The organism is Sphingomonas sp. P2_B6 (assembly GCF_056404755.1).
In genome coordinates this window covers 1-57,671 of record NZ_JBFUDK010000021.1, presented here as the reverse complement: position 1 = coordinate 57,671, position 57,671 = coordinate 1, and the positions used below count along the sequence as shown (strand labels likewise).

At 62.1% G+C, this 57,671-nt stretch carries 41 protein-coding genes; 19 read left to right on the top strand and 22 right to left on the bottom strand.

Annotated elements, in window-relative coordinates; all coding sequences use genetic code 11:
• Positions 1 to 99 precede the first annotated feature (99 nt).
• The 3 genes from AC1DX5_RS22200 (at position 100) to AC1DX5_RS22190 (ending at position 3,700) form a co-directional block, all read left to right on the top strand.
• Positions 100 to 1,032, top strand: coding sequence for a hypothetical protein (locus tag AC1DX5_RS22200; protein WP_478017407.1), 933 nt, complete (start codon positions 100 to 102; stop codon positions 1,030 to 1,032).
• A 263-nt stretch (positions 1,033 to 1,295) separates the two neighbouring features.
• Positions 1,296 to 2,183 carry a 2-hydroxy-3-oxopropionate reductase gene (locus AC1DX5_RS22195; RefSeq protein ID WP_478017406.1) on the top strand — a complete coding sequence of 296 codons (888 nt, stop codon included), beginning with the start codon at positions 1,296 to 1,298 and terminating at the stop codon, positions 2,181 to 2,183.
• 212 nt (positions 2,184 to 2,395) lie between these two features.
• A complete protein-coding gene (locus AC1DX5_RS22190; protein WP_478017405.1) occupies positions 2,396 to 3,700 on the top strand; it encodes an MFS transporter in 1,305 nt (434 codons plus the stop codon).
• Positions 3,701 to 3,761: 61 nt separating this feature from the next.
• Here the strand turns inward: AC1DX5_RS22190 and AC1DX5_RS22185 are convergent, their stop codons facing one another.
• The 3 genes from AC1DX5_RS22185 to AC1DX5_RS22175 are packed head-to-tail and all read right to left on the bottom strand — an operon-like array spanning position 3,762 to position 5,834.
• Positions 3,762 to 4,835, bottom strand: a complete 1,074-nt coding sequence (locus tag AC1DX5_RS22185; protein WP_478017404.1) for a DUF2332 domain-containing protein — start codon at positions 4,833 to 4,835, stop codon at positions 3,762 to 3,764.
• 28 nt (positions 4,836 to 4,863) lie between these two features.
• On the bottom strand, positions 4,864 to 4,986 hold the full coding sequence (locus AC1DX5_RS22180; protein ID WP_478017403.1) for a hypothetical protein: 123 nt from the start codon (positions 4,984 to 4,986) through the stop codon (positions 4,864 to 4,866).
• Complete coding sequence (locus AC1DX5_RS22175; RefSeq protein ID WP_478017402.1) at positions 4,983 to 5,834, bottom strand: glutaredoxin family protein; 852 nt, start codon at positions 5,832 to 5,834, stop codon at positions 4,983 to 4,985. Before AC1DX5_RS22175 ends, AC1DX5_RS22180 begins: the two co-directional genes overlap by 4 nt.
• A gap of 569 nt (positions 5,835 to 6,403) precedes the next feature.
• Here AC1DX5_RS22175 and AC1DX5_RS22170 point away from each other — a divergent pair.
• Entirely contained in the window at positions 6,404 to 7,243 is an 840-nt protein-coding gene (locus AC1DX5_RS22170) for a kinase (protein ID WP_478017401.1), read from the top strand.
• On the opposite strand, the gene AC1DX5_RS22165 is transcribed toward AC1DX5_RS22170, so the two are convergent.
• Complete coding sequence (locus AC1DX5_RS22165; protein WP_478017400.1) at positions 7,228 to 8,274, bottom strand: ornithine cyclodeaminase; 1,047 nt, start codon at positions 8,272 to 8,274, stop codon at positions 7,228 to 7,230. The genes AC1DX5_RS22170 and AC1DX5_RS22165 overlap by 16 nt on opposite strands.
• A 137-nt stretch (positions 8,275 to 8,411) precedes the next feature.
• Entirely contained in the window at positions 8,412 to 10,640 is a 2,229-nt protein-coding gene (locus AC1DX5_RS22160; protein ID WP_478017399.1) for a TonB-dependent receptor, read from the bottom strand.
• A 654-nt stretch (positions 10,641 to 11,294) separates the two neighbouring features.
• Here AC1DX5_RS22160 and AC1DX5_RS22155 point away from each other — a divergent pair.
• Complete coding sequence (locus tag AC1DX5_RS22155; RefSeq protein ID WP_478017398.1) at positions 11,295 to 12,908, top strand: S10 family peptidase; 1,614 nt, start codon at positions 11,295 to 11,297, stop codon at positions 12,906 to 12,908.
• 6 nt (positions 12,909 to 12,914) lie between these two features.
• Here the strand turns inward: AC1DX5_RS22155 and AC1DX5_RS22150 are convergent, their stop codons facing one another.
• The gene (locus AC1DX5_RS22150; protein ID WP_478017397.1) at positions 12,915 to 13,421 is read right to left on the bottom strand and encodes an Lrp/AsnC family transcriptional regulator; all 507 of its coding nucleotides are present in this window, start codon (positions 13,419 to 13,421) and stop codon (positions 12,915 to 12,917) included.
• Between the two features lie 117 nt (positions 13,422 to 13,538).
• Here AC1DX5_RS22150 and AC1DX5_RS22145 point away from each other — a divergent pair, with 117 nt between their 5' ends.
• From AC1DX5_RS22145 to AC1DX5_RS22125, 5 genes are all read left to right on the top strand, one after another.
• Positions 13,539 to 17,003: an indolepyruvate ferredoxin oxidoreductase family protein gene (locus AC1DX5_RS22145; RefSeq protein WP_478017396.1), complete on the top strand. Its 3,465-nt coding sequence runs from the start codon at positions 13,539 to 13,541 to the stop codon at positions 17,001 to 17,003.
• Between the two features lie 8 nt (positions 17,004 to 17,011).
• Entirely contained in the window at positions 17,012 to 18,136 is a 1,125-nt protein-coding gene (locus AC1DX5_RS22140) for an acyl-CoA dehydrogenase family protein (RefSeq protein WP_465177200.1), read from the top strand.
• Positions 18,137 to 18,147: 11 nt separating this feature from the next.
• Positions 18,148 to 19,326 (top strand): acetyl-CoA C-acyltransferase, encoded by a 1,179-nt coding sequence (locus AC1DX5_RS22135; RefSeq protein WP_478017395.1) that lies wholly within the window; start codon positions 18,148 to 18,150, stop codon positions 19,324 to 19,326.
• A gap of 125 nt (positions 19,327 to 19,451) precedes the next feature.
• Positions 19,452 to 20,534: a branched-chain amino acid aminotransferase gene (locus AC1DX5_RS22130; RefSeq protein ID WP_478017394.1), complete on the top strand. Its 1,083-nt coding sequence runs from the start codon at positions 19,452 to 19,454 to the stop codon at positions 20,532 to 20,534.
• Positions 20,535 to 20,836: 302 nt separating this feature from the next.
• A complete protein-coding gene (locus AC1DX5_RS22125) occupies positions 20,837 to 21,196 on the top strand; it encodes a RidA family protein (RefSeq protein ID WP_478017393.1) in 360 nt (119 codons plus the stop codon).
• 34 nt (positions 21,197 to 21,230) lie between these two features.
• On the opposite strand, the gene AC1DX5_RS22120 is transcribed toward AC1DX5_RS22125, so the two are convergent.
• Positions 21,231 to 21,869, bottom strand: a complete 639-nt coding sequence (locus tag AC1DX5_RS22120; protein ID WP_478017392.1) for a helix-turn-helix domain-containing protein — start codon at positions 21,867 to 21,869, stop codon at positions 21,231 to 21,233.
• Positions 21,870 to 22,107: 238 nt separating this feature from the next.
• The gene (locus AC1DX5_RS22115; RefSeq protein ID WP_478017391.1) at positions 22,108 to 22,983 is read right to left on the bottom strand and encodes a LysR family transcriptional regulator; all 876 of its coding nucleotides are present in this window, start codon (positions 22,981 to 22,983) and stop codon (positions 22,108 to 22,110) included.
• A 92-nt stretch (positions 22,984 to 23,075) separates the two neighbouring features.
• On the opposite strand from AC1DX5_RS22115, the gene AC1DX5_RS22110 reads away from it, so the two are divergent.
• Both AC1DX5_RS22110 and AC1DX5_RS22105 read left to right on the top strand, forming a co-directional pair.
• Positions 23,076 to 24,002, top strand: coding sequence for an NAD-dependent epimerase/dehydratase family protein (locus tag AC1DX5_RS22110; RefSeq protein ID WP_478017390.1), 927 nt, complete (start codon positions 23,076 to 23,078; stop codon positions 24,000 to 24,002).
• Between the two features lies 1 nt (position 24,003).
• Positions 24,004 to 24,393, top strand: coding sequence for an ester cyclase (locus tag AC1DX5_RS22105; protein WP_478017389.1), 390 nt, complete (start codon positions 24,004 to 24,006; stop codon positions 24,391 to 24,393).
• A gap of 125 nt (positions 24,394 to 24,518) precedes the next feature.
• Here AC1DX5_RS22105 and AC1DX5_RS22100 read toward each other — a convergent pair whose 3' ends face one another.
• A complete protein-coding gene (locus tag AC1DX5_RS22100; RefSeq protein ID WP_478017388.1) occupies positions 24,519 to 26,762 on the bottom strand; it encodes a TonB-dependent receptor in 2,244 nt (747 codons plus the stop codon).
• 57 nt (positions 26,763 to 26,819) lie between these two features.
• On the opposite strand from AC1DX5_RS22100, the gene AC1DX5_RS22095 reads away from it, so the two are divergent.
• The gene (locus tag AC1DX5_RS22095) at positions 26,820 to 28,109 is read left to right on the top strand and encodes a YkvI family membrane protein (RefSeq protein WP_478017387.1); all 1,290 of its coding nucleotides are present in this window, start codon (positions 26,820 to 26,822) and stop codon (positions 28,107 to 28,109) included.
• Positions 28,110 to 28,136: 27 nt separating this feature from the next.
• Here AC1DX5_RS22095 and AC1DX5_RS22090 read toward each other — a convergent pair whose 3' ends face one another.
• Genes AC1DX5_RS22090 through AC1DX5_RS22080 form a run of 3 tightly spaced genes read right to left on the bottom strand, consistent with a single transcriptional unit; the run spans position 28,137 to position 33,425 of the window.
• A complete protein-coding gene (locus AC1DX5_RS22090; protein WP_478017386.1) occupies positions 28,137 to 29,744 on the bottom strand; it encodes an N-acyl-D-amino-acid deacylase family protein in 1,608 nt (535 codons plus the stop codon).
• Positions 29,745 to 29,797: 53 nt separating this feature from the next.
• Complete coding sequence (locus AC1DX5_RS22085; RefSeq protein ID WP_478017385.1) at positions 29,798 to 31,405, bottom strand: serine hydrolase; 1,608 nt, start codon at positions 31,403 to 31,405, stop codon at positions 29,798 to 29,800.
• Between the two features lie 58 nt (positions 31,406 to 31,463).
• Complete coding sequence (locus AC1DX5_RS22080) at positions 31,464 to 33,425, bottom strand: serine hydrolase domain-containing protein (RefSeq protein ID WP_478017384.1); 1,962 nt, start codon at positions 33,423 to 33,425, stop codon at positions 31,464 to 31,466.
• Between the two features lie 225 nt (positions 33,426 to 33,650).
• On the opposite strand from AC1DX5_RS22080, the gene AC1DX5_RS22075 reads away from it, so the two are divergent.
• Positions 33,651 to 34,796: an NAD(P)/FAD-dependent oxidoreductase gene (locus AC1DX5_RS22075; protein WP_478017383.1), complete on the top strand. Its 1,146-nt coding sequence runs from the start codon at positions 33,651 to 33,653 to the stop codon at positions 34,794 to 34,796.
• Positions 34,797 to 35,113: 317 nt separating this feature from the next.
• On the top strand, positions 35,114 to 37,363 hold the full coding sequence (locus tag AC1DX5_RS22070; protein WP_478017382.1) for a TonB-dependent receptor: 2,250 nt from the start codon (positions 35,114 to 35,116) through the stop codon (positions 37,361 to 37,363).
• Between the two features lie 264 nt (positions 37,364 to 37,627).
• On the opposite strand, the gene AC1DX5_RS22065 is transcribed toward AC1DX5_RS22070, so the two are convergent.
• Positions 37,628 to 41,017 carry an indolepyruvate ferredoxin oxidoreductase family protein gene (locus tag AC1DX5_RS22065; RefSeq protein ID WP_478017381.1) on the bottom strand — a complete coding sequence of 1,130 codons (3,390 nt, stop codon included), beginning with the start codon at positions 41,015 to 41,017 and terminating at the stop codon, positions 37,628 to 37,630.
• 29 nt (positions 41,018 to 41,046) lie between these two features.
• The gene (locus AC1DX5_RS22060) at positions 41,047 to 42,255 is read right to left on the bottom strand and encodes a YkvI family membrane protein (RefSeq protein ID WP_478017380.1); all 1,209 of its coding nucleotides are present in this window, start codon (positions 42,253 to 42,255) and stop codon (positions 41,047 to 41,049) included.
• Positions 42,256 to 42,477: 222 nt separating this feature from the next.
• Between AC1DX5_RS22060 and AC1DX5_RS22055 the strand changes: the two genes are divergently transcribed.
• Complete coding sequence (locus AC1DX5_RS22055; RefSeq protein WP_478017379.1) at positions 42,478 to 43,563, top strand: Leu/Phe/Val dehydrogenase; 1,086 nt, start codon at positions 42,478 to 42,480, stop codon at positions 43,561 to 43,563.
• Here the strand turns inward: AC1DX5_RS22055 and AC1DX5_RS22050 are convergent.
• The 3 genes from AC1DX5_RS22050 to AC1DX5_RS22040 form a co-directional block, all read right to left on the bottom strand.
• On the bottom strand, positions 43,560 to 43,937 hold the full coding sequence (locus AC1DX5_RS22050; RefSeq protein ID WP_478017378.1) for a hypothetical protein: 378 nt from the start codon (positions 43,935 to 43,937) through the stop codon (positions 43,560 to 43,562). The two genes, AC1DX5_RS22055 and AC1DX5_RS22050, sit on opposite strands and share 4 nt — an antisense overlap.
• Positions 43,938 to 44,090: 153 nt before the next feature.
• Entirely contained in the window at positions 44,091 to 45,386 is a 1,296-nt protein-coding gene (locus AC1DX5_RS22045) for a peptide MFS transporter (protein WP_478017377.1), read from the bottom strand.
• The gene (locus AC1DX5_RS22040) at positions 45,383 to 46,375 is read right to left on the bottom strand and encodes a dipeptide epimerase (RefSeq protein ID WP_478017376.1); all 993 of its coding nucleotides are present in this window, start codon (positions 46,373 to 46,375) and stop codon (positions 45,383 to 45,385) included. Before AC1DX5_RS22040 ends, AC1DX5_RS22045 begins: the two co-directional genes overlap by 4 nt.
• Before the next feature lie 450 nt (positions 46,376 to 46,825).
• Between AC1DX5_RS22040 and AC1DX5_RS22035 the strand changes: the two genes are divergently transcribed.
• Positions 46,826 to 47,503 (top strand): helix-turn-helix domain-containing protein, encoded by a 678-nt coding sequence (locus tag AC1DX5_RS22035; RefSeq protein ID WP_478017375.1) that lies wholly within the window; start codon positions 46,826 to 46,828, stop codon positions 47,501 to 47,503.
• A 112-nt stretch (positions 47,504 to 47,615) separates the two neighbouring features.
• On the opposite strand, the gene AC1DX5_RS22030 is transcribed toward AC1DX5_RS22035, so the two are convergent.
• Entirely contained in the window at positions 47,616 to 49,424 is a 1,809-nt protein-coding gene (locus AC1DX5_RS22030; RefSeq protein ID WP_478017374.1) for a serine hydrolase domain-containing protein, read from the bottom strand.
• Between the two features lie 365 nt (positions 49,425 to 49,789).
• Here AC1DX5_RS22030 and AC1DX5_RS22025 point away from each other — a divergent pair, with 365 nt between their 5' ends.
• Positions 49,790 to 51,913, top strand: a complete 2,124-nt coding sequence (locus AC1DX5_RS22025; protein WP_478017373.1) for a M13 family metallopeptidase — start codon at positions 49,790 to 49,792, stop codon at positions 51,911 to 51,913.
• Positions 51,914 to 52,115: 202 nt separating this feature from the next.
• On the opposite strand, the gene AC1DX5_RS22020 is transcribed toward AC1DX5_RS22025, so the two are convergent.
• From AC1DX5_RS22020 to AC1DX5_RS22005, 4 genes are all read right to left on the bottom strand, one after another.
• A complete protein-coding gene (locus AC1DX5_RS22020) occupies positions 52,116 to 53,315 on the bottom strand; it encodes an MFS transporter (RefSeq protein WP_478017372.1) in 1,200 nt (399 codons plus the stop codon).
• A 476-nt stretch (positions 53,316 to 53,791) separates the two neighbouring features.
• Complete coding sequence (locus tag AC1DX5_RS22015) at positions 53,792 to 54,370, bottom strand: cysteine hydrolase family protein (RefSeq protein WP_478017371.1); 579 nt, start codon at positions 54,368 to 54,370, stop codon at positions 53,792 to 53,794.
• 533 nt (positions 54,371 to 54,903) lie between these two features.
• Positions 54,904 to 56,112, bottom strand: a complete 1,209-nt coding sequence (locus AC1DX5_RS22010) for an NAD(P)/FAD-dependent oxidoreductase (RefSeq protein WP_478017370.1) — start codon at positions 56,110 to 56,112, stop codon at positions 54,904 to 54,906.
• A gap of 88 nt (positions 56,113 to 56,200) precedes the next feature.
• Complete coding sequence (locus tag AC1DX5_RS22005) at positions 56,201 to 57,055, bottom strand: isocitrate lyase/PEP mutase family protein (protein ID WP_478017369.1); 855 nt, start codon at positions 57,053 to 57,055, stop codon at positions 56,201 to 56,203.
• Positions 57,056 to 57,417: 362 nt separating this feature from the next.
• Between AC1DX5_RS22005 and AC1DX5_RS22000 the strand changes: the two genes are divergently transcribed.
• A partial coding sequence (locus AC1DX5_RS22000; protein WP_478017368.1) for a 2Fe-2S iron-sulfur cluster-binding protein occupies positions 57,418 to 57,671 on the top strand: 254 nt, incomplete at its 3' end.

The following is a 57,671-nucleotide window of genomic DNA, read 5'->3' as shown; positions in this document are numbered from 1 at the left end:
CGGACGCTTGGGGGTGGCGATGCCCCTCCACAGGTACCTCTCAGTGTGAGGTATATATTCCGAACCGGCTCGCATTCTGGGTGAAATGCGGAGGCGATAATGAAAATCATTCATATAAAAGATGTCGAACTGGAAGGCACCGGGGGCATTCGCGGCGGCACGGGCCATCACGCCAGGCGCATTCTCAACAGCGAAGTGCTGAACAGGGATCCCGACGCGCTGGACAACTTCTATTTCGGGGTCAGTTACCTCGCCAAGGGAGAGTTTCACACGCCGCGTCATCGCCATGATTTTTCGCAGTATCGTTACATGATCGAGGGCGAGGCGGACTATCATGTCGGCGAACCGCAGACGGGCGGGGTGCTCAACTTCTCCCCGGAAGGCGCCTATTACGGACCTCAGAAAGACGGTGCCGGGATCATGGTCAACTGTCAGTTTGGTGACGCGAGTGGCAACGGTTTTCTCGGTCGCAAGCAGGTGAAGGAGGGTACTGCTGCGCTGAAGGCGAAAAACGAGGGTGTCTTCAAGGACGGCCTCTACACGCGCAATCCCGGCGTGCCCGGCAAGCCGGTGCAGGACTCCAACGAGGCGATCTTCGAGTTCATGCGCGGACGCCCGATCGTCTACCCGCCGACCGCATATCTGCACACGATTCTGGTCAACAGCAACGGCATCCCCTGGATGCCGATCGATGGCACCCCGGGCGTGTCCGAGAAGGACATGGGGACCTTCGGCCTCTGCAAATATCATGTGGCGCGCTACAAACTCGCTCCCGACGCAACGTTCGTCGCCAAGGGTCGGGGCATCTATTTCGTCTTGTCGGGCACGGGATCGGTGGAAGACGAGCAGTATGAAGACCACACGACCACCTACCTGGAAGAGGGCGAGCAAGCGTCTTTTACCGCGGGCGGTACGACCGATATCCTATTCTATGGTTTGCCGACATTGGGCGCCATTCAAAAGGCGAGCGCGGCCCTGAGGGCCTTGCAGGAAGAAGAAAAGTCGAACCTGGTCCTGGAAGCCGCGGAATGAAGGATCGACAGCTTTAAACCGTGCCAGGGCGAACGTCTGGCCCGTTCACTCTCCCGGATCGGCCCAGGGTCGATCCGGGAGGCCCGGTACCCGCACGCCATGCGGAAGGTCACGCAAGATCAGCGCGCAGGGCCACAGACCGACAAGACGAAAACGCATCGTATCATGACCTCGAACGTGCAGTGGCGTCGCCTGGCCGGGCTGCGGGACTGCAATCGAACAGGTGAGCGATTTCAATCAGCGCGTTCAGAGGACTTCTACACATGAAAGTCGGATTTATTGGTCTGGGCGTGATGGGTCGCCCGATGGCCGGCCACCTCCAGGCCGCAGGGCATGAACTTCTGATCGTCCGCCGGTCCGCACCGCCTCCAGCGGAACTTGTTGCGGGCGGCGCGGCGGTCCTGAACACCGCGCGCGAAGTTGCCCGCGATGCGGATGTCATCATTCTGATGCTTCCGGACACGCCCGACGTCGACGCGGTGCTCTTCAACCCGGGCGGCGTCGCGGAAGGGCTTTCCGCGGGCAAGACCCTCATCGACATGAGTTCGATCAGCCCGCTTGCGACGAGGACCTTTGCCGCGAAGATCGCCGCTCTCGGTTGCGACTATCTGGATGCGCCCGTTTCCGGCGGCGAAGTCGGAGCGCGGGAGGCATCACTCACCATCATGGTCGGTGGCGAGGAAGCGGCTTTTTCAAAGGCGATCCCCCTCCTCGAGACGATGGGTCGCAACATCACGCGCATTGGTGACGTCGGCACCGGTCAGACGGCGAAGGTGGCCAATCAGATCATCGTCGCGTTGACGATCGAGGCGGTGGCGGAGGGCCTCCTTTTCGCTTCCAGAGCAGGAGCTGATCCGGCGCTGGTCCGCGAAGCCCTTATGAAGGGATTTGCGGGCTCGCGAGTGCTCGACGTGCATGGTGCACGGATGATCGAACGCAGATTTGACCCTGGGTTCAGAATTGCCCTGCATCAAAAGGATCTCGACCTGGCGCTGTCGGGGGCACGCGAAATGGGCTTGGCCTTGCCGAACACCGCTACGGCTCAGGCACTGTTCAATGCCTGCAAAGCGCACGGCCTTGGGGATCAGGATCATTCGGCAATGGTACAGGCGCTGGAGCGTCTGGCCGACCATGAGATTGCGGTCGACTAGCTGCATTGCTGCGCCGTTCCATTGGAAGGACGGCCGGGCCGCAGCGAAAGTCCGTGCGGAAATTGGTCGCCGGCCGGGCGGACGCTATTTTGCGAGACGTGCTGCCACCGCCCCCCGGAACGAGACTTCTATCGCGCCTGGGGGGATCACGAAGAGAAAGCCATTGGCGTGAACCGGATTGATGAGGCAGCATATCTATTAGCGCGCGAGATATGAAAGTATCCGGCCCGAGCGCCTTTCGATCGCTGGCGTACTTCAACTTTCGAATGTGGTTTTGGGGCGCGCTCGTGTCCAATGCCGGCACCTGGATGCAGCGGCTTGCACAAAATTGGCTGGTGCTGACGGAGCTTACACATCACGATGCCGCCGCAGTCGGCTATGTCAGCGCGCTGCAGTTCGGACCGCAGATATTGTTGTTACCGTGGACGGGCGCGGTCATAGACTCCTTCAACCGACGCAAGATCCTGATCGCGACCCAGAGCGCGATGGCGATATTGGCTTTCTCGCTCGGGGTTCTGGTCGTGTCCCACCTGGCCCAATTGTGGCATGTCTATTTACTGGCGGCGGTACAAGGCATCGTGATTGCGTTCGACGCGCCGGCGCGACAGACGTTCGTCGCGGACATGGTCGGCGAGAAAGATCTTACCAACGCGATCGCCTTGAACTCCACGATCAACAATGTGTCACGTATGATTGGCCCAGCCATAGCCGGTGCGGTGATCGCTACGCTGGGCTCCGGTTGGGGATTCCTGGCCAACGGCATTTCATTCGCCGCCTCGCTTGGGGCGTTGGCTGCCATGCGTCCCGGCGACTTGCTACAACAGCACGCAAACGTTCCAAGCGGCGGGCTTTCGGAGGGACTGATTTACATCTGGACTCGCAGCGAACTCCTGATCGCGTTCTCCATGATCTTTCTTCTGGGCACGTTCGCGATGAACTTTCCGCTGTTCATTTCGACCATGTCCGCGAGCACGTTCAAGGTCGGGGCGTCGGGCTTCGGAATCCTCACCTCGGTGATGGCGGTCGGCTCTGTTGCCGGAGCCATTCTCGCCGCGCGACTGGAAAAGCCGAAAATGCCCTTGCTTGTCGCAAGTTGCTGCGGCCTTGGCATTGGCCTGACCGTCGCTGCGCTGGTGCCGACCTATGCCAGTTTCGGCGTTTGCCTGGTCATGCTGGGAATCCTGTCCCAAGTTTTTCTGACCGGCGCGAACGGCTTTGTCCAGATGTCGGCTGAGCCTGCCGTTCGGGGCCGCGTCGTCGCCTCGATGCTGGTCGCAGCGCAAGGCGGGACGGTGATCGGGGCACCATTGATTGGCTGGATCGCCAACCTAGCCGGCCCTCGATGGGGCATCGGGGTCGGGGCTTTTTCAGGGGTGCTGGGAGGCACAATCGGCGGACTCTATCTCCTTGCTCGTCACAGGGCCGCGCACGAAGAAAAGACCGGAGACCTGGATCCGACGACAGACAGCAGCGCGGTCGAAGGCGGCTCCGGCACACAATCAGAATCTGCTATCTGAAGGTGCCGTCCGCTCATCGACCGCACGGCCTTGTTCGCCACCTGCTAGCGCTGCGACGAAATCAGGCCAGCCATTCGAGTCCGGACTTCCCCGCGACACGAGCGAGCAATCGGGATTCGCTCTCACCGTTGCGGTAGACGGTGTGGATCATTTCGTTCTGACCGCGACCGGCCAAGCCGAGCGGATCATTCTCCACCCCGTTCCACTCGATCCCGATGCGATGGATTGTTCGCTTCTGGCTCAATTGGCTCAACATCCACGAGAATGCTTCCTGCGCCGTGGGCGGCCACTGATAGAGGCAGCGCGAATGATACACGCAGACAGGGCCTTCCATATCTTCCAGCGCGGCCGGCATCGTCTCCATGGCGTCGCCCGCGACGATATTCAGCGGGATACAGGCACGGTATTCGAGGGCGGTGCGCAATGAGTTGAATTTCTCCACCCGGTCAGCGGACGAGCAGCCCAAAATCCRGTTTCGAGCGTCGGAATCTGTGACATCGACCGGATTCAGGTCCAGGCCGATGCGCTTGCGGATCTGCGGCAGTTTGCCGGGCATCGGGCCTCGCTCTCCGACCATTTTGATGGAAGAGATGACGACATCGGCGTTGCTGTCACCCAGGCTCTGGCCATTTGTAAATTGATATCGGTAATGATCGAACAGCAGCAGCAATCCCGCACTGCAGCCGACCTCGATGATCGAAAATGGCTCGCCAATCTGCCCGGCGACATGATCCAGCCCGAGGAGCAACTGGGCCGCCCGCTCTTCGGATGTCGTCTGAAGGGTGCGCGTCGCAATAATGTTGGCGAGTTCGCCCCGATGCGCCTGGCAAAAGGCTCGAAAATGCGGGCCCGCCTCGGAAGCCGGCAGTGGCTCGGCCGTGATGGAAGGGAAGTAAGCGGCCAATTTCTGGCCGGGTGACCGCAGCAGCAGGTAATGGACAGCCGAGAGGAGCAACCGCCCGCTCAATTGCTCAGGCGGGGCTTCCAACGAAAGCGCGAAGAGATCGTCATTATCAGCGATCTCCCGATACAGCACCGCTGAAAGCGGCGCGTTGCCCTTGCGGCTATCATCGCTCCATTGAAGGAGATCCTCGCGGTCGCGCAGCTTCATGTGCACAACGTCGTGGTTGGCCATCACTATTTCCTCTCGTGTGAAGTGCAGTTCAGCGCTCCAAAAAGACGACCGAGCGCGTGGGCGGACCGAGGTTGTTTTCCTGTCGGTGCACAAAGGCGAAAGCGCTCTTCCAGATCACGCCGACGGTCTCGCGCGTGCCCGGCACACTCATTCCCAGAGCCCTGCCGGCATCCCGAGCCCTGCAACATCCTCGCTCGAGACAAGATTGCAGGGCTGGATGTCGAGCCGTTCGAGGATGTCAACGAGCTGCCGGCAATGCTGTACAAGGCCCACCGTCTGATATTCCAGATATTGCAACATTGTGCGGGGCCCGCGGTGCGTCTGCACGATGCGCGCAAGACCATCGCCTTCCCGATCGGTGCGAAGCCACGCGTTCAGATCGCTCGCGGCCAAGCGCATCTTGGCAGCGACGCGATACATTGGCGTGCCTGCTTCCGGTTCGCCGAAGAAGTTATACTCAGGGGTCCCGTCAATCGTGAAGCCCAGCTCATGGACTCCGTCCGATGCGAGCAGAATCCGCCACGCCTTCTCTCCATGCTGGGCAATGTGGTGGACGAGCGATTTCGACGTCGAATGTGCAACAAAGGGCCGACCATCGGCCAGTAAACGCTGCGGCGCCTGAACATCCGCCATCGTCGGCGTCGGGTCATCGAAATTTGCTTCCGGCAGCTGGCAGGCAAGGTCGCTGGCCAGCTCGAGCATCCGCGCGCAGCGTTCTACCAGCACATGAGGCGGCAGGGCCGCTTGCGCCTTCGCGGGCGCGAGCGCCAGCGCTGAATCGATTGCGGCCTCGTCACCTGCCACCCATCGATCCCCGACAAGCAGGAACGGCGCCGCGCGGTGCCCCGCGCCGGAAGCGGCCTCAAGCGCGTCCGGGGCACTCAGGATATTCACTGCCCGATGAACAACACCCCTGGCTTTGAGATAGCCCTTGAGGCGGGTGCAATTGCCGCAGCCAGGCAGCCAATAGAAAACGACCTCCGGATGTGCCTCGACCATGTCTTCACCTCTGGATATGCGTTCGGTGTTGCGGCCGGCCGGATGACCGGCGACGCACGCCGCAAACAATAATCCTCACAAGGAGCGAACGCGGCGTTCGACCCCATTTTCAGGCACAAGGCGGTGATATGTGCCGCAGTAGTTACAGCGCGGTCAGGCTTCAGCCGGGCGAAAGCGCCTTCTGGATGGCGTCGGTATCGACCCCGCAGCCAGCTGCGCCCCCCCTTCCCTTCAGCGCGCCGGCGCCCGGAAATTAGTCTCCAAATTCTGTGGACACCCTAGAACTTGACAGGTAACCTGTCAAGATCAAGCCTTGGCACGCAGCCATCGCAAGGTGGCGGCGCGGGCCGTCACGCTACATCAAACAGAGCTTGGAGGCGGCATTTTGCCAGGATCATCAGAGGCACGGAGGCCCTCCCTCATATCCGTGACCGCGTCGGCTGCCAGATCGGCTGGCCGCCGCCGGGCAGCGTTCCTCCGGGGCGAGGACCGACCGGAATCCGTCCGGATCGATCGGCGAAATGGCGCCGGCGCGCATTGCCCGGGCACTTGCGAAAACGGGGCCAGCCATGTCGCCTGATTCAGGACCGGACACCCTCGCCCTGATTGACGAAGCGGTGCGGGAAAGGCTCGCGAGGCATATTGCGCGCCGTCCGCTCGTCATCGGCCTGTGCGGCGCACAAGGCAGCGGCAAATCGACCGTGGCAGCGGGTCTGAAGGCGTTGCTTGATGGGCGGGGTCTCAAGACCGCAATCCTGTCACTCGACGATCTGTATCTGTCGAAAGAGGATCGCGAAGTGCTCGCTTCCTCTGTCCACCCCCTTTTGAAGACGCGGGGCGTACCAGGAACACATGATGTCCGCCTCGGTGAGAAGGTCCTCGACGATCTTCGAAACCCTGGAGAAACCTTGCTGCCGCGCTTTAACAAGGCAATTGACTCGCCTTGCCCCCGCGATGCCTGGGACGCGTTCGAGGGGCCTGCTGCGGTCGTGATCTTCGAAGGCTGGTGTGTCGGTGCACGCCCGCAAGACGGGGATGATTTAGCGCGATCCGTCAATGCGCTGGAAGCTACGGAGGATTCCGACTGTCGATGGAGACGGTGGGTCAACGACCAACTCTCGGCGCACTATCAGCAGCTTTTTGCTCGCGTCGACATGCTGGTGCTGCTCGCCGCCCCTGATTTCCAGGTGGTTGCCTCATGGCGGAGCGAGCAGGAACAGGCCCTGCGTCGATCCTTGTCGGCGCGGGGGATCGATGCGAGCCAAACCCTCAGCGATGACGATATTGCCATTTTTATTCAGCATTATCAGCGACTGACGGAACATATTATCATGTCGATGCCAGGTTATGCCGATATCGTCGTGCGGCTCGACAAGCGCCGCCGTCCATTGGATCAGGCCGCGCGCTGAAGCATACCGAACAGGTCGCGCGGATCGTCGGGATCGGCGAGGATATCGATCTTCTGGAAGAAATCCGTGCCCTTCAACTTGTCAAAGACATAGCGAAGCGCGGAGAAATCCTCGATCGCGAATCCAACGCTGTCAAACAGGGTGATTTGCCGCGCATCGCTGCGGCCCGGCGCATGTCCGTGCAGCACCTTCCAGAATTCAGTTACCGGATACGTCGCGTCCATTTGCTGAATTTCGCCTTCGATGCGGGTTTGAGGCTCGAACTCGACGAACGTGTCCGCCCGGGCAAGAATATCCTTGTGGAGCTCTGTTTTTCCCGGGCAATCCCCGCCAATAGCGTTGATATGGATACCGGCACCGACCATATTGTCGGTCAGGATCGTGGCGTAAGCCTTGTCGGCCGTGCACGTCGTAACAATCTGGGCTCCCTCGATGGTCTCCTGCGAATTGCTGCAGGACACGACACGCAGACCACTGTTCTGCAGGTTTCGGGCGGTCTTTTCCGTGGCCTTCGGGTCGATGTCGAAGAGCCGCACCTCCTTGATTCCAATAACGGCCTTCATCGCGAGAGCCTGGAATTCAGCCTGTGCGCCATTCCCGATCAGGGCCATCACCTCGGCATTTGCAGGGGCCAGGCGGCGCGCGGCCATCGCCGAGGTAGCGGCAGTTCGCAGCGCTGTCAGCAAGGTCATCTCCGTCAACATAAGCGGATATCCCGTGTCGACGCGCGCCAGCAGGCCAAATGCTGCGACGGTCTGGAAGCCTTTGGCTGTATTGCTGGGATGACCATTCACATATTTAAAGCTGAACGCCTCGCCATCGGACGTGGGCATCAGTTCGATCACCCCCTGATCCGAATGCGATGCGAGCCGTGGCGACTTCTCGAAAAGCTCCCATCGGCGAAAGTCGTTTTCCACGGCATCGGTCAGCTCCAGCAAGACGCTCTCGATGCCGAAATGATGTACGAGCCGCATCATGTTTTCGACGCTGACAAACGGGATATAGGCGAGCTCGGAGGGCGCGGTCGGCATGGCAGATCCTTTGCGATTGCGAGGCCCGGGATTTCGGACGGATTGCCGGAATCTCGGCGGAACACGACTGAATCGCGGTAACAGAAGAAGGTACGGAGCAAGGCCCGGGCCCGATCGCCCGGGCCTTGCTCTCGAGATCAATAACGAACGTCGAGCGACAGGCCGATCGTTCTCGGTTGAATGGGAACAAGGAGACCTGCTCCGGTCGCATCCGGATCGAAAAACGTCGTGTACGCGCGCTCGTTGAACAGATTCCGCGCATATATTCTGGCGTTGAATCGACCAAAGGTCAGACCCGCATAGGCGTCGACTACACTTTGCGCGGGTATCCTGATGGTGCTGGGGATGCTCTCGAGCCCGGTCAGCGACGCGCCCCGGTAACGATAGCTTGCGCCGAGTTGCACTTCGGCATTGCTGGACACAGGTCGCGAATAGTCAATCAGTGCCGCGGCCTGCCACCGGGCGGCGTTGGGCAAGTGATCGCCTTTCAAGGCCCCGAGGGCCGGTACGTCGCTGTCGAGATGCGCCTCGGTATAGGAGCTATTGGCGCCAACGCTGAGCCCGGGTGCAACGCGATATTGCGCACTGAACTCGAAACCGCGGCTGCTGGCCTTGCCGCCATTCCCCGTGGTGCTGCCCGTCGCCAGCACGATGGGCACCTGCACACCCGACCAGTCGATGTAAAATGCCGAAAGCTCCAGATCGAGCTTCTTGTCCAGCAGCAGCGCCTTGTAGCCCACCTCATAGTTCGTCAGCCGGTCAGCGGCATAGGCCGCGGGCGCACCAGGTACGGGTGCATTGGGGCCCCCCGGGCGATAACCGCTCGCCGCACGCGCATAGAATGTGGAGCTGTCATTGGGCCGGAGGCGCGCGCTGGCTGACCAGGTCGTGATATTGGCACCGGACGCCAGCCCGGTGTGGGTCGGCCCGCCAAACAGGACGCCGTCAAGATTTTGGTCGTAAGTCTGCTTGTTGTGACTGTAGCGTATGCCGCCGGTGATATCGAACCAGCGCGTGAACTTATAGGTCGCATTCGCAAAGACAGACTCTTCGCGATAGGCCGTGGGCCAGTATACGACAGCGAACGGCGTCAGCGACGCAATCGCTGTCCTGTCCGGATTGAGCGCGCTGAGCGATTGCTGGTTGAGAGCGTGCTCGATCGTATAAAAGCCGCCGATCAGCCACTCGAAATGGTCACTCTTGTGAGATGCCAGACGAAGTTCCTGCGTGAATTTGTCGAGATTGATGTCGACCGAGAACGCAGACAGAGCATTGGCCGGCGCGGCAGGATCGAACAGCTGAAAATACGGACTGTAGATAGCCGATTCATCCACGACCGACCTGTTGCGGGTTTTTGACCAGCTGGTAGCGCTCGTAAGCGTCGCAAAACCCGCGTCCCATGTTCCGGTAAGCGAATAATAGCGCAGCCGCTGATTGAACGGTTCAGCGAGCGCGTGATTCCGGCTATAGCGACCGATAAGCGGCTCGATTGTCGTTGCATTGACAGACACCGCGGCATTGCCGTCGGACTTGATGTCTTGCAGCATGGCGGACGCCTTGAATGTCAGCCGGTCGGTCGGCTGCCAGAACAGTGCGACTCGTCCGCCTTTTTGCGTCGAGGAATTTTCGTGTCGGATGCCGAGCAGAGGATTGTCGATCCAGCCTGCGTTATCCTGATAAAAGCCGCTGACTCGAATGGCGAGTGAACCGCCAACGATCGGCGCGTTGACCATGCCGCGTACGCCCCAACTGGGCTGGCCCGAGTTTTCGGTCGTTTCGACCATCCCGCCCCCGCGCGCTTCAAATCGATCGGGGTTTGCCTGGCGCATCACATATTTGAGCAGCCCGCCCATCGTGCTCGCGCCATAGAGGGTCCCCTGCGGCCCGCGCAGAACTTCAACGCGATCGATATCGTAAGGCAGCAGATCGAGTTGAAAGGAATCGCCCCGGGCGAAACCCGAACTCGAACCGAGCGGCGTGTCGTCGAGATAGGTACCCACCAGCGCCCCGCCATCGCCGGTGGAAATGCCCCGCAACACCACATTGGTCTTGCCGGGCGTACCACCACTGTTGACGCTCATCCCAGGCACCGACGCGGCATAGTCCACCAGATTGGTCGCGCCGGTTTTTTCGAGCTGGGTCCCGGTCAAGACGCTGATCGACGCAGGAACATCGATCAGGCGTTCGGAACGCTTCTGGGCCGTCACAACGATGTCGCCGGATGAACCATCAACCACGCTCGCGTTCGAACCCGGCAATTCTGCGGAAGCCGGCGTCTGCGCAGTCGTCTGAGCGAGCGCGCCAGGTGCCACCGACAGCATGGAAGCCGCGGCGAGCAACGAGAGCTTTTTCTTACAAATTCGCATCAAATATCCCCCTGTTGTAACGTTGTTGCGATCGCATCCGCGCCTGCGGCGAGCCTCGCGCACCGGGAGGCGATCCGTGTGAAGCAGGCACGTCGCGAAGCTTTTCGCTGCGCTTCTGCGCGGTCACGACGATATCGCCGTCCTAGGCGGTCGGATCGGGCTGGATTTCGCAACCGGTCGGCGTGGATGTTGCCGGCTGCGCAGTCTGCGCGGAAGCTGACGCCGCCATGAGCGCGGCGATCACCGCTCCCGCCGCGGTTGAACACCTCATGGAATTCCTCCTCACCATTAACCCTCCACCTTGTCTCACCGGACAGCTTTTTCCGGGCTGACCCTGCCGGACGCCGGCGCGCCTGGTGCACTGACGGGCTGCCCGGGCGATTCTCGCACTTGCGTTGCGTGCACCTTTGCGATTATTTTCTCTGGAGCAAGAGATTTCCTGTGAGACACACATTTTCGCAAGGGGCGTGATATTTCTGCCGCTCAGGGTCTCCGGCTCAAGCTTGCGGGCGGCAGGCGAAGCAGAATGACAATGCATTGCAACCAGCCGGTCCGGGTCGTCGCGGAGCGATCGGCCGGAGCACGAGAGCGCGCGGAATGCCCGCGGATGGGTCGTCCGATCACACAATCACTGTTGAGAAAAAGGAACCGGAGATGAGCAAGGCCTGGGCAATCGCTGCCGCGCTAGGATGTCTCGCAAGCGGGGCATATGCCGCGGCCCCGGGGCCCGCTCCATCGACCGCGCCCGGCACGCGCGACACAATCCAGGACAGTGAAACCGCAAGACCCGATGAGGTGACGACGACGGGATCGGTGACGATAAACGGAACGAAGCTCAACTACCGGGCGACAGCGGGAACGCTCGCGGTCTCCTCCGGCGACTCCGCCAGCGCCCAGCGCGACACCGGCACCGATATCGATACCGCACAGGCGGTCATGTCTTATGTCGCCTATTTCAAATCCGGCACGCCGACCGGCGACAGGCCGATCACCTTTTTCTGGGATGGTGGCCCCGGGTCTTCCACCGTCTTCCTTCACATCGGCGCCTTTGGTCCGAGGCGGCTGGCCGTGGGCGGCGATGGCCATGTGCCGCCCGCGCCCTATCAGCTGGTGAACAATGCCCATAGCTTGCTGGACGCAAGCGACCTGGTGTTCATCGATGCGCCCGGAACCGGCTTCGGGCGTGTCTCGGGCAAGGACGCGGAACGCGCCTTTCGCAGCGTGGACGGCGATGCGCATGCTTTCGAGGCGTTCATCAAGCTCTTTCTGTCCAGGTATCAACGCTGGAACTCGCCACGCTTCATCTTCGGCGAGAGCTATGGAACGCTCCGCAGCGCGCTGGTAATCGAGGGGCTGCAACGCGAGAGCGCCATCGAGTTCAACGGCATGGTGCAGCTTTCACAGGTTCTCAGCTACGACACCGATGTCGACGGAATCAATCCGGGTGACGACCAGGCTTATATCAACGCGCTACCGAGCTATGCCGCAACAGCCTGGTACCATCATCGTCTTGGCGCCGATCGCCCTGCCACCCTCGAACCTTTTCTGAAGGAGGTCGAACATTTTGCCAGGACGGAATATGCCCAGGCTCTGCAAATGGGATCGGAACTCGATCCGGCGCGGCGGCAAGTGGTCGCGGCACGGTTCGCTGCGCTTACCGGCCTGGCGCCGGACTATGTGCTGAAGGCCGACCTTCGCATCGATGTCAGGCATTTCAGGAAAGCCCTGCTGGAAAAATCAGGCCTGACAACAGGTGATCTCGACTCCCGCTTTGTCGGCCCCGTGCTGGACCCGCTGGCGGGCGCATCGGAGTATGACCCGCTGGCCGCCTCGATCGGATCGGCATTCGTCTCGACCTACAATGATTATGCCCGCACCTCCCTCGGCTATGGCCAGAACAAGACATTCGCTCCGGTCATTGCGGTCCCCGACTTCGATTTCAGCCACAGCGGGTCCCAGACAACCTCCTCCAATCAAGGCGGATTGAGCGTCATGTCGGATCTCGCATCAGCAATGAAGCGCAATCCCAATCTCAAGATCCTGTTGCTGGGGGGCTATTTCGACCTTTCGACGCCCTATTTCTCGGGCTGGTACGAAATGCATCATCTGCCAATGCCGCCAGGCACCGAGGGTAATATAGAATATCGATATTACCCGTCCGGGCACATGGTCTATCTCAACGAGGACTCCTTGAAAATTATGCACGATGACGTTGCCAGATTCATCGAGCAGCACCGCGCCGGCAGTGCCAGGCAATCTTTGCCATAACCGCAATCAGCTTCCCCCTCGCCGGCCGGCGGGGTGGCCCGGCTTCTGCAGCATCAGCGAGGGCCGGTTGATAAAGGACTTGAGCGCGAAGCTGCTTTGCAAATGCGCTACGCCCTTCACCTGGGTCAGGCTCTCGAGCAGGTCGCGATAATGATCGAGGTCACGCACGACCGCCCGCAACAGATAGTCCGATCCGCCTGACATCAAAAATCCGCTCATGATCTCGGGTAGTTCGGAGACTGATCTTTCGAAGATTTCCAGAGCTTCCCCGACCTGCCGTTCAAGGGTCACGTTGATGAAGACGATCATTCCGCCAGCCAGACGCTGCTCGTCGAGTCGCGCGAAATAGCCCGTGATATACCCCGCCTCCTCCAGCGCACGCACGCGGCGTACAGTCGGAGTCAATGACAGACCGATCTCGTCGGAAAGGTCCCTCCATGTGATGCGACCATCTTCGCTGAGTCGGCGCAGGATTTTCATATCCAGCGCATCAAGCGCACGTTCCTGGTTCATTTGCCTACCTCGAGTGTCATTATTGGTAGAATATACCAATATCACGGGTTTTAGATAGGCATATATGGCAACCCTTGCTGCGCGACCTGCGATATCCTCGTGCGCGAGGAGAGGGTTATGCAACAAGACCGGGTCGTCAGCTTGGACGCCATTTATAACGCGGAGACAGGCCCCGTATTCATGAACGGAATCCAGGCGCTGGTTCGCCTGCCGCTCATGCAGCGCCGCCTTGATCGCAAACATGGTCTGAACACCGCCGGCCTCGTCTCGGGGTACCGTGGCTCACCACTTGGTGCCTATGACCAGCAGCTCTGGAAAGCGAAGAAGTATCTCGAACAGCACGATGTGCTCTTCCAGCCCGGGTTGAACGAGGATCTTGCGGCGACGGCCCTTTGGGGCGCCCAGATGCACAAGGCTTTCGGCCCGTCCAGGGTCGATGGCGTATTCGGCATCTGGTACGGCAAAGGTCCGGGCGTCGATCGCAGCGGCGACGTATTTCGCAATGCGAATATGATCGGCACGTCGCCCTTGGGGGGCGTGCTGGCGGTGGCCGGCGACGACCACGCCGCGCAATCGTCGATGTTCCCGCACCAGACCGACGGCATCTTCCAGTCAGTGCTGATGCCGATCCTGCAGCCGGCGAATGTGTCGGATATCCTCAGTCTGGGCCTGGCAGGCATCGCACTTTCACGCTTCTCGGGCCTGTGGGTGGGTTTGAAGACGATCGCCGAGGTGGTCGAGAGCGCGGCCAGCTTCGACCTGCCGAATCCCTGTCCCGGGTATATCTCCCCTGCCGACCTGATCCCGGCACATGGCCTCAGCTGGGATAGGCGCATCCAGTGGCCCGCCCAGCGCGCCGAGCTCGAGCGCCGTCAGATCGAAGAGCGCTTGCCGGCGGCCATCGGCTGGGCCACGGCCAATCGCATCGACACGGCCATCTTCGAGAGCCGCCGCAAGCGGCTCTGCGTGGTCACGGTCGGCAAGGCACATCAGGATTTGATGCAGGCACTGGAGCTGCTCGGAATCGGTGAGACCGAGGCCGAAGCGCTCGGGCTGTCGATCTACAAGGTGGCGATGAGCTGGCCGCTGGCGACGGACCCGCTGGTCGCGTTCGCCGGGGATACCGACGAAATCTTCGTGGTCGAGGAAAAGCAGCCGATCGTCGAGAACCAGATCAAGGCGGCCCTGTTCAACGGATTATCCGGGACAATGTTCGTCTCGGGCAAGACGGATGCGCAAGGCAGGCTGCTGCTGCCGACCATCTCCGAGTTCACCCCGTTGATGGTCGCGACGGCACTTGTCCGGCACTATGCCGATGGTGATCCCGTTGGCCTGGCGGATCGCCTCGAGACGCTTCAGGCACGTGCCCGGGGAGGCGAGATAATCCCGTTCCCGGCACGCAAGCCCTTCTTCTGTTCCGGTTGCCCCCATAACAGCTCGACGCGGACGCCGGAGGGTTCGATCAGCGGCGGCGGCATTGGTTGTCATGTGATGGCCCTGTCGGTGCCCGAGCTCAAGACCTCGACGTTCAGCCAGATGGGCGGCGAGGGCATGCAATGGGTCGGTGCGGCTCCCTTTTCCGACACGCGACATGTCTTCCAGAATCTCGGCGACGGCACCTATCAGCATAGCGGGCTGCTGGCGATCCGCGCGGCCATCGCGGCCGGGACGAACATCACCTACAAGATTCTCTACAATGATGCGGTCGCGATGACGGGCGGCCAGCCGGCCGAAGGCGCGCTCGATCCGGTCCGGATTGTGGCTCAGCTCGTCGCCGAAGGTGTCGGCGATGTACGGTTCGTGAGCGACGACCCTGACAAATGGGGCACCCTGCCGGGCGGATTGCGTCCGGTCCATCGCGACAGGCTGGAGGCCGTTCAGCGCGAACTGCGTGACGTAGCCGGCGTCAGCGCGATCCTCTACGAGCAGACTTGCGCCGCGGAGAAGCGGCGTCGCCGCAAGCGCGGCGACTTTCCCGACCCGGATCGACGCCTTTTCATAAATCCGCTGGTCTGCGAGGGCTGTGGTGACTGCTCGGTCCAGTCCAACTGCATCTCCATTGAACCGCTCCCGACTCCATATGGTACCAAGCGCAAGATCAACCAGTCAGCGTGCAACAAGGACTTTTCGTGCGTCAAAGGCTTCTGTCCAAGCTTTGTCGAGATTGACGGGCCGGTATTGCGCAAACCGGACGAGGTGCGCATCGCCGCGCTCGAACGGTTGCACTTTCCTGGCTTGCCTGACCCCGTGCCGTGCGCGCCGGACGCGGTCTACAATGTTTATATAGCCGGTATCGGTGGACTGGGCGTGCTGACGATCGGCGCGCTGCTGGGCACCGCCGCGCACCTCGATGGCCTGTCGGCCAGCGTACTGGACTTCACGGGCCTCGCGCAGAAGAATGGCGCCGTGGTGAGTCAGGTGCGTATCGCGCCGGCCAACACCGCGATCCACGCCGTCCGCATCAGCGCTGGTGAGATTGACCTGCTCCTCGCCACCGACATGGTGGCGGCGGTCAGTCCTGATGCGCTCGCCAGGCTTGCAAAGGGGCGAAGCGCGATCGTGCTCAATAGCGACGAGACCCCCACCGCCGATATGGTCAGCGACCGGGATGCGACGCTGCCGACGGCGCGCATGATCGATACCCTGCTCGGCAAGGCTGGCACGGACGGCCATCTTCTTGGTGCGACGCGCATCGCCGAGGGGCTGTTCGGGAACAATGTCGCGGCCAATGTCCTGCTGCTGGGCTATGCTTGGCAGAAAGGCCTCCTGCCCCTCTCCGCCRCCGCTTTCGACGCAGCGATTGTGGCGAACGGCGCTGCCGTCGGCCTCAACCGGCGCGCCTTCACATGGGGCCGTCTGGCGGCGGTCGACCTCGCGCTGGTCGAGACAGTCGCCGGAATTGCAGCGCCCCAGCGGCCTCCGGAAGAGAGCATCGGCGAGGCTATCGCGCGCCGGGCGGCGGATCTCCTTGCGTATCAGGATCAAGCCTATGCCGCACGATACCAGCGGCTCGTGAACGGCGTTCGCAACGCAACAACCGCCTTCGGCGCCGAAGGCGAGGTGTTGCTCCGCGCCGTCGTGAACAATGCCTTCAAGCTGATGGCGTACAAGGACGAATATGAGGTGGCGCGGCTATATGGCGCACCGGAATTCCGTCACATGCTGAAGGCGCAGTTCGCCGAAACGAAGCGGCTCTCGATATGGCTCGCCCCTCCCCTTTTGTCGCGAAGCGATCCGCGCACAGGCCGCCCCGCAAAGCGCAAGTTCGGCCCGTGGATATTCCCCCTGCTCAGCATCTTGGCCCGCGGCAAGATCTTGCGCGGTACCAGCTTTGATCCGTTCGGCCGCACGCAGGAGCGCCGGGCCGAACGTACGGTGCGCGACGAGTATCTCGCGACGATCGAGAGGCTGTGCGCGTCGATCGACAAGGCCAGCATCCCGAAGGTGACCGCCCTTGCCGCATTGCCCGAAAGTGTTCGCGGCTACGGCCCGGTCAAGGAAAAGGCACTGGCTGAATATGCTCGCACGCGCCTGGACCTGCTGGCCGACACCCCTGCGCAAATCATCGAGATGGCAGCATAACAATGACAATTCTGACCGAGACCCAGTCTGCCATCCAGACCATGGTGCGGCAATTCGCACAACATGAAATCCGTCCACACAGTGCTGGTTTTGAAGCCGCAGGAGGCTATCCGGCCGGCCTGTTCGAGCAGCTTGCCGGGCTCGGCCTGATGGGCATGACCGCGCCGGAGGAATTTGGCGGCGCCGGCGCGGACTATCTGAGCTATGCGCTGGCGTTGATCGAAATTGCAGCGGCGGACGGTGCGCTCTCCACCATCCTGTCGATCCAGAACAGCCTGATCGTGTCGGCGCTGCTCAAGGATGGAACCGAGGAGCAGCGCACGCGCTTCCTTCCGGACCTGATCGCCGGCCGCGCCATCGGAGCGTTCGCGCTGACCGAGGCCAATGCGGGGTCGGACGTGACCGCAATGCGCACCCGCGCCGAGCGGGTGGATGGTGGATATCGGCTAACCGGCGCCAAGCAGTTCATCAGCTCGGGCCGCATCGCAAGCCTTGCGATCGTTTATGCGGTGACCGATCCGCAAGCGGGCAAGCGCGGGATCACGGGCTTCCTCGTCCCGACCGACCGGCCCGGCTATTTTGTGGACAAGGTCGAGCATAAGCTTGGCCAGGGCGCATCGGACACCTGCGCGATCCGTTTCGAGGATGTGTTCATCGAAGACGAACTCCGCCTCGGCGCTGAAGGCGCGGGCTATGGTATCGCCCTTTCAAATCTCGAGACCGGCCGGATCGGCATCGCAGCGCAGAGCGTCGGAATGGCCCAGGCCGCGCTCGGGATCGCGATCAGCTACGCCAGGGAGCGCGAAAGCTTTGGTCGGCCCATCATGGAGCACCAGGCCGTGGGTTTTCGGCTGGCGGACCTGGCAACGCGGCTGGAGGGAGCGCGCCAGCTCGTGCTCCATGCTGCTGCGCTCAAAGATGCGGGGGAACCCTGCCTCAAACAGGCATCAATGGCCAAACTCTTCGCCTCCGAAGCCGCTGAAGACATTGTCTCAGGGGCGATACAGACGCTTGGCGGCTACGGCTATCTGGAGGAATTCGGGCTGGCCAAGATATATCGCGATGTCCGCGTTTGCCAGATCTACGAGGGCACCTCCGACATCCAGCGCCTCGTCATCGCTCGATCACTCTGAGGATCCCCACCATGTCCGACATCATCATCTGCAGCTATGCGCGAACCCCCATGGGCGGATTCCAGGGTGCATTCGCGAAGCTCTCCGCGGTCGAGCTCGGCGCCGTTGCGGTGGAGGCGGCCGTCCAGCGCTCGGGCGTCACGCCCGGGGCCATCAACCGGATCTATATGGGCTGTGTCCTGCCAGCCGGGCTCGGCCAGGCGCCGGCACGCCAGGTAGCGCTGGGCGCAGGCCTGCCTCAATCGGTTGAAGCGACGACGGTCAACAAGATGTGCGGTTCCGGCATGCAGGCCGCGATTCTGGCCGCCGAAGCCCTTGCATCGGGCAATGCCGATATCATCGTCGCGGGCGGCATGGAGAGCATGACCAACGCACCCTATGCGTTATCCAAACATCGCACGGGAGCCAGAATCGGCCATGGCCGCGTCATCGACACGATGATGATGGACGGGCTGGAGGACGCCTATGATCGCGGCAAGCCGATGGGCGCGTTCGCGGAGGACACGGCGCGACGCTACGGATTCATGCGGGCCGATATGGACGGCTATGCAATCGAAAGCCTGGGGCGTGCCAATGCGGCAATCGACAGCGGTGCTTTTGTTGACGAGATTGTCCCCGTTCCGGTGCCCGTCCGCGGCGGCGTCATCATGGTCACCGAGGACGAACAGCCGGGCAAGGCCAATCCGGACAGGATTCCGGCGCTCAAGCCCGCATTCGCGACCGACGGCAGGATCACGGCGGCAAGCGCGGCCTCGATTTCGGATGGGGCCGCAGCCCTCGTGATGACACGGCAGGATGTGGCAGAGCGTCTTGGCCTCAAGCGGGAAGCCAGGATCGTCGCGACCGCCGCCCATGCCCAGGCACCAGCATCATTCGCCACCGCACCGGTTGACGCCATTCGCAAGCTCCTGCGCAAGGCCCGGTGGGAGATCGCAGAGGTCGATCTTTTCGAGATCAACGAGGCTTTTGCGGCGGTGGCGATGATCGCCATGCTCGACCTGGGGATCCCGCACGAGCGCCTCAATGTGAATGGCGGCGCGACCGCACTTGGTCACCCGATCGGGGCGAGCGGTGCCCGGATCATGGCGACGCTTGTCGCTGCGCTCAAGGCGCGTGGAAAGACGCGCGGCATTGCAGCGCTCTGCATCGGCGGCGGCGAGGCTACTGCGGTTGCGATCGAGATCATCTAGCGGACCGACATGGAAGCCATGGACCCGCGGCCAATCGATGTTGAGCCGAGAGACCCTTCACCTCGGTGGGGCGATGCGCCGCGCGGCGACATGAAACGCCTCGGCTTGTGAAAGAGGAATAAGCTATGACCGACATGCCCGCCTTCGTCGTATCACCCAATAAACGGCGCCTTTCGAAGGCAGCCCGGACCGACCTGTTGATCGACCCGGCTTTCGGCAAATTCTTTTCAGATCACATGGTCACGATCCGCTGGAGTGAGGGAAAGGGCTGGCACAGCGCCGAGGTTCGCGCGCGTGAGCCGTTCCCGATCGATCCCGCGAACGCTGTCCTGCATTATGCGCAGGAGATCTTCGAAGGCATGAAGGCATATCGCACCGCGGACGGGCGCATTTCATTGTTCCGGCCCGAAGAAAACGCGCGTCGCTTCCGGAAGTCCGCTGAGCGAATGGCGATGCCACCAATATCCGAGGCGCTCTTCATCGCTGCGGTCGAGAAACTCGTGGAAATCGACCGCGACTGGATCCCGGAAGGTCCCGGAAGCCTTTATTTGCGGCCATTCATGTTCGCCAATGAGGCGTTCCTCGGCGTACGTCCCGCCGCGGAGTATATATTCTGCGTGATTGCATCGCCCGCCGGTCCATACTTCAAGGGTGGTGGGAAACCATTCAATCTATGGGTGTCCGAGCAATTCACGCGCGCGGCGCCAGGAGGTACAGGCGCCGCAAAGTGCGGTGGCAACTACGCCGCGAGCCTGCTCGCCCAGGCCGAAGCGATCAGGCATGATTGCGACCAGGTGGTGTTTCTTGATGCTGCCGAGCATCGTTGGGTCGAAGAACTGGGCGGCATGAATATCTTCTTCGTGCTCGAGGATCGCATCGTGACCCCGCCGCTCGGCACAATCCTGGCGGGCATCACGCGTGCATCGATCATTGCGCTTGCCCGCGATGCCGGTCTCGTCGTCGAGGAGCGGCCCTATAGCTTCGACGACTGGCGTGCAGATGCACATAGCGGGAAGCTCAGGGAAGCTTTTGCCTGCGGCACCGCCGCCGTGGTCGCGGCGATCGGCAAGGTCCATTACAAGACGGGCACCTTCACGCACGGGGATGGCGGTATTGGAGCCACCACGGCACAATTGCGCGCCAGGCTCGTCAATATCCAACGCGGAAGCGAACCTGATCCGCATGGATGGGTCCGGTTCCTCGGCTGAAGCGTGAAACGACGGTTGCGCCACAGCGGGGCCGGAACGCTTCCCGTGTGAAGGCGCGCATTTACCCCGAATCGCGATCCGGTCGGCTGGCGGCGGACTCGAGCTTCGGCACGCAAATCGGTGAAGACGTAAAGCTGTTGATCCTGTCGCCGGACCGGCACGACGAGGGCGGTGCGGGCTGGCCGCTACGGCGCCGGCGACCGGCGAACGAAAAATCGCAGTTTTTCTATTATAGAAATATTCTCTAATATAGAAATATCGGCTACCGCCTCGCTGACGACCTGAAGCACGAAAGGCAATCCATGACCATGATCCCCCATCTGGCACCGCTGACCGAGGCAGGCGACTTCCTCTTCCTCTCAGGCCAGCTTCCCTTCAACAGGGACCGTGCGATCGTCTCATCCGGGATCGAGGAACAGACGACCCAGGTGATGGAGAATATCACTGCGGTGCTTGCCGATGCGGGGCTGACGCTGGCGGATGTCGTGAAGGCGACGGTATGGCTGAAACGGGCGAGCGACTTTGTCGGCTTCAACGAGAGCTATGCACGTGCCTTTGGCAGTCACAAACCCGCGCGTTCGACCGTGGTGAGCGACCTGATGGTCCCCGCGGCGCTCGTGGAGATCGAGGTGATCGCGCGGCGATCCGGCAAGACCGCCTGAACGTGGCGCCGCTGACCGCTGGGCCCGTGCCGCTTTAGCGGGCCTTGCGTTTCCGCTCGGTGCGGCGAGCCGCTTCGCTGATATGTTCGGCTTCGGCGATGCTCTGGTGCTTGTCGATGAGATGTGGCTCCGAGGTCGCGCAAATCGACAATATCCGGCAGGGTTGATCGCCTATGGCGATATAGGCGTGGCCCATCTGGCTGTCGAAATAGACCGAGTCGCCCTTTTCGAGAATGGCTGGGGTATAAAGTTCGGTATGAAGTTCGAGTATGCCCTCCAGGACATAGACATATTCCTCGCCGGGGTGGCGCATGAACTCGCCATATTCCTCGATATTCTTCGCCAGGACGTCGCCGATTATAGGTGTGATGCGTTTGTTCAGCAGTTCGGCCGCGACATAGAGGTAATTGCCCCGGGGCATCTCGATCGCATGGCCTTCGCCAGCGCGTGAGATGCTGCGGCGAGCGGCGCCTTCCAGCCGCGGTGTCTCCTTCGCGCCGGAGCCGATGAGTTCGGTCATATCGACCTCGAGGCCCTCACTGACCCGGAGAAGCTTGTCGAGCGTCAACGCCACCTTGCCGTTTTCGATCTTGGAAAGCGTCGAGACATTCATGCCGGTCAGCTTGCTGAGATCGGCCAGCGTCAGTCCGCGCTGGGTGCGGAGCTTCTTCAAAGCTGCTCCGGGGTTTGCTTGAACCCTTCCTTGGGGAAATTCGCTTGGCATTCACTCTCCTGTAAGCGGACGGTAACGCCCGTTGTAAAAGCGACAAGGTGATTTTCGATTCCGGCGCAAAAATGCGAGAGCGGATATATTCGTTGCCGATACTGCCTGGTTGGCCTGCCGCGCAACGTCTTCAACCCGTCCTCGCTGCGCGTCAGGAGGAAGCGCCACGATTGCCGGCCCTGCGTCTCTATGCCGCCAACCCGGCGGCAAGCGCGTCGAAGACCGTGCGATAGCGCGCGTTCGTCTTGAGATCCTCGTGCATGACAATCCAGAGCGGGAGCATAAGCGCGATCTCGGCAACAACACGCGTCAGCCCGACATCACGCAGCGCCACCGCCGTCTGGCAAAAGCCGATGCCGAAGCCGGCGCGTATCGCCGCGTGCTGCGCGACGTTGCTGTCGGTTCGCAGGGCAAATCCCGCACGCTGTAGCTGGGGCAGCCGCGCGGCCATGGCGCGCAACGCAGGCGTCTCGACGTCGTAACCGACCAGCGCATGGTGCGAGAGATCCGCGACGGTGGCGGGTGTTCCCATGCGCGCCAGATAGTCGCGATGTGCGTAAAGCCCGATCTCCACCGGCGGCAGGCGGCGCGCGAGGAGCGCGGACTGTGTCGGCTCGGTCATGCGGACTGCGATGTCGGCCTCTCGCGCGAGCAGGTCGTCGACCCGGTCGGAGAGCGTCAGCTCGATGGCCAGGCGCGGGTGCGCGATGCGCAGCCGGGTCAGGATGCGCGGAAGATGCTCCACGGCCACCACGTCGCTCGCACTGATCCTCACGGTACCCTCGATCGCGCCGACCGCGCCGCTCGCGGTTCTCAGCATCGCGGCGGCGGTCGTCGCCATGGCCATCGCCTGGGGGCGAAGCGCCTGTGCGAGGTCGGTCGGCGCAAGACCGCGTTGCGACCGGATGAAAAGATCGGCGCCCAGGAACTGCTCGAGGGCGTCGATATGACGCGCGACCGTCGGTTGAGTCAGGCCGAGCTTTCGCGCGGCGGCCGAGAGCGAACCCTCGTCCATGACGGCAAGGAGGCTGCGATATAACGCCCAGTCAGGCTCACTGCTCATCTTTTTCCGTATAGCAGTCCAACGTTATTAGACAATTTCTGTTTTATCCGTCCCCACCTAGATCGGTCATGCAACTTACTGGAGTGAGGATCATGACAATCACGGTTTTCGGATGCGGCGCGGTCGGGCGACCGATCGTCGAGACGTTGCTCGATCGAGGCGACGAGGTCCGTGTCGCGACCCGCACCATGCCGGCGGATCTGCCGGCCGGCGCGGAGCATGTCCGCTGCGACGTTCTCGAGATCGACGACGTGGTTCGGGCCCTGGAGGGCGCGACGCAGGCTGTGCTTGCCGTCGGGTTCGCCTACGACTCCAGGCTGTGGCGGACGGTCTGGCCGCAAACGATGCGCAATGTCGTCGATGCCTGCGCACGCACTTCCGTGCGGCTTGTGTTCATCGACAATCTCTACCAGCTTGGGCCAAAGCGCGCGCCGCGCACCGAGGTCATGGCGCTCGAGCCCACGGGCGAGAAGCCTGTGATCCTCGCCGAGGTGACCCGCATCTGGCAGGCCGCCGCGGCGCGGGTCCGGGTGGCGGCGCTGCGCTGCACCGATTTCTACGGGCCCGGTGTCGACGTGTCGCACCTCGGCGCAAGCGCTTTCGGGGAGCTCGCAAAGGGTCGGTCGGCGCAGCTTCTTGTTCCTGCCGACATACCGCATGACTTCGCCTATGTGCCCGACATCGCTCGCGCAGCGGTGGCGCTGCTCGATGCCGATGACGCAGACTTTGGCCAGGCCTGGAACATGCCCTGCGCGCCGACCAGGAGTCCCCGGGAACTCCTCGCGATGGGCGCCGCCTCACTCGGGATCAGGTTGCGGATCCTCGCCGTCCCGTTCTTCCTGCTCCGGCCGATCGGACTCTTTTATCGCTTCGCCAGGGAAGTAGCGGATGTCGGCTTCACCTGGGACCGCCCTTATCTTGTCGATGGCGAAAAGTTCGCCCGCCGCTTCGGCTTCGCCGCCACATCTTTCGAGGTCGGCGTGCCGGCCACTGTCCGCGCCTTCAGGGGAGTTCGCTGAGATGACCGGGACCGACGAGATCGTGCAACGCTGGATGGCACTGTGGAATGGTGACATGCAGGAAATGGAGACGCTGATTACGCCCGACGTGGTGGTCCACGCCGCGCTGATTGGACAGGCCGGCGACGCACCTTTGACAGGACGTGACGCGCTGCGCCGCTGGATCGAAACCGCTCGGTCGATGCTGCCGGAGATCCGCTTCGGCATTGAGGTCGGACCGCTGGCAGACGGGGCGATGTGCGCCGTGCGCTGGCGCGGCGAAGGGCCTCACGGCACTCGCCGGATAAGCTTCACCGGCACGGATATTCTGCGGATCGAGAATGGCCGCATCGCCGAGCATTGGACCAACGCCGACACCATGCTGATGATGCAGCAAGCGGGCCTCGCGTAACGCGGGCGACGAGGGTCGGCAAAACGCGAGACGTCGCGCTTTCCCGCGATTGCCTGGAACTTACCCACCTTGTCGACGCCCCGCCCCGCCCGGCATCGTCTTCTTGCGGCCGGGCGGCGAGTAAGTCAGAGCTTGACGTCGAACGTCACGCCGATCGTCCGTGGCCGGACGAGATATTGCTGGATCGGCGGCAGGTCCTGGCTGCGCGAGACACCGCGTTTGTCGCCGATATTCTCGACGAACAAGGTTATGCCGAACGACCTGAAATTGGCACCGAGCCGCGCGTCGAACAGATTATAGCCGCCCTGGCGCGTGGTTGCCTCCAGTTCCCCGGGCGACCGCGACAGATAGCGATGCGACAACAGAATCCTCGGCTTGAGCGCGGAATCCGACAGTTCGTAGCTCAAAGTGTTGGATATCTGCCATTTGGCCGCGCCGGGGAGCCGGGTGCCCTTGGGAAAGACGCCCGCGCTCGGATCACTCGGATCTGGCATGAAGGTCTTGCTCAGCGCAGCGTCGAGATACGTCACGTTGCTGGTCAGATCGAGACCGCGCGTGGGCCGGAGCGTCACGCTCGCTTCGAGACCATAGATCCGGGCATTGCCGGCGTTGCTCGTATAATCGATGCCGGAGGTCTGGCGGTTCAACTGGATGTTGGTCCAGTCGATATAGAATCCCGTCAGATCGAGAAGCAGCTTGCGGTCCCAGAAGTTGGCGCGGGCGCCGATCTCGTAATTCCACAGCGAGTCGCTGCCGTACGAGGCCGGCACATTGGGTCCGACGGTGAGGTTGGACCCTCCGAAACGATATCCCTTGGACGCCAGCGCATAAATCATCAGATCCTTGCTCGGCGTCCATGTCAGCGACGCCTTCGGGCTGAAGCCACTGAAGGTCCGCGTGCCCGAGGTACTCTGGGTATAGGCGCCCTGGGTCAGCAGGACGAAGGTGCCGAAGGCGCTCGACTCGTTGGTCAGGCGCTGCTGGAACAAGCGGCCGCCAAGCGTCAGCTTCCACTGATCGCTGAAATGATAGGTGGCTTCGCCGAACGCGGCGATCTCCCGCGCGGTCGCCGGGAAGCGCGCATTCACCAGCAGATCGCCGGGTGCCAGTTGCTGGCCCATATTGGGGGCGAGCCCCAGGGCAGGACCGGCGACATCGAGCAAATCGGCCAGGCCGGCGGCGTAGATGAGCTGCCCCTGGTTCATCCTGGTCCGGTCGTACATCGCGCCGACGAGATAATCGAACCTGCTGCCGGGTGCGGATGCGAGCCGCACTTCGAATGTCTCGCCCTTGCTGGTCCCGGAGCCGAAATTGGTGACGGGCGCAAGGCCGAACAGCGCAGGCGACAGGGGTATGGTCAGGTCGCTGGAATAGCTGAAGCTTTTCTTATGCCGTGTGGCCGTCGCGGTGAGCGTGGCGAACGAGAAGTCCTGGTCAATGCGCAACTGGTGGATCAGCGTCCGATAGCGGGCATATTCCGGAATATTGGTGCTCTTGAGAAGGTCGCCGCCCAGCCCCGGCTGCCTGTAGCCGTCGTCGTCGGTATTCTGGCTTTGCTCAAGATACAGATAGTTGACGGTCGTCCGGTCGGTCGGCTTCCAGGTCGCAAGGATGCGGCCGCTTCGGGTGGTCGTGCGGTTTGCATCGACCGTGCCGGTACCGATATTGTCGATGTATCCGCCATCCCGACGATAGACGAAAACGCCACGGACGGCGAGCTTGCCCGCCACGATCGGTGCGTTGAGCATGATCTTGCCCGCGCCGCCCATCTCTCCATCCCGTGTGTCGCGCAACGATGCCTGGCCATGGGCGCTGAAGTTCTGGAGGTCGGGCTTGGCGGCCTGATAATTGACAGCACCGCCGAGCGAGGAGGATCCGAACAGCGTGCCCTGGGGCCCGCGCAGGATCGCGACATTGTCGACGTCGAATGTGTCGATGTCCGGTGTCCCGATCGAGAAGGCGGGATCGGTAAGCGGGACGTCGTTGATGAAGAATCCGGTCGTGGCCTGACCGGCATCCTGTCCCGTCGTCGTCGAGACGCCGCGGATGGTCACGTTGCTATTGCCAGGATTGGAAGCGTTGAAGACCACGCCAGGCGTGCGGGTAAGATAGTCCGCCATGCCGTCGGCCCCGAGCTTCTCCAGCTGTTCGCCGCTTTGCGCGGTAACCGATCCGGAGATCTTGCGAACCGCTTGCGGCCGCTTCGTCGCGGTGACGATGATATCGTCATCCCGTTCCGCGCTCAGGGTCGATTGCGTCGAGGGCGCGCCGGGACCCTCTTTTGCCGTTTGGGCAAGCGCCAGGCCCGGCATGAGGGCGATAGTCGCTGCACTGATCGTCAGACACCTGGACAACGATGGTCTCGTCATCGTGCTTCTCCCTGCAATGCGTTATCAAATTTCTAGTTTAGATTATTTATTTCTCGTTTGGAAAATTATCATTGTCAAGCGGCAACAACATGGCGATTTGGTACACTGGCGGGTCCGACCGTGAATGGACGCGTCTTGAACAAGAAGGGAGCGGATGGTGGTGCACTTGGAGAACAATGGGATGGGTCACCGCGACGCAGCGCGCGGAGGGCGCGCCGCGTGACCGCGCACGCCCGAACAACGCCATCGACCTGGTTCCAGCGCTTCCTGCTGCCGGGCTTCGCCTTCAAGGCGGTCGTGATTGGCGGTGGCTATGCGACAGGCCGCGAACTCGCCGAATTCTTCATGCCGAGCGGGCCCTGGGGCGGGATAGCCGCGATCATGCTGGCGATGGCCATTTGGAGCGTGGTTTGCGCGATCACCTTTGCGTTCGCGAGAAGCTACGAGGCATATGATTATCGGACATTTTTCGAGCGACTGCTGGGGCCGGGCTGGGTGATATTCGAAATCGCCTATCTCTTGTTCGTGGTCCTGATCCTCGCCGTGTTCGGCGCGGCTGCGGGCGCGATCGGCGCGGCGGTGTTCGGGTTGTCGCCAATGACGGGATCGGTGGTCCTGGCAGTGGCGATCGCGGCAGTCGCCGCCTTCGGCAACACCTCGGTCGAACGCCTGTTCAAATATGTGTCGGTCCTCCTTTATGGCGTCTACGCGTTGTTCGTTGTCCTGGCCCTGAGCAAGTTCGGCCCCCAGATTTCGGAGAAACTGGCCCTGATCGTGCCTTCAAAAGGCTGGGGCGCGGGAGGACTGACCTATGCGAGCTACAATGTCGTCGGCGCGGTGACGATATTGCCGGTGCTTCGGCATCTCACGAGCCGCCGCGACGCCATCGTGTCAGGCCTGATCGCCGGACCGCTCGCGATGTTGCCGGCCTTGCTGTTCTTCATTTGCATGATCGCCTTCTATCCGGGGATCGCCGGGGAAACGCTTCCCTCGGACTTCATGCTCCAGCGACTGGACATCCCGGCGTTCCATATCCTGTTTCAACTGATGATCTTCGCGGCACTCCTGGAAAGCGGTACCGGCTCGATTCACGCCATCAACGAACGTATCGCAGGTGCGTGGCGGGCGAAGCGCGGAACCGATCTCACGCGTGTCGCGCGGGGCTCCATCGCATCGCTGCTGCTGGTCGGCTGCATTTTTGTCGCTGACCGGTTCGGCCTGGTGGCGTTGATTGGCAGCGGCTATCGCTGGCTCGCCTATACCATTCTGGCCGTTTACATCGGCCCGCTGATGACCGTCGGCCTGTTTCGGCTTGTGTGCGATCGACGCATCGACCGACAAGCTTGATGGGCTCGGAGCCCGAACCCGGCTCCGTCAGGGACAGCTGCCGGGGGGCGGCGTCTTGCGCACTGCACGGCCCGAGAGAATGCCGGTGGCCTTGCCGTTTTCGAGCTCGATGCGCCCGTTGACGATCACATCGATCGTTCCGGTCGAAAGGAGCTGAGGCGCCGTATAGGTCGCGCGTGCATGATAGGCCTTCGGATCGATCACCGCGATGTCGGCGAAATAGCCCGTCCTGATATAGCCGCGGCCCTGGAGGCCGAACGTGTCCGCTTCGAGCCCCGTGGACCGATGCACGAACTGGACCGGCGTCAGAATCTTCCGGGCGATCACATAATTTTCCCAAAGCCGCGCATAGCTCGCATAGCCGCGGGGATGTCCGCCATCGCCGCCGTCGCTCGAGCTCATCACCCAGGGCTTGCGCATCGCGGTAACGATATCGGTTTCGTTCATCACGAAGACCACGACCCCGGCATCGTCCCTGGTCAGGATACGAATGGCCGCGTCGATCGGCGCCACGCCCCATTGGGCTGCCAGATCCGACAGGCTCTTTCCGATGATCTGCGGTTCGTTGGCAGCATCGCTGATCACGATCGCCTGTGCGAGAGCCGGGGTCAGATTCGAGTCAGCGCGAATCTTCGCGAGGTCGACGGGGTTCGCGAAGCGTTTGACCATGGCCGCGCGACCGCCGTCTTGCGCCCAGCGCGGGATGACAGCGGCATCCAGCGCGGTATTCGCAGCGGTCCAGGGATATTGGTCGGCCGTCACCTTCTGCCCCCTGGCGCGGGCTGCCTCGATCATGGCGGTCAGGTCGCTCATCGCACGAGGGCCGCCCGATACCTTGATGTGCGCGAGGTGCAGCGGCGCCCCGCTCTCCGCGCTGATCCGCAGCGCCTCCCGAAGCGAGGGGATCACACCGATCGAGCTGTCCCCTTCGTCACGCTGATGGGTGTCGTAGATGCCGCCGCGCTTGCCCGCTTCCTTCGCCACGGCAATCACCTCTGCGGTCGAGGCAAAGCTCTGGGGTGCGTAGAACAGGCCTGACGACAGGCCGATCGCGCCTTCGCACATGCCCCTGGCCGCAAGGGCTCTCATCCTGTCGAGTTCGAGCGGGGTCGGCACCCGTGCGTCATCGGCCAGTACGCGCTCGCGGATCTTGCCGAAACCGACATAAGCGGCGACATTCTGACCGATCCCCATTTCCTCCATCTTGTCGAAATTGGCTTTGACGTCAGGCGTACCATCGCCGTCCACGCCGATGACGCTGGTGGTGACGCCTTGCATGATTTGCCGCGCGATGAACCGCTTCGCGGCGTCGGGCGACAGGAGTTCGTCATCGGTATGCGTGTGGGCGTCGATCAGGCCGGGCGTTACCATCAGACCTTTGGCGTCGAGCGTCCTGCTTGCCCGGACACCCGCCCTGGCAGCATCGCCAATGAAGACGATCTTGTCGCCGACGATCCCGATATCCTCCACCCTGGGCGACGCCAGGCTGCCATCGTACACGGTACCGCGCGCAATGAGCAGATCGACGGTGCTCCCGGATCGGGGCTGGCCAAGGCCTTGCTGGGCGTACAGGCCCGCGATGGCGGCGGTGGCGAGCAATGTGGCGACGCTGGCGCCGCGCAGGGCGTTGGGCAAAGTTCGGATCCTTTTCTTTTGCTGAGGAGGCAGAGGAAACCTGGAGGGCGCCGCTAGTCGGCCCGCTTGAAAGCGAGGTCCTGGAAGTCGAAACTGAAATCGGTCGAGGGCGAAATCGCGCGGAGCGTCATATCGGCCGCCTTGCCGTCGAAACCCTGTTCGAAACGGACGAACGCATCGGCGTCGAGGCTGCGGTCCTTCCAGCGGACGACGAAGATGTTCCCCTGGTACGGGATGAGATTGCCCTCCAGGCTGTCGGTCCGGCTGAATTTGAGGACGAGCGTGTCGCCGACCCGTCGAACCACGGCGTCCCCGCGCCACGGATCGCGATAGGTGCCGACATAGGCGCTCAGCGGCAGCGCGGGCGGTCCGGCGCTCGCGAGCGTCCTGGCGACGGTATCGTTCACGCTTGCGGCATTCGCATCGCGTTTCGCCATGATGGCTTGCGCGATAGCGACCCAGTCACGTTTTTCGCCGCCAAGATAGGCATCCAGTATCTGGCCGCCGACCGCCTCCATCGCGGCGCCGCTCTGCTGGTTGGTCAGCACGACGACCCCGAGACCGAGTTCGGGAACCATGCTGACCCATGTCACCGTGCCGAGCACGCCGCCATTGTGGTGGATCAGACGGTAGCCACGCGTATCGCTGACCTCCCAGCCAAAGCCGTAGCCGGCGAAATGCGATCCATAGAGGCCTGACTGCAACTGCGTGAGCGGCGTCGGCGTGGTGACGTCCCACATTTCCGCGCTGCGATCCGCACTGAACAATCGCTGGCCGCCCGGTTCGACGCCCCGTGCCAGCTGGGTCTCGAGCCACCGGGCCATCCCCGAGACGTTGCAGTTGATCGTCCCCGCCGGCCCGATCGATCGCATGTCGACGACGGGAACGGCCCGGACAAGGCCGTCGATCACGACATGCGGTGCCGCAACATTCGAGCGATCGGCGATGAGATCGTAACGCGGAGAGCATCCCGACATGTGGAGCGGGACCAGGATCCGGCTGGTGACGAAGTCCTCCCACGACTGGCCTGTGACCGCCGGAATGAGCTGGCCCGCCACCATGTAAAGCAGGTTGTCGTAATTGTATTTCGACCGGAAACTTGATGTCGGCTTGAGATAGCGCAGGCCGTGGACGATCTCGGCCCGCGTCATGTCGGTTGCCGGGAAGAACATCAGGTCGCCGGCGCCCTCTCCCAGGCCGCTTCGATGCGTCAGCAGGTCGCGGACGGTAAATTCACGCGTGACATAGGGATCGTACATCCTGAAATCGGGCAGGAGGTCGATGACCTTGTCTTCCCAACGCAGCTTTCCCTCATCAACCAGGATCGACAGCGCTGCCGCGGTAACCGCCTTGGTATTCGACCCGATCTGGAAGAGCGTGTCGGCATCCACCTTGCCGGCGCGGCCGACGTCCCGGACTCCATAGCCCCTGGCGAACACCAGCTTGCCGTCCTTGACGATGCCGACCGCCATGCCGGGCACCTGAAAGGCCTTCATCGCGCGGGCGACAGTATCGTCGATCGCGGCAGGTGCCATCGGCAGGGCGGCCGGCGACTGTGTTGCGGTCGACGATCCGGTGCGGGCCTGTCCGGGCGCGGCGGCGGCAAGCGGCACGGCCGCGATAACCAACGCTGCCGAAAAACGCAGATAGCTTGCGATCATGTATGTCCCTCGACTTTCGTAAGATCAGGTCGGGCGCCGGTATACGCCGGCGACGCCGTCAATAACGTGTGCTGAGCCCGAGAAGGTGGAACTCCGCTGCTATCCAGAACAGGACCAGCGCCGCGATCAGCAGGAGCAGACTCGCAAGTCGCTGCAGCCAGGGCGGTCGACGCGTCCAGGTCAGTGCGAGATTCCACGCCGCGGCGATCGGCATGCCGGCAAAGGCGATTGTACCGAGAAGCCGGCAAAGCAGGACGGGCCAGTCCTCCTTGCTCAACGATTCCAGGAAGACGAGAAGGATATAGGCCCACCCGAGACATGCCAGCATCACAAGCCACGACATCCCCGACACGAGGCGGTACGCGGTCCGGTGCTTGCCGGTCAGCATCAGGGAAGAAGCGAACCGGCGGCGGACGATCGCGCTCGCCGGCCAATACAGGGCCGCGATCATAACGATGGCCAGTGCGGCCAGCGTGAGCGGCATCAGCCAGGCGGAATCCCGGTACCAGGGCACCCGCTCGAACACCATGAAGGGGGAGACTTCGTCGAGGCTCCAGCGCGTGACGTGACCGTCATTCACCCTGGCCGCCAACCGGGCATGACCATAAGCGTCCTGCCAGACGAAGGGCGCCACCTCGATCCATTTGCGCGGCGGCCCGCCGAACAGCTCAGGCACCTGCGGGCGGCCATCAGCATCGAGCCCGACACTGGTCTGGCCAAGGAAATTGCCGATATCGAGGAACGTGGTGAACTGGGCCCGGCTGTTGAAATAGTTGCCGACCAGCATGCGGGCATGGTCGCGGGCAGTGGGAAGCTCGACAGGCGGCTTGTCGTCCGCTGCCGGAAAATAGCGGTCGGCAAATCGCTCGAACAGCGCCTGGCGGATGCGCGACGTCGCGCCCTCCTCCCCGGCGCTGTTCATCTCGATCATCAGTCCAACATTCTTTTCGGGGAACAACCACATATAGCCGTGGAAATTGATCAGGTCGCCGCCATGCGCGATCGCACGGAGGCCGTTCACCCGTTGCTCGTAGAACCCGAGTGCCATGCGGTTGAGGGCCGGCAGCGCACCGTAAGCCGGTGTCTGCATGACGCGCGCGGTTGGGGGCCGCATGAGTCCTGCGCCATCGTTCAGCTGCGCAATCATGAACTTCGCGCCGTCCGTACCCGACATCGATAGCGAGCCGGCCGGCGGGACGGAGATCAACTCGAACGGCTTGGCCTCGCCCGATGCCCGGGAATAGCCGGTCGCCATATAGGGCGCGAGCGACGCGGGAAGAGGTTGCCGAAAACTTGAATGGTCCATGCCAAGCGGCTGGAAAATGCGCTGCTCGATATAAGTATCGAATGGCAGGCCCGAAACGCGCTCGACGATATATCCCGCCAATGCCGTCGCATAGTTGGAATAAGCGGGCGTCGAGCCCGGTGCGAACACCCGCTTGGGCAGCAATTGCTTGACGACGGTACCGAGCGGCGCGACCTTTCCGCTGTAGCTGAAGCCGCCCTTTACGACATCCTCGAACCCCGATGTGTGCGTCATGATCGCGCGCATCGTGAGCGGCTTGCCTTCAAAGGGCGGGATCGTGAAGTCGAGGTAGCGATTGACGTCGGCGTCGAGGTCGATCTTTCCCTGTTCGACCAGCTGCATCACAGCGGTCCATGTGAAAAGCTTCGACGTCGACCCCACCCGGAACATCGTTGTCGCAGGATCGACCTTCCTGCGCGCGGCGATATCGGCATAGCCATAGCCGCGCTGCGTAAGGACCTTTCCGTCCTTCACGACCACCACGACGCCGCCCGCAATATCTCCCTGCGCGAGCGCATTGGGCATGAAGCCATCGAACCACGCATCGGCATCCTGCTTCGTCAGGTCGGCCCGGGACGGTGGAACAGTATCGGCCGGCGCTTCTTTCGCTGGGTGGAGCGGTGGCGACTGCGACGGCCCGGGAGGTGACGTGCCTGCGCGGGCGCCGATGGCGGCCAGCGCTCCCAGAATGACCAAGGTCGCTATTTTGCGCATGCCCATCCCGCTCCCCAGCTCCTGCTAGCCGATTTCGACTCACGCACAGCGAGCAGAGGCTCCGTGGCGGCATCAAAATCTATTTGAAGGAACCCTAACTCCAATATCCCGATTTGCAACTATATTTCTAAAATAGAAATTTTCGTTGATATATTTCCGCATTCGGAGGACATGCCGGCACCATATGGGCCCGAGGCAAGCGGGATAACCCGCAGGGGGAAGGATATGACGTTTCAGCCGGACATAATCGTAATCGGTGCTGGTATCGCCGGATCATCGATCGCGGCGCATCTCGCCGCGCATCGCAAGGTCCAGTTGTTCGATATGGAGGATAGCCCGGGGTACCATTCCACCGGACGTTCCGCTGCGGTCTTTTCCGAGGCTTATGGCAACGACCTCATTCGCGCCTTGACCCGCGCCAGTCGCGATTTCTTCTACTCGCCGCCGTCCGGGTTCACCACCGTGCCGTTGTTGACGCCGCGCCGCGTCCTGATCATCGCAAATCAAGGTCAGGAGCAGGCGCTCGAGCACTTCATGGATCTGGCGCGCGAGACCGGCCATATCGAGCTCAAGTCGGCCAGCCAGGCAGTGGCGCTGTGCCCCGTCCTGCGGCCGGAGCCCCTCGCCGCCGCGGCCTGGAGCACGAGTCCGGCCGACATCGACGTCAACGAATTGCAGCAGGGATATCTGCGGCTGTTCCGCCAGCGAGGCGGCATATCGACCATGTCGTCGCCCATTCTCGAAATACAGCCGAGCGCCGGCGGGTGGCGGATCCGAACGAAAGAGTCGGTCGCCCATGCACCTGTCATCGTCAATGCAGCGGGTGCCTGGGCCGGTGACATCGGCCATCTCGCCGGCGCGATCGACATCGGGCTCCGGCCGTTGAAGCGCACCGCCTGCCTTATCGATCCGCCCGCCGGTCACAATATCGCCGATTGGCCCATGCTGCTGAATGTCGAGGAGGATTTCTACCTCAAGCCCGATGCCGGATTGTTGTTGCTGTCGCCGGCCGACGAAACCGAGACCTCGCCTTGCGATGCGCAGGCGGATGAACTCGATATCGCGATCGCGGTCGACCGTCTCGAGCGCGCCACTACATTGCAGGTGCGGCGAATCGCCAGCAGATGGGCGGGCCTCCGGTCGTTCGTCACCGACCGTTCCCCCGTGGTGGGCCACGATCCGCAGCAGCCAGGCTTCTTCTGGCTCGCTGCGCTGGGCGGGTACGGGATTCAGACCGCGCCTGCGTTAAGCAAAATCGCCGCGGACATCCTCCTCACCGGGCGCGCCAGCGGCGACAGTGACCTGTACGGCATCGACGTCGCGCGAATGTCGCCCGAACGCCTGATCCGGGACGCGGCGACCATCGACTAGCGACACCGCTCCCGCAGGGACAGTTATCGAGACGCCTGCCGAGCAAAATTCGATTGACTCGCCGCCGATTTGTTTCTCTTATCCATTTTAGCAAATATATTTCCAAATTAGAAATACGACTCCATTCGCAAAAATGGAGCCACGGCCGGGTTTTGCCTTCGCGTCGTCCGGCGACGCGCGGGCGAATGTCAAAGCCAAACAAGGGAGGGACTGGAATGACGCCGTCTGCAAAGAACGCTCGGAAAACGGTACTCACGGCATTGTTGGGCGGCGTATCGCTCGCATGCGTCACGGCGCCTGCGACGGCCCAGGAAGCCGTGCCATCGACGACCGGTCAGCCGTCGCCCCAGGCCGCGCCAGGTCAGATCGACGACATCGTCATCACCGCCCAGCGACGCGAATCCACCGTGCTGAAGACATCAGGCAGCGTCACGGCGATTTCCGGTGACCAGATCCAGGCGCGGGGTTTTTCCGAATTCTCGAGCCTTGCCGCCACGATTCCGGGCCTGTCGTCAGCGACGTCCGGCCCTGGGCAGACCGAGTTCAACCTGCGTGGCGTGAGCTCACCGGGCGGCAATTCGGCGACGGTCGGATTCTATCTCGACGATACCCCGCTGACCGCAGCCGCCAATTCGAACAGTGGCAAGGTCGTCGTCGATCCCAATCTCTACGACATCAATCGCGTCGAGGTCCTGCGCGGTCCGCAGGGCACGCTTTATGGATCGAGCTCGATGGGGGGAACCATCCGGGTGATCACCAACCAGCCGGACGCCGGGAAATTCGATGCGAGCGGTCAGGTCAAATTGTCGGGGACCGAAGGCGGCGGATTCAACCATACCGAGAACGCGATGATCAACATTCCGATCGTCGCTGACCGCCTGGCGCTCAGAATTGTCGGGACTGAAGAAGTGCAAAGCGGCTGGATCCACCGGGTCGTGATTGCCCCCGGCGCTTTCCCCGACCTGATCCACCTGGTGCGCGGCGATGTCGCAGCGGCACCCGTGGCCAGGGACTATGACCAATCCAATCGGATCAGGATGCAGACGATCCGGGGCGCGCTCCGCTTCGAGCCGGTCGAGGGCCTGACGATCACGCCGTCGATCCTGTATCAGCATCTGACCCAGGACGGGCCGAACGCGTTCGACACCCGGCCAGGCACCCTCGCCCATTATGATGCCTATGATATTCCCGAACCCTATAACGAGCGCTTCCTGCTCGGCACGCTCAACATCGAATATCATCTCGGGGCGGTCGACTTCACCTCGAACACCGCGCGGTTCAGCCGCAAACAGACCCTGGTCCAGGACACGACCGAAGGGCTCGAATATGCCTTTGGCTTGTCCTTTCCGTATCTGGCGGGACCAGTGACCTTCAACGCGCGTGACGACACCAAACAGTTCAGCCAGGAAGTCAGGCTCACGTCATCCGGCGACAGCAGGTTCAAGTGGCTGGTCGGCGCTTTCTATTCGAACCTGCAATCCCAGGGAAACAATGTCTCGATCGTGCCGGGGCTGATCCCCATTGTCGGCACGGACAATCTGTTCACACGCCACCAGCCCTATCAGATCAGGCAATCGGCGATCTTCGGGGAACTGTCCTACAAATTGACGCCCAAGCTCAAGCTGACCGCCGGCTTGCGGGGCTATCGCTACGAGACCAACGTGACGAGCATCGTTTCGGGCATCTCGAGCGTCACCGGTGGCGACAACGTCAGCACGCAATTCGTCAACGCCAGGAACAGTGGCGTAAATCCGAAGTTCGACGTGAGCTTCACACCGACCGACCAGGTCACCCTCTATGCCACGGCCGGGAAGGGTTTCCGGCCCGGCGGCGGCAACCAGGCCGTTCCGACCAACAATTCAACCAGCACGGGCACCCAGTGCGCGGCCGACCTCGCCGCGTTGGGCCTGACCAGATCGCCTACCGAATATGGCCCGGATTCGCTGTGGAGTTACGAGCTCGGCGGAAAGACGCGCCTGTTCAATCGCCGGGTGAGCCTCAATGGCGCCGTCTACCAGATCGACTGGAAAGGCATTCAGCAGGGGGTGAGCCTGAGCTGCGGCTTCGGCTATACCGCCAATGCAGGTCAGGCGCGGATCCGCGGTGCCGAACTCGAGCTATCCGCGGTCCTGGTCGGTGGTCTGCGCCTCGACGCCAGCGCCGGCTATATCGACGCAAAATTGACACGGGGTGACGCCGCGGTCGGCACCATTGCGGGCCAACCCATTCAAACGGTACCCAAATGGACCGGCAATGCCGGCCTGACCTACACGCGGCCGTTGTCGGGAAGCATGAAGCTGATTTCCCACATCGAATATCTTTACACGGGGCCGCGCGTGAACGGCGGGTACCTTTCGCTGACGCCCACGCCGGCCATAGAACTGGTCAACGCCCGGGTCGGCATCACCAAGGATCGCTGGTCATTGACTGCATTCGTCGACAATGTGTTCAACAAGAAAGCGATATTCAACTATATCGCGCAGCAGGCGATCAGCCTTCCCTTCTATGACCGCGCGGCGACCAATCAGCCGCTCACGGCCGGGGTGGTCATCAGCTTGCGGTATTGACGTCTCCTCACGTCAACGGGGCAGTTTCATTCTATCGGACACCCGGTGATGCGCACTGGCAATAGGCTCGCCAGCGCAAGGCAGAACGACGCCTCTTGCCAGGCGGGGGAGATGCATCTGTCCATCTCCCCCTTATCGTCCAGCTGAGACGCCGCCACCCCGGTCCCGCCAGGTTCTCCCGGCTCGGGGCGAAGGCGATCCGGGAGCAGCGGTCAAAGCCGGGCGTGCACTTTTCGCGGGCGGCAAGGAACGATCTGCGCGTTCCTAAACCTCATCCATGACGGCCAGCACCTTTGCTGCAATATCGTGCTTCACAGGGCCAAAGCCGCGGACCTCCATCGGCAGCTCCGCCAGGCCAACGAGTTCCACCAGAGTGTCGGCAGTGAGCGCTTCGGTCGCTTTGGCGATCCGTGCGAGGAAGGCCTCTCTGAGTTTTCGTTCAACACGTCGTTCGGTGGTGTGACCAAACGGATCGAAGGGAGTCTCGCGCAAGCCGCGGCACGCCGCCAGGACGCGCAGCACCGGGAAGATCCACCCGCCAAAGCTCATCTTTCGCGGACGCCCGGTCATTTTGTCCATGCGCGCAAGCAAGGGAGGCGCCAGCTGCAATTTCATGCCGCGTATGCCTTCGAACTCCCGATCCAGCGCAGCCCGGAAGCTACTGCCGGAATACAGGCGCGCGACCTCATATTCGTCCTTATAGGCCATCAGCTTGTAGGCCGACCGCGCGACAGCCCAGGCGAAGGCCTCGCCGCCCTCGACCGCATTCGCGGCTGCGCAGACCTTCACCATCAGCGTGTGATATCTGTGCGCATAAGCGCGGTTGCGATAGGCGGTCAGATCGGCGGCACGCCGGTCGATAAAGTCCGCGAGGGTTTGCGGGGCGGGATCTTCAGCGTCTGTTACGGCCGCCGCCCGCCCCGCCGCAAAGGCCTTGAGATTGGCTTCCACCGAGACACCGTTGAGGCGGATCGCCTGCTCGATAGCGCTGCGCTCGAGCGGGATCGCCCCTTGCTGCCACGCAAAGCCGAGCAGGAGCATGTTTGCGGCGATCGTGTCACCGATCAGCGCCTGAGAAAGCTGGGCCGCACCCAACAGGTGCGTCGGGCGACCAGCCAGTGATTCGAGCTTGGCGACGAGATCGGCCCCGGGAAGGCGGGCGTCGCGAGCGCTCTGAAAGTCGGCGGTTGCGGTCAGATCGCTATTCGCGACGATCGTCGTGCGCCCGCGCGCGATCGTTGCCGTGGCCTCGGCCTGACCGGCAGCGACGAGATCGCAGGCCAGTATCAGGTCCGCTTCGCCATGCCCGACACGCGCCGGCGTCACGGCGTCGGCTGTCGCTCTCAGGCGAACATGGCTGAAGACCGCCCCGCCCTTCTGACTGAGACCTGTCATGTCGTACAGATTGGCGCCGAAGCCTGCGATCCGCGCCGCCATGCCCAGAATCGCGCTGACCGTTACGACGCCGGTGCCGCCGATGCCTGCGATGACCATATCGAAGCCGTCGCCAATCGATCGGATCGGCGGCTCCGGCGGCGGTGCCGCCGCCGCAGTTGCCGCGGTTGCCGCCAGGCGACGCGGCCGCGCGCCTTCGACGACCACGAAGGACGGGCAGAACCCTTTCTGACAAGTAAAGTCCTTGTTGCACGCGGACTGATCGATGTGCCGCTTCCGGCCGAGTTCGGTTTCGAGCGGCTGGATCGCGAGGCAATTGGATTGAACGGAGCAGTCGCCGCATCCTTCGCAGACCTCGGCATTGATGAACACGCGCCTGTCCGGGTCAGGAAACCGGTCGACCTTGCGCCGTCGACGCTTCTCTGCAGCGCAGACCTGATCATAGACGATCACCGTAACGCCTGGCGTCGACCGCAACTCCTCCTGTACCTCAGCGAGGGCGTCGCGATGGCGCAGCTCGGTTCCGGCGGGCAGGCTGTCCTCGCCCGAAAAGCGGTTCGGGTCATCGGAAAGGACGACGGTGCGGCCCACGCCCTCGCCCAGTACCTGCTGCACGATACGCCCTACGGTCAGCCCTCCCTCGACCGGCTGACCGCCGGTCATGGCGACTGCGTCATTGTAAAGTATCTTGTAGGTAATGTTGGTGCGCGCAGCGACAGCGGCGCGGATCGCAAGCGACCCTGAATGGCTGTAGGTGCCATCGCCGAGATTCTGGAAGATATGGGGTATGTCGGTAAAGCGCGAAAGGCCGATCCAGTTGGCACCCTCCGCTCCCATTTGTCCCATCGGGAGCGGATTTCGCTCCGGATGAAACATGACCATGCCATGGCACCCGATTCCGGTCGCACCGAAAGAGCCCTGGGGTACCTTGGTGGAGCTGTTGTGCGGACAGCCGGCACAAAATGCGGGGCGACGCACGGCAATCGGTTTTTGAGCCGCGCTCGCTTCAAGCATCGTGCGGGCGCGGGCGCCGGCTTCTGCAACGCGGGCGCAAAGGCGCTTGTTTGTCAGCACATGCTGAAGGCGTTGGGCAAGCACCGCAGCGATCAGTGGCACGCTGAGCGGCACATCAGACGGCAGGAGCGGCAATCCTTCGGGATCCGTCTTGCCCGTGATGCGAGGACGGGTCGGCAGATTGTAGAACGCCTCGCGCGCCTGAGGCTCGGCCTGCGCGCGTTTCTCCTCGACGAAGAATATCTCCCGGGCGGCCGCAGCGACTGGCACCATGCCAACCACGTCGAGCGGGAAGGTAAGGGCGATCTTGTAGACGCCGATCTTTGCGCGTTGCGCGGTCGCCTCATCGATGCCGAGCATCTGTAGCGCCGCCAGGACGTCAGCATAGGGCTTGCCCGCGGTCGCGATCATGAAGTGCGGCCGGTCGCTTCCGAAGGCGACCCGATCCAGCCCGTTGTGGCGGGCGAACATCTGCGCTCGCGGCAGCTTCTCGCGTTGCAGGCGCATATCCTGGTCGAGCATCGCCAGAAGCTCCCGCCGCAGATGCACACCACCAGGCGGCGAACTTACAGGGGGCGTGGTGAAGCTGGGAGGTTCGCCGAAAGCGAGGACGCCGGTCGCCTCGGCGGTTTCGTTGACCAGCTTGAGCCCTACCAGTGCGCCCGAAAAGCGGGACATGCCAAAGGCAGCGAGACCATATTCGAGGATTTCGCCTATCGTCGACGGGTAGAGGATCGGCACGCCCCAGCTCGCGAGGGTAAGCTCGCTTTGATGCGCCGTGGTAGAAGATTTGCCAGCATGGTCGTCCCCGAAGGCAAGGACGATGCCGCCGAGCGGCGAGGTGCCGGCGAGATTGGCATGCTTGATCGCGTCGCCCGACCGATCGACGCCTGGCCCCTTGCCGTACCAAAGGCCGAACACGCCATCGACGCGACGCCCGGGCAGGAAATCGAGTTGCTGGGTCCCGGCCAGCGCGGTCAGCGCGAGATCCTCGTTCACGCCGGGCTCGAAGATGATGTCGTGAGCCTCCAACTGCTTGCGCGCTTTCCAGAGTTCGGCGTCGAATCCCCCAAGCGGTGATCCGCGATACCCGCTGATATAGCCGGCAGTGTTCAACCCCTGCTGGCGATCCAGCGCACGCTGGATCATCGGCAGGCGTACGAGCGCCTGACGACCGCTTACGAGCGCCAGCTCCCCGTCGAGCCGATACTTGTCATCAAGTGTCACTGCGTCTGGGGCAGCCATCACATTCTCCATTGGGGGTAAGTCAGCCATTAGTGCACGCCATGCGGCGGCAGGATGGATGGTGGCATGCGCCCGCGCGCGAGCCGCCACAGCCCGAGCGTCATCAGCGGAAGCACGTAAATCAGGAGGAATGCCGCAGCGAGCCAGCTATACCCTTGGGCGATAAGCGCCACGAGGCCATAACGACCGGCGACAAACACCGAGACCGCGAGCACGCCGAGCGTGAGCACCACGCGCGCGCCCGGCGTCAATTCCGCCCCGCGCCGTGCCTTCCAGACAGTGGCTACGCGCTCGTTGATCGAATGCACGCCGCTCACGGCGCTTTCGAGCAGCGCCGCGAAAATCATGATCTGGAAGAGGATCCGGAACCACGGCAGATTGAGCCGCTCGAGGAGAAAATCCGACGGTAGCGCCTCGTTCGCGATGCCGGGGAACCAGGCCACCATGGGGATGAAGAAAAGGATCGCGGGCAGCATTGCGAGCGGTCCCGCGATCATGCCGGCGATGACCGCGTCGCGTGTCGAGGTCAGATGCCGTGTGACCGGCAAGATGACGATCGCACCGATAATATTGTAGCTCGCATAGGTGATGCCGCCCTGCGCCCAGCCGGACTGCCAGCCTCCTGCCTGAAAGGCGCCGACGATCCGGTCGCCATAATGGGTGAGCGACAGCACAACGAAGGCCGCATAGGTGCCATAAAGCAGGATTGAGACGTATTTGAACAATCTTTCGACCGCGTGATTACCCCAGGCTGTCACGGCTGCAATCATCACTGTCAGCAGCAACGCCCCCGCCAGCTCCGGCCAGCCAAAAAGGCTGTGCCCTATCGCCCCCGCCGCCGCCGCATAGACAGCCAAGATGAGCATGAGGGCGAGGAACCAGGCAATCTCATAGGTCGGCCAGAACGGGCCGAGCAGATTGCTGAAGAAGGTCCTGTAATCCTGGCTTGCGGTGCGGTGCGCGAAGGCAAAGGTGGCAGCGCAGACCACGCTCCAGACCGCCATCGCCAGCAACATCGCCGCCAATCCTCCGATTGGCCCGCTGGGCACGAAAAAAGTCGCGAGCTCGCGGCCGGTGGCATAGCCGCCACCGATCACCGCCGCCTTGAAAGCCAGGCCGGGCAGCAGAAAGCGCGCGAACCGTTTTGTGCGAGCCACATACCCTCCCAAACACGCGCGGTTGTTCCCGCACCCGTGTTTTCGACATAGCAACAATTTCCCTTGTGGCAAATGGATCAATTACGGCGACCTGCACCTGCGCAGGTCAAKGGCGACGGCTGACGTAATGCAGCGGCCATCTTTACCTATTAACTTGATAATACACTATTTTATTACACGTATAGCGATATTGACCCGACCAATGAGCCCGACACAGTCTCGCAGAAAAACTTTCCGCACTTTTCCTGTGAGAAAAAACGTGCTTGGTGAGGAGGCGCACCGAAACAAGCGAAGGACAATTGAATGAGCATCTGGGAATCGCCCGAGTTTGACGCCCACGAACAGGTCTGCTTCTTCTCCGATGAAGAAACCGGGCTACGCGCGATCGTCGCGATCCATTCCACAAAGCTTGGCCCGGCGGCGGGGGGAACCCGATTCAAGGCCTATGCCCATGACGCCCTTGCCGGCGATGATGCGCTGCGTCTCTCTCGCGCAATGTCCTACAAATCCGCACTGGCCGGTCTCCCAGTCGGTGGCGGGAAAGCCGTCATCATCGGCGATCCCGCGCGGATCAAGAGTCGCGAACTCCTCCACGCCTATGGACGGTTCATCAACCGCATTGGCTCTCACTTCGCGACCGGCGAGGATGTCGGCATGTCGGTTGCCGATATGGACATTGTCAGTGAAGTCTCGCCATTTGTCGGGGGTACCACCGCGGGCAACAGCGATCTCGCCGCGCACACGGCGACCGGTGTAATGCACGGATTGCGCGCGGTGCTCGAGACGCGCTTCGAGCGGTCCGATTTCACCGGCATGCGTGTCGCAGTGCAAGGTCTCGGTGCTGTTGGCTGGGGCGTGGCCGAGCGGCTCCATGAAGCGGGTGCCGAATTGGTCGTCGCCGATATCCGGGCCGAACAGGTCGAACGCGCCGTTCAGCAATTCGGCGCTGCTACGAGCGCCCCCGAGCATATCCATGCAGCGGCGGTCGACATCTTCGCGCCCTGCGCGCTTGGCGGCGTGATCAACCTGGAAAGTGTGCCGGAGATCCGCGCGGGTGCCGTCGCCGGCGCTGCGAACAACCAGCTCGCATCAGCCCAATCGGGTGAGCTTCTTGCGGCACGGGGCATCCTGTTCGCGCCGGACTATGTCCTCAATGCCGGCGGTATCATCAGCGGTCTCGCGGCAGCGAGCGCCATGCCGGGTCGTGCACGCCTAGACTTTCCCCCGATCGAGCAGTCGCTCGCCGCTATCCATTCGCGACTGCTCGAAATTTTCGCTCGCAGCAGTGCCGAGCTTCTTCCGCCCGAAATTGTGGCGGAGAAAATGGCGCGCGAAATCATCGGAAGATCCGATGCAGGTCGGCCGACAGGCGAGATCATCCGGGCCTAGGGTTGCTCGCGCGAGGCCGACGATAACCATGAATCGGCCTCGCGCAGCGTCTCGAAGATCCTGACATTTTTCTCATCTTCGACCAATCGCCGCATCTGCATGCGGGGCAGCGCGGCCTCAATCACGATGGCGACCCGTTCCGCCTGGAGCTCGCGGGTGCTGATCATGGCCTTGAGCTCTGCAACCACCTGCTGGCTCTGCGGGACGAAATGCGTGGCGTCGATGAGCAGCAGGTGTTCCCCTGACCTGACGCCAAGTTTGCGGGCAGCCTCCTGCTCGGCCGCGTAGAAAGCAGGAACCTCCTCCATCGACAGGAAGCCGGAAAGGAAGGCGACGATGAGCTTGCGGGATTCGTCGATCGAGATCGTAAACATATCTGGCCCCTTCTCTCGCGATGTTTCTAGGTTTGGCGGATACAACGAGCCCGACGGTATCGCGGATCAATTGCTGTCAGTCCGGTGATCTTCGATCGCCATCCGCGGCTGAGCGTCTCCCGCACCCTGTAACGGTCGGTGTCATGGCAGGTCTCAGGCTGCACGCTCAGCGCTTCTCCCCCAGGGCAACAACAGCAGCAGCAATGTCATCGCCAGCGCCACAACGCCGGCCGCGATGAGGAAAAACGCACCGTGACTGAGCGGGCTCCAGAGCGTTCCCAGCCATCCCGCGAAAAGATTGCCGAGAAAGCCTGCCGAAAACCAGATGGCAATCGTTGTCGCACGCAGCCCCTCCGGCGCGAGGCGGCCGAAAAGACCGAGCCCCACCGGGAGAATGAGGAGCTCGCCAGCGGTCATCACGATGAGAAAACCGACAAGCCACACCCATGATGCCTGCAGGGTGCGGATTTCAGCCCAATGGGCGACCATCGCGACCATCAAATATGCTATGGCGACAACGGAAGCGCCCATGGCCATTTTGGCAAGCGAGGAAGGCTCTAGCCTATGTTTCGCTCGCCGCGTCCAATAGGCCACGAGCAAGGGGGTAAGCAGAAACACCATCAGCGGGTTGAGCGACTGGAACCATGTCACGGGGATTGTCCACGAGCCCGCCACGACCCGGTTGACGCTCGTATCGGTCCATAGCGGAATGGTGTTGCCGAGCTGCTCATAGGCGCCGCGGAAGATAACGATTGCCGCTGCGATCGCCGCCAATAGCAGAAAACGCTGCATCGGCCTTTCGACTGGCGGTGTGGCCGACCRCACCAATGCGGACCTTGGCTGATCCGGAGGGAGATACCGTGAACCGGCAATATAGGTGACCAGGCCCACGATCATTCCGATGCCGGCGACAGTGAAGCCCCAGTGGAACCCGCACAGTTCACCTATGGTACCCACCACGACAGGAGCGGCAAAAGCGCCCAGGTTGATGCCGACATAATAGACGTTGTAGGCAGATTTTCGCCTCGGATCGTCGCGCTCATAGAGGCCGTCGATTTGACTGGGGAGGCTGGGCAGGTAGAGCCCGTTCCCCAGCGCGATGGTAGTCAGCGCAACGAAAAACAGACTTTCAAACGCCATCATGAAGTGGCCCAGCGCCATGATCGCGCCACCGATCAGGACAGCCTTATGTCGCCCGAGCCAGCGGTCGGCGATTATTCCGCCCAATATCGGCGTAGCGTATACGCCACCTGCATATACGCCATAAACCCACGAGGCGGTCACCTGGGTGAACATCAGATCCTTCGTGACATAGAGCACGAGCAGCGCGCGCATCCCGAAGAAGGAGAACTTTTCCCACATTTCAGTGAGAAACAGGATGGTGAGGCCCCGTGGCTGCCCAAACCAATCGCCGGTGGAAGGTGCGCGGTCCAAGCTCGAAGGGCTCATGCAGGCCATCCCCAAAGTGCCGGCGGGGCACTGACGAAACCATGTTCATAGATCACGCCGGGCACCCGGTCGGCGCCGAGGAACAACGGGCCGTCGAGGTCCACCAGATCGCAAAGCTGCCCCACCAGCAGCGCAGGTGCCATCGCCAGGGAGGTGCCGCCCATGTTGCCCACCATGACTCCCAGGCCAAGGGCACGCGCCCTTTCGACCATCCGCAACGCCTCGGTCAGCCCACCGCACTTGTCGAGCTTGATGTTAACCACCTGAAAGCGGCCAACCAGCTCTGGGATATCACCGAGCGATTGAACGCTCTCGTCGGCGGCAAACGGGATTTTCGATTTGAGGCCGTCAAGCTCTCCCTCGCTGCCGATCTTGCAGGGTTGCTCGATCAAGGACACGCCCGCGTCGGCGAAGAGCGGAAGCATCTCGATCAGCCGCTCTCGTGAATAGCCCTGGTTCGCGTCGACGCCGAGCCACGCGTCCGGTCGGGCCGCGCGGATCGCCTGGATACGCGCGCCGTCGAGCGGTTCTCCGGCCAGCTTGATCTTTATGGCTGTGGCGTCGCGATAGGCGCCCTGCGCGCGCTCGGCCATGGCGTCCGGCGCGTCCACCGCCAGCGTATATGTCGTGCGAAGCGGCCGGGGCGGGTCCATCCCTGCCGGCACATGCACGGGAACCCCGGAGAGTTTGGCCTCGAGATCCCACAGCGCGCAGTCGAGCGCATTGCGCGCCCCGCCCGGTGGCAGGAGCCCGAGCAACTCCTCACGGCCCGCTCCGGCCTCTATGGAAAGGCGAACCGACTCGATCTGCTCGACGAGGCGCGCAGGCGTGTCATTGTGGTAATAAACACCCAGCCCCTCGCCGCGTCCGACATGTTCGCCTTGGCGAAGCGTCACCACGACCGGCTCAGGATCCGGCATCGAATAGCCGGAAATGACGACCGGGACCGCCAGCGCCCAACGCTCTACCACTATATCCAGTTGACGCATCAGAACGTACACGCTCGCAGATCGGACGCTCGCATTTCTTCCTCCCCGAATGGCAGCCTGACCAGGGCCCGCGCACTGCGCAGCACGTTGCCTGCGACCATCGCCTTCTGTCGTCAGCGCCATCAAAGGTGTCAATCAAAATATTCTGTGGAGAAATTTATCTCCGAATGTGAATATTTATGCCACTGGGAAATTGCACACCGTGGCTGGCGCAGAGAGACCTGTCCGCGTCTGAAGCTGTGTCCTTCGAAATTGCGGTCAGTTGGATCACAGATAAAGACGCGTCCACCAGCGTAGCAGCCCGACGTCGCTTCGGCAGGCGCTGAAGCGTATCGGCACGGAGACGGGCGATTCCCCAAGGGAAAGTTCGCGCCAATTGTTTCGCTATTGACAACACCCTCGCCCGGGATAGCTGAAGGCCAATGATTTTCCGAAGCGAAAGATAGTGACATGAACGACCATGGCAGCCAGCCAGCGAGAATGGTGACGCCCGGAGCGGCACTCAAATCGCTGCGGACCGAGCGCGGCTGGACGCTGGCGCAGGTCAGCGAACGCACAGGCGTACCCGTCTCCACGCTGTCGAAGGTAGAAAACGGCAAGACCGAGTTGACGATGGATCGTTTGCTGCGGATCAGCGTCGCGCTCGAGGTCAACATCGCCGATCTGTTCCGCTCGCCCGCCGTGGACAGGGGCGGGACCGCACGGAGCAGGCGCAGCGTGACACGCGTCGGCGAGGTCCAGGCGGTTCCGTCTCCTTATGGGGAGTATACCTATCACGCGCAGGATCTGCTGGATAAGCATGTTACCCCGATCATTGCGGAGATCCGCGCGCGCACACTCGCAGAATTTGGCAATTATCATCGCCATGTCGGCGAGGAGTATATTCTGGTGTTGGAGGGAGAGCTCGCACTCCACACGGATACCTACGCGCCGACCCATCTGAAGAAGGGCGATTCCATGTATTTCGACAGTACGATGGGGCACGCCTATGTCAGCGCCGGCGAGGGCCCCTGTCGATTGTTGTTGATCTGCGCGCCGGGCCAGCCGCTCGATCTGGTCGAAGCTCCTGGCGCGGGCTTCGATGATTTTTCGACAAAGCCTCAGAAGGATGGACTGGCTGTACGTTGATCGCGGGTTTTGCTGATCGCGGGAGACCGGGCGAACTCTTGCATTCGTGGCTTCAGGAAACACCCGCATCACCTCTGGTCGGCCAGGGGTCGATGCGGGTGCGTATTTCCACCTACAGTGCCAGGCTCAGCCCGATCAGCTCGAAGGCAAGCGCAACGTAAAGCAGCATCACCGCGCTGATCGTCATCAAGAGGCTCCAGATCCAGGTCAGCCTGCGCTGCCCCGTCATCTGCCTGGTGACGACCCACAGGTTCCAGGCCGTCACAGCGGCGGCTGCCGGAAATATGACAAGGCTCAAAAACTGGAGGATGCGGATCCAGGGATCGAGCGACGAGGTGAACGAAAACGCGCCGACAATATATCCCAGGGTCGCGAACCATATCAGCATCAAGGTGAGGCTCGCCGCACTCCCGACGCGCCCCCAGAGACGCGCCCGTGCAACGCCCCCCTGGAAAGGAAGTGATGCTCCGTAGTGGCGGCGAACGAGCGCTCCAATGGGCCATTGCAGGGTCGTCAGCAGCAATATGCCCATGGAGACCAGCAGGGCAGGCAGCACCCAGGCGGCGCGACGACCGGCAGGTGTTGGCACAAAGGCGCCGGTCGGCGCTCTCTCATCGTCGCTCCACAGGACGACTTTTCCGCCAACGGCCTTGGCCGCCAGCAGGGTCTGGCCGTTGATTTCGCGCCAGACGAAAGGCGCGATTTCCACGAATGTTAGCGGCCGGCCGTTCAGGCCGGTAAGCGACGACACAGTGACCTGGCCCACGGCATCCGCCGTTACGGTCGTCTGGAGGCCAAGATCCAGCAGCGATGCGTAACCCACCTGCCAGCGCTGGCTAGGACTATAGGTACCGGCGAGCATGCGCGCATGATCGAGTGCCATATCGGGCGCCATCTTGCCCTGCATGGTAGGACCGGGGAAATAGCGATCGACGAACGCCGTGCCGAGATCATTGCGTATGGCGCGGCCCCCCTCATTCTGCCCGACGCTGTTCACCAGGACGAAGACCCCGACATTCTCATCCGGAAGCAGTTTCAGCACGCTATGGAAGAACCGCGTGTCTCCCTCATGCCCGATGATCCGGTGTCCATTGCGATTCATGCCCCAGAACCCGAGCATCATGCGGTTGAGCACCGGACTTATCGTGGTGAGCGGCGTGTCGTGCATCATCCGCGCCGTTTCGGGTTTGAGGATGCGCGCGCCGGCATATTCCCCGTTCTGGAGGTGCGCGATCATGAACTTTGCCATGTCGGCTGCAGTCACAGCAGCGGAGCCCGCTGGCCCGGGAAACATTTCATAGCGCATGGGAGCAGCTGATGCGGCCTGGTACCCGCTGGACATTTGCGCTCGCAGCCCGGCGGGCAGCGGTTCGCGGAATGTCGATTGGCGCATGCCCAGCGGCTGGAAGATGTGCTGGTCGGTATAGTCTTCGAATGATTGCCCTGACACACGTTCCACGATGTAGCCGGCAAGTGCCGCACCATAGTTCGAATAGGATGGGACCTGCCCTGGCTCGTATATCCGGGGGGGAATTTGATTCTTGAGGAAGGCGCCCAGCGGCATTCGCCCCTTTGGATCGAACAGCAACAGATCCTTCAGCGCCTCCTGAAAGCCCGGCGTGTGGGTCATCAGATTGCGCATCGTGACCGGACGGCCATGGAATGGCGGAATCTTGAAATCCAGATAAGCGTTGACGTCGCGATCAAGATCAATCCGTCCGAGTTCCACCTGCTGCATCACCGCTGTCCAGGTCATCAGCTTCGAGACCGATCCGGGCCGGAACAGGGTAGTGTCCGGGTCGACAGGACGACGATGCGCGATATCGGCGTACCCATAGCCCTTCTGCAGCAGAACAGAGCCGTCCTTGACCACCACCACGACGGCACCGGCCACGTCGCTGCGTTCAAGGCGGGTGGCCATGAAGCCGTCCAGCCATGTTTCAACATCGTCGCGGACCAGCGCGGGAGGGGCAGCGCTAACGGTTGCAGGGGGCGCTTTCGCGGGCGACGCGCTCCCACTGAGACGGGCCGGTTCCTGCTGGGCGATCGACGGCCCCGCCAGGACGCACAGTGCGACCACAGCACCTATCAACCCTCGAAAACGCATCGTCTTCCTCCCGCATGAAGCTACGATTCCGACGCAAGCGGGCCGTAGCAGCGAATTAGCCCTGCCTCCGAGCGTAGGCAGTGTTTTCTGTTGCGCAACAATTTTCTCATGGTGCACTACTGCCGCCACAGAAAATGTAAATTCGATTCCCACCTGGTCGAAACATGAGGACAGCCGCTATGCCCAACGACGTCATACAGGAGCGCTTGCAGAGGTCGGAGACGCGGTACCTTTGTCGAAGCGCCGCGCGACGGCGTCTTGTTGCCGGCTTGCTGATGGTCGTCGGCGGTCTCGTAACCCCGGTTGCCGCTGCGCCGCGGCAGGATCCCGTTTACCCGCCCTTTGGTCTTGATCTCACCGCAGGAGATCCTGGCACGCGCGCGGGCGATGACTTTTTCCAATGGGCAAATGGCGCCTATCTCGCCCGCATCGTGATTCCGGCGGACAAGGTCATGGAATCGCGCCGGAACGAAATGACGGATCGTACCGAGGCCCAGCTGCACACGCTGCTCGATGAAATGGCACGGGCTGCTCCGCCGGCAGCCACGACGCCGCGGGGGCAAGTCGGTGCCTATTATGCTGCCTTCATGGACACCGGCACGCTGGAACGGATTGGCAGTCGCGCGATCGAACCCGAGCTCCTGGCGATTCGCCAGGCATCGAACCGCGCAGCGCTCGCGGCACTCATGGGCCAGTCGAATTCGGATTTCTACCCAAGCCCCTTCACCGCGAGCATCGATAACGATCTCAGGCGACCCGATCGCTACGCAATCTATCTCGGGCAATCCAATCTCGGTCTGCCAGACCGCGACTATTATCTCGAAGCCAAGTTCGCGCCCCAACGCGACCAGTATAGGGGCTATGCGACCAGGCTCTTTTCGCTGATCAAATGGCCCGACGCGCCGGCCGCCGCGGAACGGGTCATCGCCTTTGAGACGCAGCTCGCGCAGGCCGGCTGGAGCCGGACGCAACAACGCGATCCGACCGTTCAATATAACCCTGTGACGCCCATAACGCTGGCCACCGATGCGCCCGGCTTTGCCTGGAAGGAGTTTCTGGCAGGAGCCGGCCTGAGCGCAAAGACGACGTTGGTGGTCAAGGAGAAGAGCGCATTTCCGAAGCTGGCGAAGATCGTTGCCGAGACGCCGGTCGAAACGCTGAAGGCATGGATGGCTTTTCGCGTTGCCGACAATGCGGCCCCCTATCTTTCGAGGAATTTTCTGGAAGCCAGGTTCGCGATGCGCGACCATGCGCTGGCGGGTCAGGTCCAGCAGCGCCCGCGCTGGCGGCTTGGGCTTGAAGCGGTTGCCGCTGGCGATTGCTATCGCTGCACCGGCACCCTCAAATGGCCCGCCGGGCAACTCTATGTAGAGCGCTATTTCCCGCCGGAGACGAAAACGCAGATCACCAATCTCGCGCAAAATATCAAAGCGTCGTTCCGCGATCGACTGGTCGCGCTTGACTGGATGGCGCCAACGACCAAGGCGGAAGCACTGAAGAAGCTGGACACCTTCGTGATGAAGGTGGGGTATCCTGACCAGTGGCGAGATTACAGCCACGTCACGATCCGTCGCGGCGATCTTGTCGGTGACGTTCGCGCTATTCTGAAAGAAGACTGGGCATTCGGCGTGAGGCGTAGCGATGGGCCCGTCGACCGGACGGAGTGGCTCCTGGCACCCCAAATGAACAATGCCTATAGCGGCGCGCTCAACGATATCGTCTTCCCGGCCGCTATCCTGCAGGCGCCAATGTTCGACGCCGCCGCCGATCCGGCGATCAACTATGGCGCGATCGGCGCGGTCATCGGGCACGAACTGACCCATGGGTTCGATGACGAGGGGCGCAGCACCGACGCGACCGGCGCGCTGCGCGACTGGTGGGCGCCGGCGGATGCGGAGACGTTCAAAGCGCGGGCTGCCATGCTGGGTGCCCAATATGGCGCCTATGAACCGGCTCCCGGCGTGCATATCAAACCTGAGGTGACCATGGGCGAAAATATCGCTGATCTGGGAGGTCTATCGATCGCGCTCGACGCGTATCACAAGTCTCTGAACGGCAAACCGGCACCGGTGCTGAACGGGCTGACCGGCGATCAACGCGTGTTTCTCGGATGGGCACAGGTTTGGGCCGGGAAGGCAACCGCCGAGGAGATCGTGCGGCTGACAACAAGCGACGAACACAGTTATCGCAAATACAGGGTCAACGGCGTGGTTCGAAATATCGATGGCTGGTATGCCGCGTTCGGCATTCAGCCAGGCGATGCGCTTTATCTACCTCCGGAGAAACGCGTCCGTATTTGGTAGGCAAGACGGCCTGAAGGACGGTGCTTCGACAAGACAGGCAGAGCGCCGCTTTCAGGCCACCCGGCCATGGGCGTTTACGCGGGACGCCCATTGCCAGGTTTATGCGCGTGCCGACCACGAGCGGGTTTCTATTGCTCGACCAGTCGATCCCCCGCCAGCGCTGCCCGAGGGATGGTCCGGCCAGCGTATGACTCAATGAGCCCTAGGCGGTTACGGGCACCATGCCTCGACGTGGAGGCGAAGCAGCGAGCAAGATACAAACGCCTGCGACACATAGACCAGCGACCATCAACTCGAACCCGGCGGCAAAAGTCCCGGTTAACTTGACCAGGCCACCGACGGCCGCAGGGGCCGCGGCTCCACCGAGATGGCCGATCGTGTTGTAGACTCCGACAAAAGTAGCGCGACCTCTCTCGGGCGCGATATCAAGGACGACCTTTCCGATCGGGCCGGTCCCGCCAAACATGCAAAAGGCCGCGATTGAAAGGCCGACCAGCGAAAAGGTCAGGCTGTCGGCCTGGTAAGCGAGCATCAAGCCAAACCCCACACCGGTCCAGAGAAACACAAGAAGCTGGGGACAGTGGCGCCTGAAGATTCCACTTCCCAGCCAGCCGTTTATCAGGAGACCAAGGACAGCAAAGATATAGGGGATACTCGCCAGATAGCCGGATCTGCTGAGGTCGATATGACGTTCCATCGCAAGATAACTCGGCATCCAGCCGAGAAAACCCCAATAGGGTATGTTGCAGGCAAAGGAAGCGACACAGAGCCAGACGATACCGGGCGTCTTCAAGATATCCCTGAACGGCGCTCCCTCGACGGTTTTACCGGAATCCTGTTCCAGGGGGAGCTTTGCCGGAATCAGGAAATAGTTCAGCAGACCGACAAGCGCCGAGGGCACTGCCATAACAAAAAACGCGGTCTGCCAATTGAAGGCGCCCACAAGCTTGCCCACCAGCGCCCCGGCGATCAGGGGTGCCAGGGGCATTGCCGATGTGCATATTGCCAGGGCGCCCGATCGTCGCTCCGGACGAAATGTTCCACCGATGACCTTGTAGCCCGAAGGCTGCGACACGCCTTCCGAAATGCCAAACAGGAAGCGGACGACCACGAAACCGGCAAGAGTGCTGACAAGGCCCGTGGCGCCTGTGAAAATCGCCCATAGCAACGGGCCGATCACAAGAAGCACTTTTCCCCCGAACCGGTCGGTCAAAAGACCGCCGGGGATCTGCGCCAGCAGATAGCCGACGCTGAACGAGGACAGCACCACACCAAAAGCGGCAGGCGACATCGAGAGCGATGCCATGATCGAGGGGCCGGCAAAACTTATCACGACCCTGTCGAGATAATTGACGAGTCCCAGGACCCAGATCGCCAGAATAACGCGTGCGCCCGTCTTCAATCACCGTCTCCCAGCATCTCTCTCCGCCGGTCAGCTTGCAACGGGCACCTCGCGCTCTGATGGCGGCATGCTGGCCCGGGATCTCAACTCGGCGTCTATGACATTTCCGCTGTTGGATTACCGCAATGGCAAAGCCACAGTTTCACATACATAAATCGTAATTACTCCAATATGAAAAAACTAGAGCGTACGCCAGTGTTTTTTCGTCTGAACGCCTTGCCGGCCAAGGGCCGCGCGCTTCAAACTTGATGGGCTGAACCAGCACCACACCGGGAGGCATGCCATAAGACCGCATCGGGGCGACCGAGGCGGCTCTCCCGATGTGGTTGTACCGGAACTCCGGGGGACGTGGCTTGCCGGCGTCCGAGCAATCCTGCCCACAGACGGCGCGCCTTCGTCTATCACGCGACGCTGCCTCGCCCCTGCACTCGAGTGCTGGTCTGCCGGATCTGCATCGCTCCGAAACGGTGACCAGCCTAGCTGACAGGCGCGGCGCCCTCGGCCATCCGCGCGAGCACATCATCCGTCATGCCGACCTCGGCAATACGCGGAAACACCTTGGATATTGTCTCCGCATGGGTCTCTGGCCCGCCATCCCTCATCGCATCGGTGGGGAGAGTGACGTTGAAACCAAGCTCATAGGCTTGCCTTGCCGTAGCATCGACGCCGCCACTCGTGACAACACCGGTGATGACCACTTGCGTTACCCCCAGGGCCTTCAGCTTGTCCTCCAGACCGGTATGCGCAAAAGCGCCCGGGGTATATTTGGAGAGACGAATGTCACCCTCTGCCTGTATCAGTTCCGCCACGAGATCCCGGCCGCCCGGTGCCATCGTCGTCGGCCCCCTGCGCGGCTGATCGGTTCGTCCTGGCGCCCGGCCCGCGGCTACGACGAGCACAACCGGCCAACCTCTTGCCCGGAAAGCCTCGGAGAGGCGATTGGTGTTCTCGACCACGTGCTTCAGTGCATCGGCCTCGGCAAACTGGGAGGCGATTCCATTTTGCAAGTCGATCGCAATGAGGGCGGTCTGCGGATCAAGGGTCGTGATTGGCAAGGTGATCTCCGTCGAATATGTTCCCGATGCGGCGTTAGAGTGCTTCGCTGTCATCCAGGCGCTGTCATCCGAATGACGGTAGCATCGGCGTCAGCACCTGCGTTTCGGCAACCGGCGCCATCTGCATTCCATCCCACTTTTATGGACTCGGATTCGCCGCGGCGATGTGCGCGCCGCGCTCCCTAAGGCTCAACGAACCATATAGATAGTCAGGTAAACTGGCAAGTTTCAAGCTTGCTGAAGCATCGGATTTTCATATATGCGAGTAGTTGCTGCACGTATGCGATGCTTTTCGGGGACCCTGATCCGCCCTTTTCCCGTTGCTGCATGGTGGTGAGGATTCTTCGGCCGGGGCCGACTGCCAATTGATGGCCCACCCCGTCCGAACAACGGCGCAAGGCCACCGGGCGGGAATGCCAGCCCATCACCGGCTTGGATTGATACGAGGGAATGCGGCGGTCGGCACGCAAGTTTCCCGGCCGTGGCTGGAGCTCCCGCGCAATTCTCGACCGCGCCATCGCCAAAAATGCCGTTCAGGTCTTAACGGGATAAGGCAGCGGGGGAACGATGTCGGCCCGTTCCTGGATAAGCGCCCTGCCCTTCGCGAAAGCGCCCGGGCTATTCACGCAGTCGATCGCCGAAAGCCTGCCCTCGTGCCAATAGAGTACGGAAAACCGGCCTTCAGCCTGATCGCCGGTCAGCATCGACATGTCGTGATACGCCGCCAGGCCGGCGCATTGGAGCTTGAGGTCATATTGTTCGGACCAGAAAGAAGGCAAGGTCGTGCAAACAGCCGGACTTCCGCAGATTGATTTCGCCACCGAGGTAGCCATGTTCTGCGCATTCTCGACCGATTCCAGCCGGACAACCTCGCCTTCGGCGAATTCGCTGGCTTGCGCAGCACAATCGCCGACAGCGTAAATGTCCGGGAGAGAAGTGCGGCAGTAGGCATCCACGAGTACACCGTCTTGTACCGCCGCTCCGGCTTCCAGCAACGGCGCGGTACAGGGGACGATTCCGATGGCGACGATTACGATCTCGGCGGCGACCGTAGAGCCGTCCGCCATCCTTACCCCGGTGACGTGCCCGACTTCGCCGACGATGCTTTCCACGAGCATGTTGGTGCGCAGGTCGACGCCATGCGCGCGATGCTTCGCCTGATAGAATTGGGAAAGCTGATTACCGGTCGCCCGGGAAAGGACCCGCGGCTGCGCCTCGAGCAACACCACCGAACAGCCCGACGACGTCAGTGCCGCTGCCGCCTCCAACCCGCGACAGCCGCCACCGATCACGGCAATGCGCCTGGCGCCGGCGTCCAGTTGGACCATGAGACGGTCAACGTCCCCGCGCGTTCGGACGGCATGCACACCGACGAAATGCGCCTGGTCGTGGCCCAGCGGTCGCGGATCGCCACCAGCCGCCCAGATCAGGAAACCATATCCCACCCTGGCGCCGTTGGACTGTGTCACCACCTTGTCCGCCGGGTCGACACTGACAACCTCCACGCCCAGCGACATCCGGATCGCTCGTTTTTTCCAGAAAAGCGCGGGCCGGATCAGCATCCGATCGAGGGGCTTGGCGCGGGCGAGATATTCTTTCGAAAGCGCCGGACGCCGATAGGGAAGGTCGGGCTCTCGCCCGATCATCAGAATGGAACCTGTAAAGCCATGCCGACGTAGCGAGATGGCGGCTTGTGCACCACCATGGCCCGTCCCGACAATTACCACGTCCGCTGTGTCCATCTGCGATAAGCCTCGGATCCAGTGCGTCGAACAGCCCCGTCAACGGCTCGCCCGATCACGGCGAAAAGCTATGGGCCGTGCTTTTGAACTAGGAGAGCCGTTCCTCCAGTGCCAGATATTCGGTCAAACGGATCGCCGTCGCTATCTCGGCAGGTGTGGCCATTGGCGGCTTGGGCCCACCTTTCATGCCCGCGAGAGCGCCCCTGATGGCATGGATCGTACACGCCATGAGGTCCAACGGATATGCGACCACCCGGATTCCGAACTGGATCAGTTCTTCGTCCGTAGGCATGAGGTGCTTGCCCGTTGGTGTCCGGATGACTTGAGCCGGTCGCCCTTGGCAACTTTCGACATAGCGGCGCATTTCCTCTTCGGAATGCGGAGACTCAAGAAAAAGGACATCCGCACCTTCGGCCACGAAGTCCTGGATGCGCCCGAGCGCTTCCTCAAAGCCTCGCGAGGGACGCGCCCTGGTGCTCGCTATCAGCAGGATACCTTCTTCCCGACAGGCTTGCAGGGCGGCTCGACATCGCAGGCGAGCCTCCTCGCGTTCCACCACTTGCTTGGTTCCACCATTTCCAATCGGACGAGGCCAGACCTTGTCTTCGATCACGACCGCCGCGGCGCCGGCGCGAGCATATGCGCGGATCGTCTTTTGCAGACTGATCGCGTTGCCATAACCCGCGTCTCCATCCGCTACCCAGAACACGCTGGGAGCGGCGGTCATGATGGCCTCGACCGCGTCCCTCATTTCGGGAAAGGTCAACTGATCCATATCCGGTAATGCGAGGCGGTGCGCGGAAACCGAAGAGCCTGAGGCGAAGCCGATTTTGAATTCGCCCTCTTCAATCAGGCGCGCACCCAGCGCGTCTCCGCAGCCGGGCACGGTCCGCAACACTGGCTCGTTCAGCAGCGCCATCATTCCGGCGGATTGCGGGCGCATGGAGTTCTCCCCTTTCAAGCTCGAATTCCCTTTTTTGTTTGGTCACGCTTGAGCTGGCGCTGTCGCCGGCGAGCCGGCACCGCAGCAAAAATGAACCCCTCTCAGCCTCGACATCGCAGTTTGTGATTTGCCAGGAGGCTAGCCATCCCCCTTGTTGGCGAAGCCGCAGAAAACGATGCCCAACTCTAAATATGCGTGCTCGTGGCCGACATTACTTGATCCGAGCATACAACCACTCGCTTCCGGGAGGCAAGTCACATTTAGATATGTGCAACGTATTTTTATATATCTGAGTCTATGCCAGACCGTACCGGTCGACGGACGAGCATGAGGCTAAACCGCAGACTTTAGTCTCCGGAGACATGGAGTCGGCGATCGTGAACGGTGTGCCGGGGATCCTGGCGGCGTGCGGCGGGGACGGCGGTTGCGCGACCTGCCAGGTCTATGTCGATGAGGCCTGGGCTGCTGTGACCGGCACGGCGTCCTCGCGTGAGCGCAACACATTGCGCTTTGCGTTCGAGCCGAACGCCCATAGCCGCCTTGCGTGCCAGATCGTCCTCACAGAAGAGCTCGACGGTCTCGTCGTGCACCTGCCCTCAGATCAATATAATATTAG

Bases quoted from the DNA above. Each gene is read 5' to 3' on its own strand.
- AC1DX5_RS22165 (WP_478017400.1), bottom strand. From the start codon at position 8,274: ATGCCGACCGCGCCCTCCGAGCTCGCCTATATCCCGTTTGTCAGCGTC.
- AC1DX5_RS22170 (WP_478017401.1), top strand. From the start codon at position 6,404: ATGTCGCCTGATTCAGGACCGGACACCCTCGCCCTGATTGACGAAGCG.
- AC1DX5_RS22130 (WP_478017394.1), top strand. From the start codon at position 19,452: ATGACCGACATGCCCGCCTTCGTCGTATCACCCAATAAACGGCGCCTT.
- AC1DX5_RS22150 (WP_478017397.1), bottom strand. From the start codon at position 13,421: ATGAACCAGGAACGTGCGCTTGATGCGCTGGATATGAAAATCCTGCGC.
- AC1DX5_RS22055 (WP_478017379.1), top strand. From the start codon at position 42,478: ATGAGCATCTGGGAATCGCCCGAGTTTGACGCCCACGAACAGGTCTGC.
- AC1DX5_RS22190 (WP_478017405.1), top strand. From the start codon at position 2,396: ATGAAAGTATCCGGCCCGAGCGCCTTTCGATCGCTGGCGTACTTCAAC.
- AC1DX5_RS22195 (WP_478017406.1), top strand. From the start codon at position 1,296: ATGAAAGTCGGATTTATTGGTCTGGGCGTGATGGGTCGCCCGATGGCC.
- AC1DX5_RS22050 (WP_478017378.1), bottom strand. From the start codon at position 43,937: ATGTTTACGATCTCGATCGACGAATCCCGCAAGCTCATCGTCGCCTTC.
- AC1DX5_RS22080 (WP_478017384.1), bottom strand. From the start codon at position 33,425: ATGCGCAAAATAGCGACCTTGGTCATTCTGGGAGCGCTGGCCGCCATC.
- AC1DX5_RS22010 (WP_478017370.1), bottom strand. From the start codon at position 56,112: ATGGACACAGCGGACGTGGTAATTGTCGGGACGGGCCATGGTGGTGCA.
- AC1DX5_RS22180 (WP_478017403.1), bottom strand. From the start codon at position 4,986: ATGAGTGTGCCGGGCACGCGCGAGACCGTCGGCGTGATCTGGAAGAGC.
- AC1DX5_RS22160 (WP_478017399.1), bottom strand. From the start codon at position 10,640: ATGCGAATTTGTAAGAAAAAGCTCTCGTTGCTCGCCGCGGCTTCCATG.
- AC1DX5_RS22105 (WP_478017389.1), top strand. From the start codon at position 24,004: ATGACCGGGACCGACGAGATCGTGCAACGCTGGATGGCACTGTGGAAT.
- AC1DX5_RS22005 (WP_478017369.1), bottom strand. From the start codon at position 57,055: ATGCGCCCGCAATCCGCCGGAATGATGGCGCTGCTGAACGAGCCAGTG.
- AC1DX5_RS22040 (WP_478017376.1), bottom strand. From the start codon at position 46,375: ATGCGTCAACTGGATATAGTGGTAGAGCGTTGGGCGCTGGCGGTCCCG.
- AC1DX5_RS22075 (WP_478017383.1), top strand. From the start codon at position 33,651: ATGACGTTTCAGCCGGACATAATCGTAATCGGTGCTGGTATCGCCGGA.
- AC1DX5_RS22110 (WP_478017390.1), top strand. From the start codon at position 23,076: ATGACAATCACGGTTTTCGGATGCGGCGCGGTCGGGCGACCGATCGTC.
- AC1DX5_RS22175 (WP_478017402.1), bottom strand. From the start codon at position 5,834: ATGGTCGAGGCACATCCGGAGGTCGTTTTCTATTGGCTGCCTGGCTGC.
- AC1DX5_RS22030 (WP_478017374.1), bottom strand. From the start codon at position 49,424: ATGGCCACCCGCCTTGAACGCAGCGACGTGGCCGGTGCCGTCGTGGTG.
- AC1DX5_RS22025 (WP_478017373.1), top strand. From the start codon at position 49,790: ATGCCCAACGACGTCATACAGGAGCGCTTGCAGAGGTCGGAGACGCGG.
- AC1DX5_RS22100 (WP_478017388.1), bottom strand. From the start codon at position 26,762: ATGACGAGACCATCGTTGTCCAGGTGTCTGACGATCAGTGCAGCGACT.
- AC1DX5_RS22135 (WP_478017395.1), top strand. From the start codon at position 18,148: ATGTCCGACATCATCATCTGCAGCTATGCGCGAACCCCCATGGGCGGA.
- AC1DX5_RS22200 (WP_478017407.1), top strand. From the start codon at position 100: ATGAAAATCATTCATATAAAAGATGTCGAACTGGAAGGCACCGGGGGC.
- AC1DX5_RS22035 (WP_478017375.1), top strand. From the start codon at position 46,826: ATGAACGACCATGGCAGCCAGCCAGCGAGAATGGTGACGCCCGGAGCG.
- AC1DX5_RS22065 (WP_478017381.1), bottom strand. From the start codon at position 41,017: ATGGCTGCCCCAGACGCAGTGACACTTGATGACAAGTATCGGCTCGAC.
- AC1DX5_RS22085 (WP_478017385.1), bottom strand. From the start codon at position 31,405: ATGATCGCAAGCTATCTGCGTTTTTCGGCAGCGTTGGTTATCGCGGCC.
- AC1DX5_RS22125 (WP_478017393.1), top strand. From the start codon at position 20,837: ATGACCATGATCCCCCATCTGGCACCGCTGACCGAGGCAGGCGACTTC.
- AC1DX5_RS22155 (WP_478017398.1), top strand. From the start codon at position 11,295: ATGAGCAAGGCCTGGGCAATCGCTGCCGCGCTAGGATGTCTCGCAAGC.
- AC1DX5_RS22115 (WP_478017391.1), bottom strand. From the start codon at position 22,983: ATGAGCAGTGAGCCTGACTGGGCGTTATATCGCAGCCTCCTTGCCGTC.